Consider the following 56646-nt stretch of genomic DNA (forward strand, 5'->3'; position numbering starts at 1 on the left):
TGCCCTGCAGCTGGCGCACCAGCGCGGCCTGGGTGTCCACGTCCTGCCGGGCGATGGAGTCCTGCGCCAGCAGCGTGCGGTAGCGCTCCAGCACGATGCGGGCATTGTCCAGCTGGGCCTGGTCGCGCTGGCGCGTGCCCTCGGCCTGCATCAGCGCCTGCTCGAAGGGGCGCGGGTCGATGCGTGCCAGCAGCTGCCCCTTCCGGACCGTCTGCCCTTCGGTGAAGAGCACCTCGGTCAGCACGCCCGACACCTGCGGCCGCAGCGCCACCGTGACGGTGGGGGTGACGGTGCCCAGCGCCTCGATGGCCACGGGCAACTGCGCCTGGCGGGCGGTCGCCTCGCCCACGGTGACCATCGCCCGCCCGCCGCCGGGAAAGCCGCCGCCCTCGGCCGGCGCCTGCGAGCGCTTGACCAGTACCCAAGCAGCCCCGCCCAGCACGGCGACGGTGGCTATCGCCACGACCGCGCCCAGCCAGCGGCCGCGGCGACGGCGCGGCGGCGGCGGCGCGGATGCATCGGCGGCGGGCGCGGGTGCTGGTTCGGGCGTGGCGGAGTCTCTCGGGCGCATGGCGGTCCTGTTGTTCTGGTCGGGGCGCCGCCCGGGCCGCCTGGGGCAGCAGGGCGCAAGTGCTGATCGTAGGTGCAGCCGGTGGCGCTTTGCCGGCGCCCGTGCGAAGAAAAGTAAAGGAAACGGGCTTCACCGCCGCGCAGGCGGGCCCTGTGGGAGTGGGCGCGGGGCGTCAGAGCGCGGCGACCGCTTCCTTCAGCTCCTTGCGGCCCAGCACTTCACTGAACACCACCGGCGCCTTGCCCGGCGCCATCAGCACGTAGACCGGCACGCCGCTGCGCCCCAGCTGCGCCAGGGCGGCGGTGATCTGGGCGTCGCGCCGCGTCCAGTCGGCGCGCAGCAGCGCCACGTTGCGGCCGGCCAGGGCGGCCAGCACCTCGGGGTCGGAGAGGGTGGTCTGCTTGTTGTACTGGCAGGTCACGCACCAGGCGGCGGTGAAGTCCACGAACACCGGCCGGCCTTCGGCCAGCAGCCGGGCGGGCAGGTCGGCCTGCCAGGGTTGCCAGCCGGCGGGCGAGGGGGCCGCCGCTGCGGTGGAAGTGGGTGTGGTTTCGATGACTTTCGGGCCGATGGCCCAGGCGAGATAAGCGCAGGCAGCTATCGAAAGAGGAGCGAGCAGCGCCCGCCCGCGCCCCGCCAGCGTGAGCGACCACACCGCCATGGCCAGCGCCACCAGCAGCGCCAGCAGGGCCGCCGCGCCGTCGATGCCGCTTTGCTGGCCCAGCACCCAGACCAGCCAGACCACGGTGGCGAACAGCGGGAAGGCCAGGAAGCGGCGCAGCGTGTCCATCCAGGCGCCCGGCCGGGGCAGCAGGCGCGCGAAGCCGGGCAGCCAGCTGGCCAGCAGATAGGGGAGCGCCAGGCCCAGCCCCAGCGCGGCGAAGATCGCCAGCGCCTGCGCGCCGGGCAGCGTGGCCGTCAGCCCCAGCGACGCGCCCATGAAGGGCGCCGTGCAGGGCGAGGCCACGGCCACGGCCAGCACGCCGGTGAGGAACGCATCCACCACCGGGTGGCGGGCCTGCAGACCGGCGACCGCGCCGGGCACCATGCGGCCGAATTCGAACACGCCCGCCAGGTTCAGCCCCAGCAGCGTGAAGAGCGCCGCCAGCGCCGCCACCACGGCGGGCGACTGCAGCTGAAAGCCCCAGCCCACCGCCTCGCCCGCCGCCCGCAGCGCCAGCATGGCCGCGCCCAGCAGCACGAACGACAGCACCACGCCCGCCGTGTACGCCAGCCCCGCCACCCGGTGGGCATGTCGGCCGTGCGCGGGGCGGGCGAAGCCCACCACCTTGATCGCGAGCACCGGGAAGACGCAGGGCATCAGGTTCAGGATCAGCCCGCCCAGCAGCGCGCCGGCCAGCGCGGCCAGGAAGGTGCCGAGCGGTGCGGGCGCCACGGGCGGCGCAGCGCCGCCCGCCTGGGCGCGGGCCTGGGCATTGGCCTGGAGGGCGGCCTCCAGCGCGGGCGACACGCCGGCGGCGTCGGGCAGCGGCGGCCAGCCGGTCAGCACGGGTATTTCCACCCGCCGGCCCTGGCCGCCGAGGGCCAGCACCAGCGGAAGCGGCTCGGGGCTGGCGCTGCGGTGCGGCGACAGCGGCAGCCGGGCGGTCCATACGTCGCCCAGCCAGTTCTGCGGCACGGCGGCGGCGGTCTCGGCCACGCCCGGGGTCTCTGCGAACACGTCCAGCGTCTGGCCGCGCCAGGCGGCGGGCAGGCCCGCCACGGTCAGCGCCACGTCGGTGCCTTCCACGTGGGCCTGGGTGCGCTCTTCCACCGCCAGCGGCTGCGGGTGGGCGCGCTCGGCGGCTTCGAAGGCGGCGGCGTTCAGCGCGGTCGTGCCGTTGATAGGCACCTGCAGCGTGAACGTGCCTTCCTCGGGAATGCATTCCTTGCGGCACACCAGCCACGACGCCCGCAGCGTGAAGGTGGCCTCGCGCGCCAGCGGCCCGGGCTGGAAGGCGGGCGAGACATGCAGGGGCACCGGCAGCAGCACCGTGCCTTCGTAGCCGTGGTTGGCCAGGTGGCCGATGGCGATCTTGCGCGGCACCGGCCAGGCGATCTCGCCCGCGTCGATGCCCGGGGGCAGCTGCCATTCCAGCTGCGTCGGCAGGCCGGAATCGCCCGGGTTCTTCCAGTAGGTGTGCCAGTCGGGCTGGTGGGTGATCGACAGGCCCAGCCACAGCGGCTTGCCCGGGCCGATGCCGTCCGGCGCCTGGGCGACCAGCTCCGCCTGCACGTGCGGCGTGGAGACCGTGCTGCCGCCCGGGGCGGAAGATTTAGGGCCAAATTGGGCGCTGGCGCCCATGGATAGGGCGCCAGTAGCTATGAAAAAGATAGTAAGCAGCCAGCGCTGCAGCGTGCGGTGGGACATGGCGCAAGGTGGGAGCGGCGGCGGGGCCTTTGGTTCCGGCGGCGGGCGGTGCGGGTTGCGGCGGGAGCGGGCAGGGCGACCCGCCCCGTCGGCCACCCGGCGTCAGGCCGCGAAGCCCAGCACCACCCGGCGCGCCATGGCGCCCTTCTTCTCGATCCTGGTGACCACCACCGCGCCGATCTCCGACGTGCGCGCCACATGCGTGCCGCCGCAGGGCTGCAGGTCGATCTGCGCGGCGGCGCCGTCGCCCGACCCGCCGACCCGCACGGTGCGCACCGTGCCGGTGCCGCGCGGCGGTTGCACGCTCATGCTCTTGATCAGCGCGGGGTTGGCGTCCAGCTCGGCGTTGTCGATGGCGCCCAGGGTGACCGGGTGGTCCTCGGCCACCAGCCGGGCGATGGCGGCGGTGAGTTCGTCCTTGTCCAGCGCGCCGTCCATGTGGAAGTCCAGCCGCGCATAGTCGGGCGTGATCGAGCAGCCGTTGACCGGCTGCGCCACCACGTGGCAGAGCAGGTGCGTGGTGGTGTGAAAGCGCATCAGCCGGTGGCGGCGCTCCCAGTCGATGCGGGCGGTTACCGCCTCGCCCACCGCGGGGCGCGGAGCGGCGGGGTCGGCCGGCAGGTGCACGATGTCGGCCGTGGGCCGGCCTTCCCCGTCCTTGCCCTTGCGCGTGTCGGCCACCGCCCAGCGGCTGCCGTCCGCCCCGATCAGCTCGCCGCTGTCGCCCGCCTGGCCGCCGCCCAGCGGGTAGAACACGGTGCGGTCCAGCACCACGCCGCCCTCGGGCGTGTGGGCCGTGACGGTGGCGCTGCATTCGCGCAGGTGGCTGTCTTGGCGGAAGAGGTCTTGGGTCATCCTGCGATGGTAGTCAATCCCGCGCCGGGGCTCGTGGGCCGAAGCGGGGGCCGGCGCGGCCTGGGGAACCTCTGCACGAATCACCGCGCCGTGTGCCTCCCGATCCGCAGCGCCCACTTTCCGCTCGATTCGTGCAGAGCTTCCCTAGAAGCGCGGCGTCTTGCCGGTGAACGACGGGTCGTAGCGGCGCATCTGCGCCAGGTCGTCGCGGTTGCGCACGCCGCATTCCAGGTACTGCGCATGCAGCGTGGCCAGCGCTTCGCGGTCCAGTTCCACCCCCAGGCCGGGCGTGGCGGGCACGGCGACCGAGCCGTTCTCGAAGCGGATGCGCCCGCCTTGGACGACCTCTTCCTCCTGCCACGGGTAGTGGGTGTCGCAGGCGTAGGTCAGGTTGGGCACGCTGGCCGCCACGTGGGTCATGGCCATCAGGCTGATGCCCAGGTGCGAGTTGGAATGCATCGACATGCCCAGGCCCCAGAGCCGGCACATGCGCGCCAGGGTCTGCGTGGCGCGCAGGCCGCCCCAGTAGTGGTGGTCGGACAGCAGCACCTGCACCGCGCCCATCTCGCAACCCCGGCGGAAGTCGTCCATGGTGGTGATGACCATGTTGGTCGCCAGCGGCAGACGGGTGTGCTTGGCCAGTTCGGCCATGCCCTGCAGGCCGGGCGTGGGGTCCTCGTAGTACTCCAGGATCTCGTCCAGCGCCGGGGCGGCGGCGATGCTGGCGGCCAGCGACCAGTTGGCATTCGGGTCCAGCCGCAGCGGCACACCCGGAAAGGCCTGGGCCAGCGCCTGCATGCAGGCGACTTCGTGCGCGGGCTCGAACACGCCGCCCTTGAGCTTGATGCTCTGAAAACCATAGAGGTCGATCATGCGGCGCGCCTGCGCCACGATCTGCGCGGGGCTGATGCCCTCGCCCCAGGCGTCGGGAGCGTAGGGCCGGCCGACGTGCTCGGCATACTTGAAGAACAGGTAGGCGCTGTAGGGCACGGCATCGCGCACCTTGCCGCCCAGCAGGTCGACGACGGGCGCGCCGACAATCTGGCCCTGCAGGTCGAGCATGCCGACCTCGAAGGTGCTGATGACCTTGGGCGCATTCTTGGCGGCGTGCGAGCCCGGCGCCAGCTCGAACTCCACCGCGCCGGGCACGGCCGTGACGGTGGCGCGCACGCGCTCCTCCATCGTGTTGAGCGCGAAGGGCGACAGCCCGATCAGCAGCGGCCGGGCCTGCTCCAGCACCCGCAGCATGGGCTCGTCGCCATAGGTCTCGGAAATGCCGACCCGCCCGTCGCTGGTCTCGATCTCGACGATGGCCCGCAGCGCCCACGGCTCGTGGATGCCGGCGGCATTGAGCAGCGGGCCGTCGCGAAAGGCGATGGGCGTGATGCGGACGTGGGTGATGGTGATGTCGCGTGGCATGGTGGTGAATGGAGAGAACAGACAGGGTCAGAAGTGGGCTGTGGTTGCAAGCCTGGGTAAGGTGGCGCAATCACTCGCGGCGTTTAACGTCAGAAGGCCGCGGAGCAGGCCATACCAGCAGACGGCGTGGAACGGGCTTCGCCCGGCCACTGCCGTCGTCCCCCTGCCCGCCGTGCGCAGCACGGCGAGAGCGGGGGGAAGCGGCGCAGCCGCTCAGGGGGGTGCCGCCTATTCAGCGCTGGCCCCCGTCTTGCGCACCAGCGCGCCCAGGCGGGCGATGTCGGCGGCGGTGATGGCGGCCAGCTCGGCCGGGGTGCTGCCCACCACGTCCATGCCGAACTGCGTCTCCAGCTTGTTCTTCAGCTCGGGCGTCTTCAGCGCCTTGACCATCTCGGCGTTCAGGCGGTTCACCACGTCCTTGGGCGTGCCCTTGGGGGCATACACCGCCTGCCACGAGACCAGGTCCAGGCCGGGAAAGCCGGCCTCGGCCGTGGTGGGCACGTCGGGCGCCAGCGGCGAGCGCGTCCTGGTCGTCACCGCCAGGAACTTGAGCTTGCCGGCCTTGACCAGCGGCAGGCCGGCCGTGAGCTGGTCGAACAGAAAGGGCACGTTGCCCGCCGCCACGTCCTGCAGCGCCTGTGGACTGCCCTTGTAGGCGATGTGCTGCATCGGTACCTTGATGAGCTCGGACATCTGCGCGCCGGTGAGGTGGGTGGAGGTACCCGCGCCCGACGAGGCGTACGACGCCTTCTCCGGGTTCTTGCGGATCCACTCGACCAATTCCTGCACCGTGTTCACCCCCAGGGCGCTGTTGACCATCAGCACGTTGGGCACGTAGGCGATCAGCGTCACCGGCTCGAAGTCCTTGACCGGGTCGTAGGGCAGCTTCTTGTAGAGGCCGGTATTGATGGCGTGCGTGCTGATGGTGCCGCCGATCAGCGTGTAGCCGTCCGCCGGTGCGCGCGCCACGGCCTGCACGCCGATGGTGCCGCCGGCGCCCGGGCGGTTGTCCACCACCACGGCCTGCTTGATCGCCATCGACAGCTCCTGCCCCAAGGCGCGCGCGACCACGTCGGTGGAGCCGCCGGCCGCGAAGGGCACGACCCAGGTGATGGGCTTGGCGGTGGGCCAGTCGCTGGCCTGGGCGCCCGTGGCAAAGAGGCACAGGGCGGAACAGGCGGCAGCAAGGGCGAGGCGGCGTTGCATGGGTTTGTCTCCAATGGGTTGTGATTTATTGGAATGAATTGAAGCACTAATGTATTAGTGTGTCAATGCGATCGGGGTGCCGCCTAGAATCGCTGCCTACCCATGCCCAGCCCGATGAAACCCCCCCACAAGCTCGATCGCACGCGGCAGGCCGCGCCCCAGGTATTCGAGTGGCTGCGCGCAGCGATCCTGTCGCTGGAGCTGGCGCCGGGCACGCCGCTGGCGCGGGCCGAGCTGGCCGAGCGCTTCGACCTCAGCCAGACGCCGGTGCGGGACGCGCTCATCCGGCTGAGCGAAGAGGGGCTGGTGGACATCTTTCCCCAGCATGCGACGCTGGTGAGCCGCATCGACCTGCATTCCGCCGAGCAGGCGCAGTTCCTGCGCTGCTCCATCGAGCTGGAAGTGGTGCGCACGCTGGCCCTGGCGGGCGACGCGGCGCTGGCCGGCCGCCTGGCGGCGCTGGTCGAGATGCAGGCCGCGCTGGCCGCCCAGGGTGGCGAGGACTTCATCGCCGCGGACCAGGCCTTCCACCGCACGATGTACGAGGTCGCGGGCGTGCCCGACCTGTACGAACTGGTGCGCCGCCGCAGCGGCCACCTGGACCGGCTGCGCCGTCTGGACCTGCCCTCGCCCGGCAATTCCGACCGCGTGGTGCGCGACCACCGCCGCATCGTCGATGCGCTGGCGGCCCGCGACCCGGACGCCGCGCAGGCCGCGTTGCGCGCGCACTTGTCGGGCACCCTGGGGCGGGTGGCGGACATTCGGGCGCGGTACCCGGAATACGTCGCCTAGCCAGGCGCCATTGGGGCTGCGGCAGACGTCGCCCTGCCTGGGATGGGCCGCGCCCTCAGCGCCCTCAGCCCCCTCAGCGCCCCCAGCGCAGCACCAGCGGATCGAGCCGCCGGGCGATGGCCAGCAGGCCGGAGCGTACCTCCGGGTGCAGCCCGGGGCAGGGGTGGCGCGGCGCCTCGCAGGCGATCACCCCGCCTGCCTTCATCAGCGCCTTGGCGGCGAGAAAGCCGGCCTGGCGGTTCTCGTGGTTGATGAGCGGCAGCCAGCGCTGGTACAGCGCGAAGGCCGTGTCCGCGTCGCCCTGGCGATGCGCCTCGATGATCGGCCGGATGCCGTCCGCGAAGGCGCCGCCCGTCATGGCGCCGGTGGCACCGGCATCCAGGTCGGCCAGCAGGGTGATGGCTTCCTCGCCGTCCCAGGGGCCTTCCACCGCCTCGCCGCCCAGCGCGATCAATTCGCGCAGCTTGCTCGCTGCACCGGCGGTCTCGATCTTGAAGTACGACACCTGTTCGATCTCCTGGGCCATGCGGGCGAGGAAGGCGGCAGGCAGCGCCGTCCCCGCGGCGGGGGCGTCCTGCACCATGATCGGTATGGAGACTGCATCGGACAGGCGCGCATAGAAGTCGTAAATCTGCCGCTCAGGGAAGCGGAAGGTCGCGCCGTGATAGGGCGGCATCACCATCAGCATGGCCGCGCCCATGGCCTGGGCGCGCCGGCTGCGCTCCACGCACACCGCCGTGCTGGTGTGCGTGGTGGCCACGATCACCGGCACGCGGCCGGCGATGTGCTCGAGCGCGGTACGCGTGAGCACCTCGCGTTCGTCGTCCGAGAGCAGGAACTGCTCGGAAAAATTGGCCAGGATGCAGATGCCGTCCACGCCCGAATCGATCATGAAGTCCAGGCAGCGCCGCTGGCTGGGCAGGTCGAGCGTGCCGTCTTGGGCGAAGGTGGTGGGCGCCACCGGAAAGATGCCGCGATAGCGGGGCGTGCGAGGGGTCGAGGTCATGGGCGGGTGCGGTGGGTGGCTGGGCGGGCGCGGACGAACGGGCATGGGGGAAGGTGGACAAACAGGCAGGCAGGCAGGCAGTCGTGCGGACGGCGCTGCCGCCGGTTCATCCGGGAGGCCCCGGCCTCTCAACCTGCCCGGATGTTGTTCTTCTTCGCGATTTCGCCCCAGATCTTGTAGTTGTCGCGGGTCAGGCTGGCCAGCCGCTCGGGCGTGCCGCCGCCCACCAGGTCGCCGTTCTTGGTGATGGCGCTGCTCACGCCGGGGGCCGCCATCGCCGCGTTCAACGCGGCATTGGCGGTGCGCACGATCTCCGGGGCGAGCCGGGGCTTGCCCCACAAGCCGACGAAGACGGTGACGTCGAAGTCCTTCAGGCCGAGCTCGGTGCCGGTGGGCACGTCCGGCAACGCCGGCAGCCGGCTGCGGCCCGTGACCAGGATGGGGCGCAGCTTGCCCGAGGTGATGAACGGGATCAGCAGCGACGCGGCGTCCACCAGGCAGGGCACCTGGCCGCCGACCAGGTCCTGGATGGCGGGCGCGCTGCCCTTGTAGGGGACCTGGTTCATGACGGGCAGGCCGGCGCGCTCGCGCAGCAGCTCCATGGCCAGGTGGGTGTTGCCGCCGCTGCCGGCCGAGGCGTAGTTGAAGCCGCCGGCCTGGCTCTCCTTTTCGACCCAGGCGCGGAACTCGGCGAAGTTGCGCGCCGGCGCGGCGGGGTTGACGCACAGCACCAGCTGCGACTCCAGGATCATGCCGATCGGGGTGAACTCCAGCGGATTGGGCGAGGGCGTGGCGAAGGTGTGCGGGTTGATCGTCAGGCTGGTGTTGGCCACCAGCAGCTTGTGGTCGTCGGCCAGCCGCAGCACTTCGGCGGAGGCCAGGTTGCCCGAGGCGCCGGGCTTGTTCTCCACCACCACCGGCTGGTTCAGGGCGGCGGCCATGCCGTTGGTGATGAACCGCGCACCGGCATCTGTCAGGCCGCCCGGCGGGTAGCCGACCAGCAGCGACACGGGCTTGGTGGGCCAGGCGGGCTGCGCCTGGGCCGCGAAGGGGGCGAGCCAGGGCGTGGCGGCGCTGGCGGCGGCCGCAGCCAGGGCGCTGCGTCGGCTGATCGATGTCATGGTGGTCTCCTTGTGCTCGTTGTGTGGTGTTGTGGTGGGGAACCGGGGCGGGACGAAACCCGTGTCAGTGCGAGTGGCGCGGCACGGCGTTGCCGCGCGAACCCACGAGGAAGTCCAGGTCGCAGCCTTCGTCGGCCTGCAGCACGTGGTCGACATAGAGCTTGCGGTAGCCGCCGTCCGCCGGGGCGGCCAGCGGCCGGACCTCGGCCATCCGCTGCGCCAGCTCCGCGTCGGGGATGTCCAGCCGCAGCAGGCCGGCGTCGCAGTCGAGCTCGATCCAGTCGCCGTCGCGCACGGCGGCCAGCGGGCCGCCCGCCGCCGCTTCCGGGGCGACGTGCAGCACCACCGTGCCGTAGGCGGTGCCGCTCATGCGGGCGTCGGAGATGCGCACCATGTCCTTGATGCCGGCGCGCAGCAGCTTGGGCGGCAGGCCCATGTTGCCGACCTCGGCCATGCCGGGGTAGCCGCGCGGGCCGCAGTTCTTCAGCACCAGCACGGAGCTGGCGTCCACCTCCAGCGACTCGTCGACGATGCGGGCCTTGTAATGCTCCAGGTTCTCGAACACGACGGCGCGGCCGCGGTGGCGCAGCAATTCGGGCGTGGCCGCCGAGGGCTTGAGCACCGCGCCGCGCGGCGCCAGGTTGCCGCGCAGGATGCGGATGCCGCCGTCGGCCATGAGCGGGTTGTCCAGCGTGCGCACCACCTCGTCGTCGTGGATCGGCGCGGCCTTCACGTTGTCCCACAGCGTCTGCCCGTTGACCGTGAGCGCGCCGGGGTGTGGCAGCAGGCCGGCCTCGCCCAGGCGGCGCAGCACCGCCGGCAGGCCGCCGGCGTAGTAGAACTCCTCCATCAGGAAGCGGCCTGAGGGCATCAGGTCCACGATGGTGGGCGTGCCCTGGCCGACGCGGGTCCAGTCCTCCAGCTCCAGCGGCACGCCCATGCGGCCGGCGATGGCCTTCAGGTGGATCACCGCGTTGGTGGAGCCGCCGATGGCCGCGTTGGTGCGGATGGCGTTTTCGAACGCCTCCCGCGTGAGGATCCTGGACAGCGTCAGGCCCTGCAGCGCCATCTCCACGATGCGCTGGCCGGACAGGTGGGCCAGCACGTAGCGGCGCGCATCGACCGCGGGAATGGCCGCGTTGTGCGGCAGCGTGGTGCCCAGCGCCTCGGCCATGCAGGCCATGGTGGAGGCCGTGCCCATGGTGTTGCAGGTGCCGGCCGACCGGGACATGCCGCCTTCCGCCGAGAGGAACTGGTGCAGGTCGATCTCGCCGGCCTTCAGCGCTTCGTGCAGCTGCCACACGGCGGTGCCCGAGCCGATGCTCTTGCCGTTGAGCTTGCCGTTGAGCATGGGCCCGCCCGAGACGACGATGGCCGGCACGTCGCAGCTGGCGGCGCCCATCAGCAGCGCCGGCGTGGTCTTGTCGCAGCCCGCCAGCAGCACCACCGCGTCGATGGGGTTGCCGCGGATGGCTTCCTCCACGTCCATGGCCGCCAGGTTGCGCGTCAGCATGGCCGTGGGGCGCAGGTTCGACTCGCCGCTGGAGAACACCGGGAATTCCACCGGAAAGCCGCCGGCTTCGTACACGCCGCGCTTGACGTGTTCCGCGATCTTGCGGAATTGGGCGTTGCAGGGAGTCAGCTCCGACCAGGTGTTGCAGATGCCGATGACCGGGCGGCCGTCGAACGCGTGGTCCGGAATGCCCTGGTTCTTCATCCAGCTCCGGTACATGAACCCGTTCTTGTCGGCGGTGCCGAACCATTCGGCGGAGCGCAGGCGGGGCTTTGAGGGGGGTGTAGTCATCGACGGGGCCACGGGGTTGGTCAAATCAGGCGGCCGAGTTTAGATATCGTTTCGTTATCCTTCCAATGAAGAATTGGCAAGTTTCTATATAGTTATCGGCATGCTCGATCGACCTCTGGACAAATCCGCGTCACCGGATTACCTGCGCACGCGCCTGAAGACGCGCCACCTGCTGCTGATGGTGGCACTGGCCGAGGCAGGCAGCATCCACCGCGCCGCGGAGCGCCTGGCCATGACCCAGCCGGCGGCCTCGAAGATGCTGCGCGAACTGGAGGAGCTGGTCGAAGCCCCGCTGTTCGAGCGCCTGCCGCGCGGCGTGCGGCCGACGCCCTATGGGCTGGCGCTCATACGGCATGCGGCTTCGGTGGCGCGCAGCCTGGACCAGGCGCGCGACGAGCTGCAGGCACTCAAGGGCGGAACCCACGGGCAGGTGGCCCTGGGCGCGATCACCGCACCCGCCGTGGGCCTGATGCCGCAGGCGCTGGCGGCCGTGAAACAGCGGTACGGCGGCATGCGCCTGTCGCTGGAGATCGACACCAGCAACGTGCTGCTGGAGCGCCTGGCGCAGGACCGGCTCGACCTGGTGGTGGGCCGGCTGGCCGCCGGCCACGACCAGCTGGAGCTGCGCTACGAGCCGCTGGGGCTCGAGCCGGTCTGCGCCGTGGTGCGGCCGGGCCATCCGCTGCTGTCGGAGCCGGGCCTCGACCTGCCCGCGCTCGCCGCCTGCGGCTGGATCGTGCCACCGGCGGGCAGCGTGCTGCGCCACCGCTTCGACCTGATGTTCCAGCGCGCCAGCCTGCCGCTGCCCGGCAACACGATCGAGACGGCGGCGCTGCTGTTCACCACGCGCCTGCTGGAGCACAGCGACATGGTGGCGGTGCTGGCGGAAGAAGTGGCGCGCTACTACGCCGCGCACCGCATGCTGGAGATCTTGCCGGTCAGCCTGCCCTGCCACATGGACGACTTCGGCATCATCACCCGCGTGGACCTGCCCCTGTCGCCCGCGGCCACCCTGGTGGCCGACATCCTGCGCAACACGGCGGCGTCGCTCTACGGCACCGGGCGGCCCAGCGGCCAGGGCGCACCGCCGGCCTTTCCGCGCTGAAGCGGCGTCAGGCCGGGCGGCGCGCCGCTGCCGGCGGCCAGGCGTCCGCGACCGGCCCCGGCTCTGCCGCAGCCGCCTGCGCGCACACGGGCGAGGGCGGCAGGCCGCCCACTTCCGCCGGGGTCGCCACCACCGGCTCGGCCGGGGCCAGCATGCGCGCCTTGCGCCAGCCGCCCCAGCGGTAGTAGGCCATCGACATCAGCATGGCGCACAGCGCGCTCGCCGGGAAGCTCCACCAGATCGCGTCGGCGCCCAGCCAGGGCTGCAGGCCATAGGCGATCGGCAGCCGGATGCCCCAGAGCGCCAGGCCCAGGATGATGAGCGGCGGCACCACCGCGCCGGTGGAACGCACCACGCCCGAGAGCACGAAGGTCACGCCGAAGAAGAGGAACGAGCCCACGGCGATGTGGTTGAGATGGCGGGCTGCTTCCAGCGACGCGCTGCCCGCGGGCAAAAAGAGCGCGAGCGCCGTGCGGTCCAGCAGCACCAGCGGCACGATGAGGGCGCCGGTCAGCACGAAGTTGAAGAGCGTGCCGCTGCGGGCCACGCCGTCCACCCGTTCCCAGCGGCCCGCGCCCACGTTCTGCGCCGCCATGGACGAGCAGGCCGCGCCGATGGCCATGGCCGGCATCTGCACGTAGGTCCAGAGCTGCAGCGCCGCGCCGTAGGCCGACGCGGTGACCACGCCCTGCGCGTTGACCAGGCCCATCAGCATCAGCATGGCGGTGGAGATCATCACCATCTGCGCGCCCATCGGCAGGCCCTTGACGATGAGCGCCCGCAGGATGGCCCCGTCAGGCACGAAGAGCCGCCAGTCGGCCCGGCCGATCCAGAGCAGGTGCCGGCGCCAGCGCAGCCAGGCCAGCAGCGCGGCGAAGCTGATCGCGTTGGCCACCAGCGTGGCCATGGCCGAGCCGGCGATGCCCATGCGCGGCACGGGCCCCCAGCCGAAGATGAGCAGCGGGTTCAGCGCCGTGTCCAGCACCACCACCAGCAGCAGGAAGAGGAACGGGGTGCGCGTGTCGCCCGCGCCGCGCAGCACGGCCGAGATGAAGGCGAACAGGTAGAGCAGCGGCACCGCCAGGAACAGCGTGCGCAGGTAGGCCTCGGCCAGGGGCAGGGCGGCGGCGGGCGTGCCCATCCAGCCCAGGATCTCGCGCGACAGCGGCGGGCCGGCCGCGGCGATCAGCACCGCCGTGCCGCCGAAGAAGGTGGCGCTGGTGCCGATCACCCGGCGCGCCTGCTGCGGATTGCGCGCCCCCATGGCCTGCGCCACCAGGATGGTGGCCGCCATGCCCACGCCGAACACCGCGCCGATCAGCAGGAACAGGATGTTGTTGGCGTTCGCCGTGGCGGTGAGCGCCGCCTCGCCCAGAAAACGGCCCACCCATACCGCGTTGACCGAGCCGTTGAGCGACTGCAGCACGTTGCCCGCCAGGATGGGCAGCGCGAAGACCAGCAGCGTGCGGCCGATGGGGCCTTGCGTCAGGTCCCGGGTGGGAGCGCGGGGCGGCCGGTGGGGTGGCGAGGTACCGGCGGAGGCGGTGGAGGGCGAGGCTGAGGCGGGCATGCGGCATGTTGGCCGCACCGCTCCCGCTCTGCTGTCGGCCGATGCCGGCAACTGGGCGGCGCACGATCACCGCATGCTTCAGAACCCCGCCAGCACCACCTTGCCGATGGCCGTGCCGCTTTCCAGCAGCGCGTGGGCGCGGCGCAGGTGCGCGGCGTCGATGGTGCCCATTTCGGTGCCGAGCGTGGTGCGCAGGCGGCCCGCGTCGACCAGCCGGGCGACCTCGGCCAGCAGGGCGCCCTGGCGGGCCATGTCGGGGGTGCCGAACAGCGATCGGGTGAACATCATCTCCCAATGCAGCGACAGGCTCTTGCGCTTGAGCGGCACCACGTCGAGCGCGGGCATGTCGTCGATCACGGCGATCTGGCCCTGCGGGCGCAGCAGCTCCACGTACTGCGGCAGGTGCGCCGCCGTGTGGGTGAGGCTGGCCACGTGGTCCACCTGGTCGATGCCCATCGCGGCCAGCTGCGGCGCCATCGGCTGGCGGTGGTCGATGACGCCGTGCGCGCCCATGTCCAGGCACCACTGCCGGGTGGCGGGCCGCGACGCGGTCGCCACCACCCGCAGGCCGGTGAGCTGGCGGGCCAGCTGGATCAGCACCGAGCCCACGCCGCCGGCGCCGCCTGCGACCAGCAGCACCGGGGCATCGGCCGCCGGGGCGTTGCCGGCGGGTGCGCCATCCGGCGTGCGGGCGATGCGCAGCCGGTCGAACAGCAGCTCCCAGGCCGTGATGGCGGTCAGGGGCAGGGCGACGGCCTGGGCGTCGGTCAGCGTGGCGGGGGCATGCGCGGCGATCCGAAAGTCCACCGCATGCCGTTCGGCATTGGTGCCGGGGCGGTCGATGGCGCCCGCGTAGTACACCCGGTCGCCGACGGCGAAGCCCTGCACGGCGGCGCCGATGGCCTCCACGGTGCCCACGGCGTCCCAGCCCAGCACCTTGGCCGTGCCGGGCTCGGGCGCGCTGCCGGCGCGCACCTTCGTGTCCACCGGGTTCACCGACACGGCGTGCACCCGCACCAGCAGGTCGTGCGGCCGCGGCGTGGGCTCGGGCAGCTCGATGTCGAGCAGCGCTTCGGGGTGGTCGATGGGATGGGGCGCGTGGTAGCCGATGGCTTTCATGGGAACTCCAGGTAGGGGAAAGGCGAGGGGATGGAACGGCGAAGGGGCCGGGCCTGCGGGGCGCCAGGCTGCCCTTCACCGCATGCCCTGCACTGTAGGCCGTCAAAATGGCGGCGGTAATACCTTCCGGATTGGTGCTGTATCAAATGAGATTTGAAAATATCGCGGACCTGCGGGTGCTGGTGGAAACGGCCCGGGGCGGCAGCCTGACCGCCGCCGCCAAGGCACTGGACCTCACCCCGGCTGCGGCCAGCGCCATGCTCAAGCGGCTAGAGGCCGAAGTGGGCGCGCGGCTCTTCGAGCGGTCCACCCGCGCGATGCGGCTGACCGAGCAGGGCCAGACGCTGCTGGACTACGCCTCCCGGGCGCTCGACCTGTTGCAGGAAGGGGCCAGCCAGGCGGCGTCCCAGACCGGCGTGCTGCGCGGCACGGTGCGCGTGGCCGCCCCGTCGGACCTGTCGCGCAGCCTGCTGCTGGGCTGCTTCGACGAGTTTCTGGCGCGGCACCCGGGCGTGCAGATCGCCCTGTCGGTCAGCGACCGCCTGCAGGACGTGCGCCGGGACGCGGTGGACCTGGCGGTGCGCTACGGCGCGCTCGCCGATTCGCAACTGGTGGCGCGGCGGCTGTGCGTGACCCGGCGCGTGGCCTGCGCCGCCCCGGCCTACGTCGCCCGGCGCGGCGCGCCGATGCATCCGGCGGAGCTGGCGGGGCACGATTGCCTGACGCTGCACATCGGTGGGCGCCGCGAGCTGCGCTGGCAGTTCGAGCCGGCAGGCGGTGGCGAGGCCCTGTCGGTGGCGGTGCCCGGTGCGCGCAGCGTGGACGACGGCGCCGTCGCGCATGCCTGGGCGCTGGCAGGCCAGTGCGTGGTCTACAAATCGGCGCTGGACGTGCGGGCGCACCTGCAGTCGGGCGCGCTGGTGGCCCTGTTGCCGGGCTGGCTCGGCCAGCGCTACGAAGTCAACGCCGTGCTGCCCAGCAACCGCTTCGTGCCTGCCCGGGTGCGCGCGCTCGTCGAACACCTGGCCCAGCGTTTCGACGCGCTGGCTGCGCCGGAGGACATGCGGCGCTGAGACGCGCCATACCGACCGGATGGAGCCGTCCGTGGCATAAACGGGGCCGCGATCTCCCTCTCAGGACCGAACCGATGCTGATCCTCCACAACCCCCTGCAGTCGCGCCATGCCGGCCGCCAGGAAATGTTCCGCGGCCGCCTGGTGGACTGCCATGAGCACCCCGGCCGCTTCGACCATGTGATGGATGCGCTGGCGCAACGCCCGCAAGGGCCGCTCGCCACGCCCTGCGCGGCCGACATGGCGCTGGTGCGCCGCGTACATGCGTCCGAGTACCTGGACTTCCTGCAGAACGCCTGGGCGCAATGGCTGGCGCTGGATGCCGCCAACGCGGCGCTGGACATCCTGCCTTCCGTCTGGCCCGGCCACGGCCTGCGGCGCGATGTGCATCCGGCCAACTTCTCGGCGCAGGTCGGGCGCTTCGCTTTCGATAGCGGCTCGCCCATCACCGCCGGTACCTGGGAGGCCGCTGAGGCCGGCGCCGCCTGCGCCATCGACGCGGCCCGCGCCGTCGCCACGGCCGGCGGCCCGCGCGCCGCCTTCGCTTTGACGCGCCCGCCGGGCCACCATGCCGGCACCGATTTCTACGGCGGCTACTGCTTTCTCAACAACTCCGCGCTGGCGGCCCAGGCGCTGCGCGAAGCCGGCATGGAGCGCGTGGCGGTGCTGGACGTGGACTATCACCACGGCAACGGTACCCAGCAGATCTTCTATGGCCGCGGCGACGTGCTCACCGTGTCGCTGCACGGCGATCCGCTGACCGAGTATCCGTTCTACCTCGGCTATGCCGACGAGACGGGCGAGGGCGAGGGGGCGGGCTGGAACCTCAACCTGCCGCTCGCCGCCGGCACCGGCGTGGACGCCTGGTTCGACGCGCTGCAGCGCGGTCTGGCGCGGGTGGCGCAGTCGGACGCCGGGGCGCTGGTGGTGGCGCTGGGCGTGGACACCTTCGCGGGCGACCCGATCTCGCAGTTCCGGCTGCAGAGCCCCGACTACCTGCGCATCGGCCGGCAGATCGCCACGGCCGGCCTGCCCACCGTGTTCGTGCTGGAAGGCGGTTACGCGGTAGCGGAAATCGGCGTGAATGTGGTGAACGTGCTGGAAGGTTTCGCCAGCGCGGCCGGATAATCCACGCCGATGACCACCCGCCCGCGCACCCACCCGCTTCCGGCGATGACCCGCTGGGTGCTCGGGTGGTTCCTGCTGGCGCTGGGCGTGGCCACGGCCGCGCCGCTGGTCCACCCCCAGCCCTGGGTGCTGGTGTGCAGCACGAGCGGCGTGGTGGCGCTGGTGGCCGTGCAGGCCGAAGAAGGCGCCGGGAGCGACGGCACCGCCGCCAGCGGCGCGCACCACACGCTGGACTGCGCGCTCTGCCTGCCGGGCGGCGCGCCGCCGCCCGCGATGAACGAGGGCTGGGCGGCCGCCGCACCGCTGCCGCACGTGCTGCTGCCTGCCGAGGCGGCACGCATCGCCGCCCTGGTGGGCGCGCCCCTGCCCGCGCGCGGGCCGCCGGCCGCGATGGCGTGAGCCTTGCCGGGGCCGCAATGAACCGGGGCACGGCACGCCGTGCCCGCCGGGTCGAGCGGCAGGCTCTCCTGGTTCGGACCGAAGCGTGGTGCCCGGTCGTGCGGGTCGTGCGGGTCGTGCGCGGCAGCCTGCCTTGAAGCCGGGCCCCTCGCGCGGCGCGGGGCGGTAGGCGCGCTGGCGCCCGCTGCCGCTGGTCCATCCACCGTCCATTCATTCACTCCATCGTTCATCGACCCGCGGCGCTGCCGTGCGTGTCCGGCGGTTCTCGGCCGGTCCCCTGGCGGGACGGCCGCGCCGCCGGGTGCGTGCGGTGGGCGGCGGGCCTCCATCCGTCATGCACCCACCTTCTTCACTGTCGATCTTCAGGGCCGGCCGGCACGCGCTGGCCTGCGCCCTGGCGGGCCCGCTCATGGGCCTGCCGGCTGCCGCCGAGCAGCATCCCTCACCCCACGACGCCCCCGCGGACGCCGCGCTGAGCCTGGGCACCGTACAGGTGCAGGCCGCCTCCACCGGCCCGCTGCCCGTGCGCGGCGTGTTCAGCTCGGTGGACGTCCTGGGAGCGCCCATCGTGCAGGACCAGCATGTGGACCACAGCTGGGAGCTCTTCTCGCGCGCGCCGGGGGTGCAGGTCACGCCCTTCCGCCAGGGCACGGACGCGGGGCGCTTTTCCATGCGCGGCTTCAACGGCGAGGGCCGCGTCAACGCCGTGAAGCTGCTGATCGACGGCATTCCGTCCAACGACAACGCGGGCGGCATGCCGTACCTGGACGCGGTGTTCCCCATCGACATCGAGGCCATCGAGATCGTGCGCGGCACCAACGACCCGCGCTACGGGCTGCACAACATCGCAGGCAACGCCAATGTGGTGACACGCACCGGTGGCAACGAAGGCCGCGCCACCGCCACCCTGGGCAGCTTCGGCACGCGCGAGGTGCAAATCGCCAAGGGCATCGAGAGCGGCAACTGGAGCCAGAACTACTCGCTGGCCTGGCGTGACGGCGACGGCTGGCGCGATCATGCCGACGCCACCCAGCACGCGCTGTCGGGCAAGTGGTTCTACACGGCGGACGACGGCCGCTGGCGCGCGGGCCTCTCGGCGCGGGCCTACCGCAACCGGGCGCTGGAGTCGGGCTACCTCACTTGGGAAGCGGCCCAGGCCGCACCGCGCAGCTCGCCGTCCTGGTCCGCTTCCGACCGCAGCGAGCGCGACACCACGCAGCTGGCCCTGTACCTGGACGGCGAGCTGGCCGAGCGGCTCTCGTGGTCCACGCGCCTCTACCGCAACCAGTACGAAAACCAGCGCTGGGTGCGCTTCTCGCAGGCCGGCGTGCAGCAGGAGCGGGGCAACGACGAGACCCACCGGGGCGCCAGCACCACGCTGACCTGGCGGCCACGCGTGGCCTGGGCGCACGAATTCACGCTGGAAGGCGGGCTGGACGCGCAGTGGCAGGACAACGCCGCCCAGCGCTGGCGCACCGCCGAGCGCGTGCGCACATCGCAGATCCGCGACTGGAACTTCGACCTGGACACGCGCGGCGCCTACCTGCAGGCCGTCATCCGGCCCGTCGCCGCCTTGCGGATCGTGCCGGCCCTGCGCGTGGACCGGATCAGCGGCTCGTTCGACAACCTGCAGGCCGGCACCACGGCGCCCGTGCACGACTACGGCACCATCCGCCAGCCCAAGATCAGCGTGGCCTACGCCGTCCGCGACGACCTGAGCGTCTACGGCAACTGGGGCCGCACCTTCCAGATCGGCGCGGGCATCGACGCCTACCGCACCCAGGCGCGCAACCTCTCGCCCTCCATCAACGATGGCTGGGAGGCGGGCGTGAAGTTCCGGCCCCTGCCGTGGCTGGACGCCCGCGTGGCCTATTGGGAGCAGCGCGCCTCGGGCGAGGTGGCGCGTGTGTTGGGCGTCGACGGCCTGCCCGACCCGGGCGGCCTGGGCAACGTCGGACGCACGCGGCGCCGGGGCCACGACCTGCAGCTCAATGCCCATATGGCCCCCCAGCTGACCGGCTGGCTGGCCTGGTCGCGGCAGCGGGCCGGCATCGTCACACCGGACCCCGGCGCACCGCAGACGGCCGGCAAGGAGGTCGAGAACGTGCCGCGCCACCTGCTGACGGCCGGCGCGCTGTACCGCGCCACCGACCGGCTTCGGCTGTCGGTCTCGGCCAACGCCCAGGGCGACTACTGGCTGGACCGCGCCAACACCCTGCCGCGCACGGGCGGCTTCGCGCTGCTCAACCTGGGCGCGCAATGGCAGCTGACCCCGGCGGTGGACGTGGGCCTGCAGGTGAACAATGCGACCGACCGCCGCTATGTCTATGCCTGGTACGACAGCGGCTCGTCGGGCTATTCGCCGGGCGACGGGCGCAGCTTGGCACTGACCGTGGGCTGGAAATTCTGAGGCACCCCATGTCCACCACGACGAAAACGACCCACACGACGCACACCCCGCCGCCGCTGTCCCCCAGCCTCTACCGCGCCGTCTGGCGCTGGCATTTCTATGCCGGCCTGCTGGTGCTGCCTTTTCTGATCTGGCTGGCCGTGACGGGCGCCGCATTTCTGTTCCAGAAGGAGATCGACGGCTGGTACCACCGCGACCTGCTGAGCGTGCCCGCCGCCTCGGCCGAGCAGCCTGCGCTGCCGCACGGGCGCATCGTCGATGCGGCGCTCGCGGCGCACCCGGGCGCGCAGTGGTTCCGCTACACGCCCGCGCTGGACGGAGCACATTCCGCCAGCGTGGGCATCGCGCTGCCCCGGGGCGAGCGCCTGGCGGTGTACCTGGACCCGGCCACCGCCCGCGTGCTGGGCACGCTGCCCGAGCGCGGCACGTTGATGTGGACGGTGCGCCAGCTGCACAGCCTGAAGTACTTCGGCCCCGTGGCGCGCGGCTTCATCGAGATGGCCGCCGGCTGGGCGCTGGTGCTGGTCGCCACGGGCCTCTACCTGTGGTGGCCGCGCGGCGGCAAGGGGCAGGGCGGGGTGGTCACGGTGCGCGGGCGGCCGGGCCAGCGCGTTTTCTGGCGCGATGTGCACGCCATCACCGGCGTGTCGGTGGGCCTGGTACTGGCCTTCCTGGCCATCAGCGGCATGCCCTGGTCGGTGCTGTGGGGCAGCCAGGTCAACGCCTGGGCCAACGGGCAGGCCTTCGGCTACCCGGCCGGCGTGCGCGTTCAGCTCCCCATGTCGGGCGAGCGGCTGGCGGATGCCGCGCACCTGCCCTGGACGCTGCAGCAGGCCCGCGTGCCGGGCGACCCGCATGAAGGCCATGACGGTCATGACGGCCCCGGCAGCGCCGCGCCCGCCGTGCCGGAGCCGCTGCTGGGCACGCCGCTGCCCCTGGATGCGGCGATGGCCGTGGTCGGCCGCCTGGGCCTCGCGCCCGGCTACACCGTGACGCCGCCGCGTGGCGCCCGCGGCGTGTTCTCGGCCTCGGCCTACCCCGACGACCTGGCACGCCAGCGGGTGGTGCACATCGACCAGTACAGCGGCGCCGTGCTGCTGGACCAGGGCTACGCCGACTACGGCCCCGCCGGCCAGGCGCTGGAATGGGGCATCAACGTGCACCTGGGGCAGCAGTACGGCGCCATAAACCAGTGGGGGCTGCTGGTGGCCTGCGCGGCCGTCGTGCTGCTGTGCGCGACGGGCGCCGTCGCCTGGTGGAAGCGCCGGCCCCGCGGCGGCGGCCTGGCCGTGCCGCCGCTGCCGGCCCGGCCCGAGGTGCTGGCCGGGCTCACGGCGCTGCTGGCCCTGGGCGGCGTGGTGTTCCCGCTGGTGGGGCTGTCGCTGCTGCTGGTGCTGGCGGCGGACCTGTGGTGGCAGCGGCGGCTGGGGGCCGTGGGCCGTTTGAATCGCTAACATCGCCGCATGCAGCACCACCCTTCACGCTTCTGGGCCGACCTCTCCACGCGCGACTTCACGCAGGCCCAGGCCTCGGGCCTGGCTGCGCAGACGGTGGCCGTGCTGCCGGTGGCGGCCGTCGAGCAGCATGGCCCGCACCTGCCGCTGCAGGTCGATGCCACGCTGCTGCAGGGGGTGATCGACGCCGCGCTGCCCCGGCTGCCCGCCGACCTGCCGGCGCTCTTCCTGCCGCCGCAGAACGTGGGTTTGTCCACCGAGCACACGGCGTTCGCGGGCACGCTCACGCTGTCGCCCGCCACCGTCATCGCGCTCTGGACCGAGCTGGGCGCCTGCGTGGCGCGCGCGGGCGTGAAGAAGCTGCTGCTGCTCAACGGCCATGGCGGCCAGGTCAGCGTGATGGACATCGTGGCGCGCGAGCTGCGCCAGCAGCACGGCCTGCTGGTCTACGGCGCCAGCTGGTTCAGCCTGCCGCTGCCCGATGCCGTGCAGGGCCTGTTCACGGCGGAAGAGCACCGCTTCGGCATCCATGCCGGCGAGATCGAGACGTCGATGATGCTGCACCTGGCGCCGCCCACCGTGCGCATGGAGCACGCCGAACGCTGGCGCTCCACCTCGCAGGACCGGGCCGAACGCTTCGCCATCCTGGGCAACGGCCGCAGCGCCAAGATGGGCTGGGCCATGCAGGACTACCACCCCAGCGGCGCCGTAGGCAATGCGGCGGGCGCCACCGCAGACAAGGGCCGGGCGGTGGTCGAAGCGGCGGGCGCCGCGCTGGTGCGGCTGCTCCAGGAGATCCACACGCTGACTTGGGCACCGGCGACTGCCGCCGGCAATGCCCCCTGAACCGACGGCCCCGCCCGGGGCTGTGCGGCTCACAGACGCTTGTAGAAGAACGTGGTGCCGCAAGGGGCGCCGTCGGGCATGAGCGCATAGTCGGGCACGACACCCACGCGGCTCCACCCGGCAGTTTCATAGAGGCGCTCCGCATCGCCGCCGGTCGCGGTGTCGAGCACCAGCACGGACTTGCCCGCTGCACGGGCCGCGTCATCGATCGCCTGCATCAACTGCCGTGCCAGGCCTTGTCTGCGCGCCTTGCGATGAACCAGCAGCTTGGCCACCTCGGCGCGATGGGGCTGGTTGTCGGGCATGGCGGTGATGAGCTGGACGGTGCCCAGAATGTCTCCGCGCGGGCTTTCGGCGACCAGCAGGATGCGGTCGTCCCGCGCAACGCTCTCGGCAACGCCCTGCCAGAACTGCAGTGCCTTGTCCCGCGGCAGCGGTGCCATGAAGCTCACCGACGCGCCCCCGTCCACGCAATCGACCAGCACATCGGCCAGCGCCTCGCGGCTGCGGGCCACCTCCTGGCCGTTCAGGCGGCGGAGGGTGATTGCAAAGGCGGTGGCGCTGGCGGTCATGAAGGGTTCCTCGATGGCGGGGTGATGGAGGGGAAACGGCCGGCGCGGCTGTCCAGGTTGGTCAGTGCCACGACATAGCGCGCCGGCTTCCTGCCGGGGTTGTGAAAAACGATGGGCTGGTTGAGCCGCATGGCGAGGCAGTCCCCTTGCGTCAACCGCCACGGTGTCTCTCCGATCGTCAGTTCCATCTCGCCTTGCAGCAGCCACACCTGTTGGTGGATGTCGGCGTCGTGTACGGCCGAATCCAGGGCCACCCGGCCACCTGCAGGAAACACCACTTCGACCAGCTGCAGTGCGGAGGGCATCGACGGTGACAGCCTGCGGCGCACGTAGCCCGAAGCCGGGTCTTTCCATGTGGGCTGGTCGGCGTGGCGGCAAAGGGGAGAAGGCGCTGCGCCGTCCGGGCTGCGCTCCGACTCATCGAAGAAGGAGGCCAGCGCCACGCTCAGCCCGATCGCCAGCTTGTCGAGCACGGCTGCCGTAGGGCTGCTCTGGCCGCGTTCTATGAGCGAAATGTTGGAGCGGCTGACACCGCTGCGTTCGGCCAGCGCCTCCAGCGAGTAGCCGCGGGCGCTGCGCAGTTCGCGCAGGCGCTGGGCGATGCGTAGGTTGATGTCCATGAATCCAGTTTAATGGAAAGAAAATCCATTAATGTGGAATATGGTCGATTGCAGCGCCTGCGGCTGCGCACCCTTTTCCAACCGGGCGTGTATGCCGGTGCTCCTCCGTTCCAGAGGGCTGTCTGCGTTAGCATTGACGTTGACGTCAACGTAATCCAGCGCCGCGCCCCCCCCTCATGTCCACCACCTACACCATCAGCGACCTCGCCAAGGAATTCGACCTGACCACCCGGGCCATGCGCTTCTATGAAGACATGGGCCTGCTGCAGCCCGAACGCACCGGCCCGGGCGGGCGCAACCGCGTGTACAGCCCGCGCGACCGCACCCGCCTGCGGCTCACGCTGCGCGCCAAGCGCCTGGGCCTGTCGCTGACCGAGGCCAAGGAGATCATCGACCTCTACGACAGCCCGCGCGACACGGGCGTGCAGCTGCGCCGATTCCTGGACGTGCTGGGCCAGCACCGCAAGCAGCTCGAAGAGCAGATGGCCGACCTGCAGGCCAACCTGGACGAGGTGCGCGAGCACGAGAAGGAAGCGCGCGCGCTGCTGCAGAAGACCGCCAGGCCGGCCGCGGCCAAGAAGCCGAAATTGGCAGATAATTGAGGTTTACGTTTACGTCAACGTAAACTCTGGACCGATCCAGATCGACCGACCGACCCACGCTCGCGCCGACGAGCCCACCAGGAGACAACCCATGAGCGCCCATCCCATGCCCGGCCTGAACTTCCAGCTCGGCGAAGACATCGACGCCCTGCGCGACGCGGTGCACGATTTCGCCCAGGCCGAGATCGCGCCGCGCGCCGGCGAGATCGACCGCAGCGACCAGTTCCCCATGGACCTGTGGCGCAAGATGGGCGATCTGGGGGTGCTCGGCATCACCGTGCCCGAAGCCTACGGCGGCGCCGCCATGGGCTACCTGGCGCACATGGTGGCGATGGAGGAGATCTCCCGCGCCAGCGCCTCGGTGGGCCTGTCGTACGGCGCGCACAGCAACCTGTGCGTGAACCAGATCAACCGCAACGGCACCGAAGCGCAGAAGCAGAAGTACCTGCCGCGCCTCATCAGCGGCGAACACGTGGGCGCGCTGGCGATGAGCGAGCCCGGCGCCGGCTCCGACGTCATCAGCATGAAGCTCAAAGCCGAGGACAAGGGCGGCTACTACCTGCTCAACGGCAGCAAGATGTGGATCACCAACGGCCCCGATGCCGACACGCTGGTGGTCTATGCCAAGACCGAGCCCGAGCTGGGCGCGCGCGGCGTCACCGCCTTCCTGATCGAGAAGGGCACGAAGGGCTTTTCCGTTGCGCAGAAGCTCGACAAGCTGGGCATGCGCGGCAGCCACACGGGCGAGTTGGTGTTCAACGATGTGGAGGTGCCGGCCGAGAACGTGCTGGGCCAGGTGAACGGCGGCGCCAAGGTGCTGATGAGCGGCCTGGACTACGAGCGCGCCGTGCTCACCGGCGGGCCGCTGGGCATCATGCAGGCGGTGATGGACAACGTGGTGCCCTACATCCACGACCGCAAGCAGTTCGGCCAGAGCATCGGCGAATTCCAGCTCATCCAGGGCAAGGTGGCCGACATGTACACCGTGCTGCAGGCCGGCCGCTCGTTCGCCTACACCGTGGCCAAAAACCTCGACCTGCTGGGTGAAGGCCACGTGCGCCAGGTGCGCAAGGACTGCGCCTCGGTCATTCTCTGGTGCGCCGAAAAGGCCACCTGGATGGCGGGCGAGGGCGTGCAGATCCATGGCGGCAACGGCTATATCAACGAATTCCCGCTCGGCCGCCTCTGGCGGGATGCGAAACTCTACGAGATCGGCGCCGGCACCAGCGAGATCCGCCGCATGCTGATCGGCCGCGAGCTGTTCGCCGAGACCTGCTGACCCCCATCGACCCTGACACTCCCTTAGGAAAGTGACCCGCGCATGCCCGCCTCCATCGACGACCTCTTTGTCCACAACCGTGCGTGGGCGGCCCAGATGGAACGCGACCGCCCGGGCTTCTTCACCAGCCTGCTGGCCCAGCAGAAGCCCAAGTACATGTGGATCGGCTGCTCGGACAGCCGGGTGCCGGCCAACCAGATCACCGGGCTGGAGCCGGGCGAGGTGTTCGTGCACCGCAACGTCGCCAACGTGGTGGTGCCCACCGACTTGAACTGCCTCTCGACCATCCAGTACGCGGTGGACCAGCTGCACGTCGAGCACCTGATGGTCGTGGGCCACTACGGCTGCGGCGGCGTGCTGGCGGGCCTGACCGGCATGCGGGTGGGGCTGGCCGACAACTGGATCCGCCACGTCTCCGACGTGCGCGACCGGCACCGCAAGCTCATCGACGGCGTCGACCCGGCGTTCCAGCACGACGTGCTGTGCGAGCTGAACGTGATCGAGCAGGTCATCAACGTGGCGCAGACCACGGTGATGGCGGACGCCTGGGAGCGCGGCGACCAGGTGACGCTGCACGGCTGGTGCTATGGCTTGAAGGACGGCCTCATCAACGACATGCACATGACCGTCAGCGGCCGCGATCAGCTCGAAGAGCGGTACGCCGCCGCCGTCGACGGCGTGGCGAAGGCCGCGCGCGGGCGGTAAGCCCGCCGCCATCCCAGGGCGCCCGCCGGTCGTTCGCCACGCCATGTTCCCCCAGCGCCTCGATTCGCCGCAAGCCTGGGGCATCGCCCAGGCGATGATGGACGGCTTCGACCGCCATTACCGGCTGTTCCGCGCCGCATCGGCCGGAGCGCAGGCGCGCTTCGAGGCGCAGGACTGGCACGGCCAGCAGCGCGCCCAGCGCGAGCGCATCGAGTTCTACGAGCAGCGCGTGAAGGAATGCGTGCGCCGCCTCGACGACGAGTTCGACGCCGGCCGCCAGCCGATGGAGGTCTGGCAGCAGGCCAAGCTGCACTACATCGGGCTGCTGGTGGGCCACTTCCAGCCCGAACTGGCCGAAACCTTCTTCAATTCGGTCACCACCAAGATCCTGCACCGCACGCACTTCCAGAACGACTTCATCTTCGTGCGGCCCGCGGCCAGCACGGAATACATCGACAACGACGACCCCGGCGCGCTGCCCACCTACCGCGCCTACTACCCGGCGGGCGAGGGCCTGCCGGCTACGCTGCGGCGCATCGTGGAGGACTTCGGCCTGCAATGCGGCTTCGAAGACCTGCCGCGCGACGTGGCCCGCGTGGTGGCCGCGATGCAGCCGCACATCGCGCCGATGAAGCTGCGCGCCAACTTCCAGATCCAGGTGCTGTCCAGCCTGTTCTACCGCAACAAGGGCGCCTACCTGGTCGGCAAGCTGATTAACGGCTTCACCGAGATTCCGCTGGCGCTGCCGCTGCTGCATGCGCCGGGTGGCCGCGGGCTGGTGATCGACGCCGCGCTGTTCGGCGAGGACGACCTGCTGGCGCTCTTCAGCTTCGCGCGGGCCTATTTCCTGGTGGACATGGAGATCCCCAGCGCCTATGTGCGCTTCCTGCGCGGGCTGATGCCGAGAAAGCCCCGTGCCGAGCTGTACAACGCGCTGGGCCTGGCCAAGCAGGGCAAGACGCTGTTCTACCGCGACTTCCTGCACCACCTGAAGTATTCCAGCGACGCTTTTCGCATCGCGCCCGGCATCAAGGGCATGGTGATGCTGGTGTTCGACCTGCCGAGCTTCCCGTACGTCTTCAAGCTCATCAAGGACTTCTACCCGGCGCCGAAGGACACCACGCGCGAGCAGGTCAAGGGCAAGTACCTGCTGGTCAAGCAGCACGACCGCGTGGGCCGCATGGCCGACACGCTGGAATACAGCGAGGTCGCCTTTCCACGCGAGCGCTTCAGCGACGCGCTCATCGCCGAGATCGAGCAGTTCGCCCCTAGCCAGCTGGAGATCAGCGACCGCGACGGCGACGGCCGCACCGAGGTCATCATCAAGCACCTCTACATCGAGCGGCGCATGATCCCGCTCAACATCTACCTGCAGGAAGCGTTCGACGCCGGCCCGCACGACGCTCGGGCCGCCCGGCAGATCGAGCACTGCGTCACCGAATACGGCAACGCCATCAAGGACCTGGTGGCCGCCAACATCTTCCCGGGCGACATGCTCTGGAAGAACTTCGGCATCACCCGCCATGGCAAGGTCGTGTTCTACGACTACGACGAGATCGAATACCTCACCGACTGCCAGTTCCGCCGCGTGCCAGCGCCGCGCAACGAAGAAGACGAGATGAGCGGCGAGGTCTGGTGGCCGGTGGGCCCACGCGACGTCTTCCCCGAAACCTTCGGCCCCTTCCTGCTGGGCAACGGCGCGGTGCGAGAGGCCTTCATGCGCCACCACGCCGACCTGCTCGACCCCGCCTTCTGGCAGGCGCACCAGCAACGCATCCGCGCCGGACACGTGTTCGACGTTTTCCCCTACGACGCCGAGCGCCGCTTCCAGAGCGGCGCCGGCGCCGTTCCATCCACCCCGATTGCAGGAGACACCGCATGACCTCGACCGCGAACACCACCGCTGCCACTACCACTGCCTCTTCGACCGCGAGCGACGACCCCATCGTCATCGTCGGCGCCGCGCGCACGCCCATGGGCGCCTTCCAGGGCGACTTCGCCAGCCTGGCCGCGCACGACCTGGGCGGCGCGGCCATCCGCGCGGCGGTGGAGCGCGCCGGCGTCGCGCCCGAGGCCGTGGGCGAAGTGCTGTTCGGCAACTGCCTGCTGGCTGGCCAGGGCCAGGCGCCCGCGCGGCAGGCCGGCTTCAAGGGCGGGCTGCCGCAGAGCGCCGGCGCCGTCACGCTCAGCAAGATGTGCGGATCGGGCATGAAGGCCGCCATGCTGGCGCACGACCTGCTGCGGGCCGGCACGCACGACGTGATCGTGGCCGGCGGCATGGAAAGCATGACCAACGCCCCCTACCTGCTGCAAAAGGGCCGCGGCGGCTACCGCATGGGCCACGACCGCATCTTCGACCACATGATGCTGGACGGCCTGGAAGACGCCTACGAGCCCGGCCGCAGCATGGGCACCTTCGGCGAGGACTGCGCGGCCAAGTACCAGTTCACCCGCGAGGCGCAGGACGCCTTCGCCGTCGCCAGTGTGCAGCGCGCCCAGGCCGCCACGGCCTCCGGTGCCTTCACGGCGGAGATCACGCCGGTCACCGTCAAGACCCGCGCTGGCGAAACGGTGGTGTCGGCCGACGAAGGTCCGGCCAAGGCCCGGCTGGACAAGATCTCGCAGCTCAAGCCCGCGTTCAAGAAGGACGGCACCATCACCGCCGCCTCCAGCTCCAGCATCAACGACGGCGCCGCCGCGCTGGTGATGATGCGCGCCTCCACCGCCGCCCGGCTGGGCTGCCAGCCGCTGGCGCGCGTGGTGTCGCACGCCACCCATGCGCAGGCGCCCGAGTGGTTCTCCACCGCGCCCGTCGGCGCCACGCAGAAGGCATTGGACAAGGCCGGCTGGAGCGTGGCCGACGTGCAGCTCTGGGAGATCAACGAAGCCTTCGCCGTGGTGCCCATGGCGCTGATGAAGGAGCTGAACATCCCGCACGACATCGTCAACGTGAACGGCGGCGCCTGCGCGCTGGGCCACCCCATCGGCGCGAGCGGCGCGCGCATCCTGGTCACGCTGATCCATGCTCTCAAGGCGCGCGGCCTGCAGCGGGGCCTGGCCACGCTGTGCATCGGCGGCGGCGAAGGCACGGCCATGGCCATCGAGCTGGTCTGACGGCCCTCCCCACGGCAGGCCCGCCATGATCACCACCGAAGCCGAACTGCGCACCCTCTACGCCGCCCCGGGCGAGCGCGCCGTGCGCAAGCAACTCAGCCAGCTCGACGCGCACTGCCGACGCTTCGTGGCGCTCTCACCGCTGTGCGTGGTCGCCACCGGCGGCACGGCCGGCAGCCTGCTCGACGCCTCGCCGCGCGGCGGCCCGCCCGGCTTCGTCCAGGTGAGCGAGGCGGGTGACCTGCTGCTGCCCGACGCGGGCGGCAACAATCGGCTCGACACGCTGACCAACCTGCTGCACGACCCGCGCATTGGCATCCTGTTCCTGATTCCGGGCGTCGACGAAACCCTGCGCGTGAACGGCACGGCCCGGCTGCGCGACGAGCCCGGGTTCACCAGCCTCTTCGCGGCGGAGCGCCAGGCGCCCAGGCTGGTCGTGCAGGTGCAGGTGCGCGAGGCCTACCTGCACTGCGCCAAGGCGCTGATGCGCTCGCGCCTGTGGCAGCCCGCGGCGCAGATCGACCGCGGCGCGCTGCCCACGCTCAACCAGATGATCCACGACCAGACCGGCAACCCGGCGGCGCCGGAGTCGCAGGCCGAGATGGTCGGTCGCTACGCGCAGCAGATCGAGGCGGAGCAGCGCCGGTCGTGATTTGCTACTATTTTGGTAGCTATGGGCGCTTGATCCACCGGGGCGGGAGGCCGAAAAGGCTTGGAAACGTCGAGCCCACACCATGAAAAGGCTGACATGTCCCTCATCCTCGTGATCGGCGGCTCGCGCGGCATTGGCCTGGAACTGGTGTGCCAGTACCGCGACGCCGGCCACCGCGTGGTGGCCACCGTGCGCGACGCCGACGGCCGCGCGCGCGTGCAGGCCCTGGGCGCGCAGGCGCTCACCGTCGACGTCGGCGACCCGGCCAGCGTCAGCGGCCTTGCGTGGCAGCTCGATGGCGAGAAGATCGACGTCGCGCTCTACGTGGCCGGCCTGTGGGACGGCCACGGCGCGGCCACGCCGCCCACGCGCGAGGCCTTCGACCGCGTCATGCACACCAACGTGCTGGGCGCCATGCAGGCGCTGCCGCAGGTGGCGCCGCTGGTCGAAGAGGCGGGCGGCGTGTTCGGCTTTCTCTCCAGCGAGATGTCGCTCATCCACCAGGCGGCCGGCGATGCCTGGCTCTACCGCGTCAGCAAGGCCGCGCTCAACATGGCGGTGGCGGCCGCCCAGCCCGCCTGGCCTCGCGCCACGCTGGTCACGCTCGACCCCGGCTGGACCCAGACGGACATGGGCGGCGCGCAAGCCCCGCTGACGGTGCAGCAAAGCGTGGCCGGCCTGATCGCCACCATCGCCGGCGCCACCCCGGCGGACCGGGGGCGGCTGCTGCACCACGATGGCCGGCGGGCGGCGCAGTGGTGAGCATGGAAGTCTCGCAGGCCCCCGCCCTTGACCGGCCGGCTCACGCGCCGACGGCGCATGGCGACAACCATTTCAATGTGCTGCGCCTGGCGGCGGCCGTGGCGGTGCTCCTGTCGCATGGCGAATTCTTGTACCGGCTCACGATGAAGGTGCAACTGCCAGGTCACACGCTGGGATCGCTGGCTGTGTACTGCTTTTTCTTCATCAGCGGCTACCTTGTATGCCAGAGCTGGCACCGCGAGCCACGGTGGGGCGCGTTCTGGGTCAAGCGGATCATGCGGATCTTCCCTGGCCTCATCGTCGCTACGATTTTCTCGGTGGCGGTGATCGGCTGGGCCATGACCACGCTGGGGACGGCCGCGTACTGGTCTCACCGCGACACCTGGCTCAACCTGGCCAACAACATGGCGGGCATTGCGACGGTGCAGACGCTGCCGGGGGTGTTTGAATCGAACCCGTTCGCCCGTGCGGTCAACGGGTCGCTATGGACGATTCGCTATGAGTTGTTGATGTACCTGCTGCTGTCGACGGCCGGCGTGGCGGGATGGACCCGTCACCGCTGGGTCTATCCTTTGGGCGCTGGCGCGATGGCTGCGATGTGGTTGTGGGCGCATCAGACAGGCCATGCAGCCACGCCATGGCTTTTCAGCATGTTCACGATCGCCGACATGACGGGATTTGGGGTCGTTTTCCTGCTCGGCAGCACCTTTGCCGCCTACCAGGCGCGGCGAAGCGGGTGGTGGGCCGCCCTTGCGCTGGGCGGCGCCATCCTGGCGTGGTGCTGTCCGACGATCCGGGGCGTGCAAGTCGGGGTGTGGATCTGTATTGCCGCAGGCGTTTTCTGGGCCGCGCATGCGGGAGTGCGCCGCTGGGGTGGCGCGTGGCCCCGTGAAGACCTTTCGTACGGTGTCTACATCTATGCCTTTCCGATCCAGCAGGCCATGACCGAGATCGCCCTGCGCCGGGGGTGGAGCCTGCTCACCTGTCTGGCGCTTTCGCTGGCAGTCACGCTGGGCGCAGCCGCCGTTTCCTGGTTCTTCGTTGAAAAGCCGTTCATCAGCCACGGTCAACGGCTGCTGCAGCACTTGCGCGCCAGGCGTCCGGGGACCTCGGTACGGCCGGCCGCTTGACGCCGTGGCCCCTCATTTTTTCGCTTCCTTGCATCGACAACCATCACCGAGACAAACACCATGCTGCTGACCCAAGACCAGGAAATGATCCGCGACGCCGTGCGCGCCTTCGCGCAGGAAGAGCTCTGGCCCCATGCCGCGCGCTGGGACCGGGAGCACCATTTCCCGAAAGACGCGCACCGGGGCCTGGCCGCGCTGGGCGCCTACGGCATCTGCGTGCCCGAGGAATTCGGCGGCGCCGCGCTCGACTACGTGACGCTGGCGCTGGTGCTCGAGGAGATTGCGGCGGGCGATGGCGGCACCAGCACCGCCATCAGCGTGACCAACTGCCCCGTCAACGCCATCCTCATGCGCTACGGCAATGCGCAGCAAAAGCGCGACTGGCTCACGCCGCTGGCGCGCGGCGAGATGCTGGGCGCCTTCTGCCTCACCGAGCCGCACGTGGGCTCGGACGCGTCCGCGCTGCGGACCACGGCGGTGAAGCAGGGTGACGAATACGTCATCAACGGCGTCAAGCAGTTCATCACCAGCGGCAAGAATGGACAGGTGGCCATCGTCATCGCGGTGACCGACAAGGGCGCCGGAAAGAAGGGCATGAGCGCCCTCCTCGTGCCCACCAGCAACCCCGGCTACGTTGTGGCGCGGTTGGAAGACAAGCTCGGGCAGCACAGCAGCGACACGGCGCAGATCCAGTTCGACGACTGCCGCATCCCGGCCGACCACCTGATCGGCGCCGAGGGCGAGGGCTACAAGATCGCCCTGGGCGCGCTGGAGGGCGGGCGCATCGGCATCGCCGCGCAGAGCGTGGGCATGGCGCGCAGCGCGTTCGAGGCGGCGCTGGCCTATTCGAAGGAGCGCGAGAGCTTCGGCACGCCCATCTTCCACCACCAGGCGGTGGGCTTCCGGCTGGCCGACTGCGCCACGCAGATCGAGGCGGCGCGCCAGCTCATCTGGCATGCCGCCGCGCTGCGCGATGCCGGCCGGCCCTGCCTGAAGGAGGCTGCCATGGCCAAGCTCTTCGCCAGCGAGATGGCCGAGCGCGTGTGCAGCGCCGCCATCCAGACGCTGGGCGGCTACGGCGTGGTGAACGACTTTCCGGTGGAGCGCATCTACCGCGACGTGCGCGTCTGCCAGATCTACGAGGGCACGAGCGACGTGCAGAAGATCCTCATCCAGCGGGCGCTGGCCTGATCTGTTTTGCTATAAAAGGTATAGCTGAACGCGCTTGTGGATAAAGCGCTGGAGGCCGATTCGGCTCTGGCAACGCCGATCCATCGGCACTATTCGGAATCCCGCTTGCGCAGCACCACGGTGATCTGGCCGTTGACCTCCAGCGTGGCGCTCTCCACTTCGTGCAGGTGGCGGCAGCCGCCCGCGCGCAGGGCGGCGGCCAGGTCGTCGGCCGACAGCAGCTGCTGGCGCATCAGCGCCTCGTTCACGCGGCCCTGCCAGACCAGCTCCTTGGGCTGGCCGTCCACCAGCAGCGCGAGCTTCGGGAAGCGGTAGGTGACGTGCGCCAGCAGCACGTGGCACATCAGCAGCGTGGCGGCCGAGATCAGCCCGCCGACGAGCGAGTTGTCGCCGGCGTTCATCGAGTTCTGCACCGCGTTGGACAGCACCAGCAGCAGCACCAGGTCGAAGGGCGCGAACTGCCCCGTTTGCCGCCGCCCGGTCAGGCGCAGGAAGACCAGCAGGAAGGCATAGACCACGATGCCCCGCACAATGAATTCCCACCACGGCACGCTCATCTCCAGCATCGCGACTCTCTCCAGGCGGGGTAGGGCACGACCCCGGGACATGGCCCGGCAGGGCGCTGCGGCCGGGCAGCGACATGATGGCAGCAACCCCCGGGGAGCGTCTGTCAGCCGATGGCGTCTGGCCTGCCGTGGCGGGCGGCGGCCGCCCCGATGGTCGCGGCCGGAGTGTCTGCAAGAATGCCGGGTGGACGGTGGCGCCGCCGTCGCCCGCCTCACCTGCCCACCGCCATGCCTTTAGCCCCCCTCGCCCCCTGTCCCTGCGGCCGCCTCGCGTCCGCCGTCGCCGGTGCCCCTGCCGGCCGGGGGCGTGTGCGCGCCGGCGCGCCGCTGGCGTTCGCCGACTGCTGCGGCCGGTATCTGGACCCCCTGCGCGGCGGCCCGGCACCCGACGCGGAAAGCCTGATGCGGTCGCGCTACACCGCCTTCGTGCTGGAAGACGGCCCCTACCTGCTGGCCACCTGGGCGCCGGCGCAGCGGCCGGCGTCGATCGATTTCGACCCCGGCACGCGCTGGCTGGGGCTGGAGGTGCGCGCCCACCGCAGCACGGGGGCAGGCCGCGCCGAAGTCGAGTTCGTCGCCCGCCAGCGCGACGCCGGGGGCCGGGCGCATCGCCTGCACGAGACCAGCCGCTTCGTGCACGCGGAAGGGCGCTGGTTCTACGTGGACGGCGATCTGCGCTGACGGCCGGCCGTTCCGTGCGACAGCGCCTGCGCCACCGGCCGAGCCGGGAAGACGACGACACCCGCCCCTCCGAATGGTCGGCCTCGATGTGGGGCGAGCAGGCGGCATCGGACGCCACTGCCGGCTCCCCTTCCGGCCACGGGGCCGGCGGCGCCCCGGCGGGGGCGGGCGGCGACCGGCTTGATCTGGCCATGCAGCGCCGCCTGCTGCTGTCGCTGTCCGAGCGCGGCTCGACCGAGATCGCCGTGCTGGTCATCCCCGGCGTGTTGTGCTGGATGTATGGAAAGGGGCCGGGTTACGCCTGGCTCTGGGCCTGGTGGGCCGGCTTCGTCGCGCTGACGCTCGGAGTGGCCGGGCTGCGGCGGCGCCTGCGGCTGCGCCGGCCCCTGGTCGATGCCTCGGCCGTGGGGCACTGGCAGCGCCTCTACCGCCGCGCCGCGCTGGTCGCGGGGCTGTGCTGGTCAGCGCCGCTGGTGGTCGCGCTGCAGGGCGGCAGCACGGAGTTCAAGCTCTTTCTCTACATGGTGCTGTGTGCGGTGCTGGCCTCCAGCGCCACCTTCCTGGCGCCGCTGCCCGCCATCTTCTGGCGCTTCTTCGGCGGCATCTACCTGCCCATGGTGGTGGCGGTGTACTGGGCGTTCCCGCTGCGCTGGATGTATCTGCTGCCGCTCACGCTGCTCTATGGCGCCGTCATCGTGCGCCACGCCTGGGGCGGAAGGCGGCTGGTGGAGCAGCAGATCGACCAGGAGCGCCAGCGCCTGCGCCTGGCCGAGCGCTATCGCCTGGCCAAGGAACAGGCCGAGCGCGCGCTGGCCGAGCGCAACCGCTTCATCTCCACCACCAGCCACGACCTGCGCCAGCCGCTGCACGCGATGGGCCTGCTGGTGCAGACGGCGCTGCAGCGCAACGCCGATGCGCAACTGGCGCCGGTGCTGCACGACGTGCGCGACTGCGTGCGCTCGCTCAACTTCATGTTCAACGCGCTGCTGGACCTGTCGCGGCTGGAGTCGGGCGAATTCGCCGCGCGCCAGGGCGACGTGCCGCTCGCGGCCGTGTTCGAGGACGTGGCCACCGTGTTCCGGCCCGAGGCCACGCAACGCGGCCTCAGGCTGGCGATCTTCCTGCCGCGCCGCAACCCTGCCTGGGTGCGGGCGGACCCGGCGCTGCTGCGGCAGATGGTGTTCAACCTGGCGCAGAACGCGCTGCGCTACACCCGCTCGGGCGGGCTGCTGCTGGGCGCGCGGCGGCGCGGCGGCCAGTGGCGCGTGGAGGTGTGGGACACCGGCAGCGGCGTCAGCCCGCAGGACCGCGACCACATCTATGCGCCCTATGCGCGGGGCGAGGCCGGTGTGCGGCACGGCGTGCAGACGGCGGACCGGCCATCGACGGGGTTGCCCGGCGCCGGGCTGGAGGGGCATGGCCTGGGTCTGGCGGTGGTGGCGCGTTGCGCCCGCCTGACAGGTGCCGAATACGGCTTCGAATCCACGCCGGGCCGGGGTTCCTGCTTCTGGCTGCAGCTTCCCGCCGCCGTGCCGGCCGCACCGCGGACTGGTCACGAGGAAGCCCCGGGCGCCGCGCCGGCTGCGGGGCGGGCGACTCTGCTGTCCGGCACCTGCCTGCTGGTGGACGACGACCCGCAGGTGCAGTCGTCCCTGCGCCAGCTGCTGCAGTCGTGGGGCGTTCAGGTGCAGGTCGCGGCGAGCGGCGCGCAGGCGCTGTCGCTGGTGGGCAGCGGCTTCGTGCCCGATGCCATCCTGTGCGACCAGCGGCTGGGCGCGGGGCAGAGCGGCCTGGCGGTGCTGCAGGCGCTGCAGGCCCGCTGTGGCCACACCCGCGGCGCCATGCTCACGGGCGAGCATGCCTCACCCGAGCTGCTGCAGGCCGAGGACGATGGCTACCTGGTGCTGCACAAGCCGCTGGAGCCGGACGTGCTGCAGGCCCTGCTGGCGCGCTGGCTGCCCGCGGCCGGCGAGGCCGCCCGGGAGGGCTGATCGCGCCGGGGCCGTCGGAGGGCGGATCCGGTCCGGTCCGGCCGCCCACCCGCACGGTCAGCGCAACCGCGCCTCGTCGCCCGGCTCCAGCTGCACGCCCCGCAGCCGGGCGATCGCCTCCACCCGGTTGCGCACGCCCAGCTTGCCCAGGATGGCCGTGACGTGTTCCTTCACCGTGTGCTCCGACAGGTTCAGGTTGCCCGCGATGTGCTTGTTGGGCTGGCCTTGCAGCACCAGCGCCAGGATCTGCCCCTGCCGGGGTGTCAGGCCCAGCTCGGCGGGGGTGAGCGGCACCGCCCGCGCGGGCTGGGCGCTGGAATCGCCCGCGGGAGCGGCCGCCGCATCGAACCAGGTGCCGCCACGCAGCAGCGCGGTGGCCGCGGCCGCGAACACCTCGGGTTCCTGCTGCTTGTGCACGAAGCCATGCGCGCCGCTGCCCTGCGCCTTGGCCCGCAGGGCAGGGTGGCTGTCGCCGCTCACCATCAGCACCCGGGTCTGCGGCGCCAGCGCCAGCAGGTCGCGGATGAAATGCGTGGTCACGCCGTCGGCCAGCCAGAAGTCCACCAGCGCCAGCGCCGGCGCGCCCCGGGCCGCCACCGTGCGCAGGGCCTCTTGCGTGGTGCTGACGCACACCGCGTCGGCCAGGCCGGGGTGCAGCCGGAGGAATTCGCTCATGCCGCGCGCGACCAGCGGGTGGTCGTCAACCACCAGGGCATAGCGCTCGGGGGACGGCGCGGAAACGTTGTCGGAAGGGGTCAATTCGGGCCAGTCGTGGAAGGGGGACACCCAGCGCGCCGCCCGTCGGGAGCGCGCCGCGCCCCGGCCCGGTCTTGCGCAGCGCGTAACAAATACCCGAAGGCGGGGGGGTGAGGCGAAAGCGTGGACTGTACTGAAATTCGGGCTCGCCAATCGATTGCGGCGCGACGGGGCTGCACGCCCCTCGAGCCCGGCCTGCCACTGCAGCTCGCCAGGGCCGCATCGCTCTCGATCATTCCGCTTCTTCGTTCGATGGATCCCTGCCTATGACTCCCCTTGATTTCACCCGCCGCACCGCCACCCTTGCTCTGCTGGCTTCGCTGGCTGCCTGCGGCGGCGGTGGTGGAGGCGGCGACTCCTCCGCCCCTGCGCCGGCACCGACCCCTGCGCCCGCGCCTGCGCCCACGCCCGCCCCCGCACCGACCCCTGCGCCCGCGCCCACGCCCGCTGCCGTCACCGGCCAATACATCAGCCAGGCGCCCGCCGCAACAGGGGCGGCCTCCCTCGCCGCACTGAATGCGCAAGGCGCGCGCGGCTTCGCCTTCCTGGGCACCTTGGCCACCAACACCGGCGCCACCAGCACCGAGCAGGGCGATTTCTACGTGAGCGACACCGCCCACGGCGGGTCGCGCCTGGAATACGAAACCCTGGCACAGCCGGGCTCCGGCGACGCGCTGGTGGCTCAGCTGAACGCGCAGGGCGCGCGCGGCTTCGCGTACAAGGCGCCCGTGCTGACGGGCGGCGGCTCCAGCCCGTCCGCGCTCACCGTGCGCGACGCATCGCGCAGCACCACGTTCTCGTACGAGAAGCAGCCCATCTCGGGCGGCTTGAGCCGCGATGCCTTCCAGAGCCAGCTGAACGCGCAGGGCGCCCGCGGCTACCGCCTGGTCGGCCCCCTGATGGCCGGGGCAGACAGCTTCAACCTGTACGTGAAGGATTCGTCCGCCACCACCTACAGCTACACGGTGATCGACGGCAACGGCCCCTCGGGCGTGGGCACCAGCGACGTGCTGCGCCAGCGCCTGAACACGCAGGGCGCGCAGGGGCAGCTCTTCCTGGGCGCCTTCGTCATCCAGGGGAATGCATCGGCGCAGGTGTTCGAGCGCAGTTCCGCGCAGAACGGCCCCGTGGAATACGACGTGCGCGCCGCCACGCCGCAGGCTTCCATCGCGCAGCTGACGGCCGCCATGAACGATCGGGCCGCCCAGGGCTACTTCTTCTTCAGCGATCTGGTCGGAGCCAACGGCGAGCAGGTCACGCTGTCGGTGCGCAACGCGGCCAACCTGCGCAATCCGCTGGCGGGCATCACCTTCCCGTGACCGAAGGGCGAGGCATACTCCTTCCTGTGCAAGAAAAGGCGCCCCCGGGCGCCTTTTTCCATGGCGATGACGCCTTGGGGCGTCCTGCGCCCTGGCCTGCCGCCTTCCTTCCTTCATCCCTCCCCTCCTTCAGAAAGAGTTGTGTTCATGCTGGCCTTCGATGCGGTGCTGTTCGATTGTGATGGTGTGCTGGTGGACAGCGAGCCCATCACCCACCGCGTGCTGCGCGACCAGCTGGCGGAGTCGGGCTGGGTGATGACGCTGCAGGAGTGCATGCACATCTTCCTGGGCAGGGCGGTGCGTTCGGAGGCCGCGCGCATCGAGGCGCAGACTGGTCAGCCGCTGACGGACGCGTGGATGGAGCGTTTCTACACCCGCCGCAACGAGGCGCTGCAGGCCGAACTGCAGGCCATTGCCCATGCCGAGCAGGCCGTGGCGGCCGTGCATGGACTGCTGCAGGGCCGCATCGCCTGCGCGTCGGGCGCCGACCGGGCCAAGGTGGAATTGCAGCTGGCCAAGACCGGCTTGGCACGGTTCTTCGAAGGCCGGGTATTCAGCGGCCACGAGATGCCGCGCACCAAGCCCGCGCCCGACGTGTACCTGGCAGCCGCCGCCGCCCTGGGCGTGGCGCCGGGCCGCTGCCTGGTGGTGGAGGACTCGGCCACCGGCGTCACGGCCGGTGTGGCGGCGGGCGCCACGGTGGTCGGCTACAGCCCGTCGGCTCATGGCCACGATTCCGGCGCCGCCCTGCGCGCGGCCGGCGCCCGGCATGTGATGGGCGACATGGCGCAGCTGCCTGGGCTGCTGGCGGCTGGTTTGTAGCTCAAGCAAAGCGGTCGAGCCAGGCACTACGCAATCAGCTGCGCATAGTAGGCATCTCGGGAGGCCAACCTGTGCAGGTTGGCTGTTTCAGCGCAGGCCGCAAGCGCAGCCGCCACCATCCCCAATTAGCCGTTCAGCGCCCGCCGCGGCCCGCCTGGCGCCGGTTCTGCGCCCAGGCCATCGCGCCCAGCAGCAACGAAAGTGTCAACAGCGCCCATTGCGACATGGTCGGCACGCTTTTGGGCGTGGGCGCGTCGCCCAGGCAATTCAGCGTGGCTGTGGCTGGCGTGTTGACCTGGCCCTGGCGGGTGGTGAAGTCGGTGCCGGGGGTGATGGTGTTGGTCACTGTGGTGCCCGGCGCCTGGCACAGTGCGGCCTGGGCCACCGGCCACTGCACCGGCACGGTGATGGTGCAGCCGGTAGCTGGCAGCGTGGCGTTGGTAAGCGACACGCGGCTGCTGCCAGGGGCTGCGGCCAGCGTGCCGCCGGTGCAGGTGGTGCTGGCCGAGCCAGCCACGGTCAGTGGAGCAGGCAGGTTGTCCGTCACGTTCAGATCGCTCACGGGCGCGTTGGAGCTGTTGGCGACGGTGATGGTCAGCGTCGCATTGCCTCCAGGTGCCAGAGTGGTGGGAGCAAACGCCTTGGCGATGGACGCCGGCACACCGCAAGCGCCGCCGGCTCTGACTGCATTCAAAAATGCGGGAGCGATCTTGCCGGCGTTCTGAGGATACTGGTTGCCTGCAGCCGCCGGCGAGAACGGGGTCATGTCGATGGTGGCGAAAAGGCAGGCGCCATCCCCGTTGTAGGACTGCTGGGAGGGAACCAGCAACCCGTACACATTGTTGGCCGTGGACCCGGCAGCAGGGTTCGAGGCTCCCGTCTGCAGGTACAGCGCATTGGACGCCGGCACGTTGTTGAAGTACTGGATGTACCCGCCGTAGAGTGGATTCAGGCCGGTGAAGCTCGTGCTGTAGGGCGATGCGGTGTTCAAGGGGAAGGTGCCCAAGCTTCCGGTCGTGGTCCCCAGGGTCGGGGAAAAAGCGCCGGAAGCGGTGAACGCGGCGCCCACCGCAGCGTTGTTCGCAGGTATGCAGCAGCTGTCGACGAACATTACAAAGGCGTTGGCGCTGCGTGCTGCGATGGCGTTGTTGATGGCCGTCCAGTTGGAGCTGTCGACCGCGTTGTACACGCTTGCCACCACCACCATGTCGTAGCGGCCGCCGCCAGGCAGCACGAACGTGGCCGGGGTGACTGCATTGGCCCCGTCCAGAATGGCCTGCTGCGTCACCGATGCGCCTGTCGCAGTGAACTCCTGCACAAGATTGGCGAAGTGCGCATTGCCGTTGTTGCCGGGGCCGAACTGATCGTTGGGCTCGCTAGTGGTCAGTACCAGAACGTTCTGTGCCAGAGCCTGCCCATGCACCAGTACGACAAAGAGCCCAACAAGCACGGCCGCTCCGCGCAGTGCGCGCATCAAACGATCAATCATTTCCAGCCCTTCCAGGATCCGAGTAGCCCAAAAGGGCAAACCTTAGTAACAGGTAGAAATTGATTGTAAATTCCTATAGAAAGTTAGGAATGTGAAATTTTGTCAATTTTATGTGGCGTAGGTTCATTTACCTTGCCTGAACGCCCCAGGTGTGGTTCCCGTCCATTCACGAAAGGCGCGGGTGAAGCTCTTTTCGTTGCGAAAGCCGACGGCCAGCGCCACCTGCTTGATGGGGCGCTGGCTGCGGCGCAATTCGTCCATGGCCTGGGCCTGCCGCACTTCGTCCTTCAACGCCTGCAGGCTCAGGCCTTCCTCGTGCAGCTGGCGATGGAGCGTTCGGCTCGACAGGTGCAGCAACGCAGCCAGTGCCTCGGCGGTGTGCGCACTGCCGAGGTGGGCGTGCAGCAGTTCACGCACGCGCTGACCCAGGAGCCGGTCGCGGCGGTACTGCCGGACGGTCAGGGGCAAGGCGCGCTGCAGCATGCCGCGCAACGCGCGCTCGTCCCTCTGCAAAGGCAGGCCCAGGTACTGCTCGTCGAAGGTATAGCGCGCCGCCCGCGCACCGAACTGCAGTGCCCCGGTGAACATCAAGGGGTAGGCACTGGCGTGTGGCGGCGGGGCGAAGGGAAACTGCGCGCCCTGCAGCGGAATGCGCGAGTCGATGGCCCAGCAGGCATAGCCGTGCAGAAAGCGCAGGCACGAGACCAGGCCGAACTCCCGAAACTCTCCCAGGTCGCGGTGCTCGGTGATGGTGACGCTGGCCTGGCCGCCCTCCACGCACAGCGCCAGGCCGATGTCCTCCGTCAGCAGGCGGTGGTGGCGGCACCAGCGCTTGATGGCCACGCCCAGGTTCGGCGCGGTGATGGAGGCGCGGCAAAGCATGCCGTGGCTGCCCCAGGGCAGGCGGCGGGTGAACCAGCCCAGGGCCTCGTCGTCCAGCTCCTGCATGGCGTGAGCGTTCAGCGCTTCGAACTGCGCTGCCGTCACGCGCGCCTGCGGGTCGGTCACGTCCTGCGGCGCGATCCGTGCCGTCTGCAGGGCGCTGGCCGGATTCATGCCGCGTAATTCATACGCCCGTGTGATCGAGTGCACGAATGCCATGGGCGTGGCCGCGCGGCCGCGTGGAGCGGAGGGCAGGGCAGGGGTCGAGGGAGTCATTCGGATTGGCACGATTTGCAACCATTGTGGCTCCAAATGCGTCTTCCGAGCGCGTAAGCTGGCAGCCAGCAAAAGGTGCCACGCCGTTCCCTGGGCGTACGGCCCGTCCAGACAGGAGACAAACACGACATGCAAGCCTCCCTCGCCCCCGCAGCGGCAGATGGTCTGTCCTACGACCGCGGCGCCACCTGCACGCCGCTGATCGAGCAGACCCTGGGTGCCTTCTTCGACGACATGGTGCGCCAGGGCCCGGACCGGCTGGCGCTGGTAAGCGTGCACCAGAACCTGCGCTACACCTATGGCCAGCTGCACACCGAAGTGCGCCGGCTGGCCAGCGCGCTGCTGGGCCTGGGGCTGGCGCCGGGCGACCGCATCGGCATCTGGTCGCACAACAACGCCGAATGGCTGCTGATGCAGCTGGCCACGGCGCAGGTCGGGCTGGTGCTGGTCAACATCAACCCGGCCTACCGCACGGCGGAGGTCGAGTACGCACTCAACAAGGTGGGATGCAAGGCTCTGGTGACCATGGCCCGCTTCAAGACCAGCGACTACCTGGGCATGCTGCGCGAACTGGCGCCCGAGCTGGCCTGCGCCGCCCCGGGCCGCCTGCAGTCCGCGCGCCTGCCGCAGCTGCAGACGGTGGTGTGGATCGACGAGGCCGGGCAGGGCGCCGACGAGCCGGGCCTGCTGCGCTTTTCGCACCTCATGGCCCAGGGCGACGCGCAGGACGCGCGCATCGACGCCGTGGCGGCCGGCCTGAAGAATACCGACCCGATCAACATCCAGTTCACCAGCGGCACCACCGGATTCCCGAAGGGCGCCACGCTCACGCACCGCAACATCTTGAACAACGGCCTCTTCATCGGCGAGTGCATGCGGCTCGGTCCGCAAGACCGGCTGTGCATCCCCGTGCCGCTGTATCACTGCTTCGGCATGGTGCTGGGCAATCTGGCCTGCCTTACGCACGGCGCGGCCATCGTGTACCCCAGCGACGGGTTCGACCCGCTCAAGGTGCTGCAAGCGGTGCAGGCCGAGCGCTGCACCGGCCTGCACGGCGTGCCCACGATGTTCATCGCCGAGCTGGACCATCCGCGCTTCGCCGAGTTCGATCTTTCGACGCTGCGCACCGGCATCATGGCCGGCTCGCCCTGCCCCATCGAGGTGATGAAGCGGGTGGTGCGCGATATGCACCTGGAGCAGATCACCATCGCCTACGGCATGACCGAAACCAGCCCGGTCAGTTGCCAGAGCAGTACCGAGACGCCGCTGGAAAAGCGCGTCTCCACCGTGGGTACGGTGCAGCCGCACCTGGAAGTGAAGATCATCCATCCCGACAGCGGCGACATCGTGCCGCGCGGGCAGTCCGGCGAGCTCTGCACGCGCGGCTACTCGGTCATGCACGGCTACTGGGGCGACGAGGCGAAGACGCGCGAATCCATCGACGCCGAGGGCTGGATGCACACCGGCGATCTGGCCACCATGGACGCCGAGGGCTACGTCAACATCGTCGGCCGCATCAAGGACATGGTGATCCGTGGCGGCGAGAACGTGTACCCCCGCGAGATCGAGGAATTCCTCTACCGCCATCCGCAGGTGCAGGACGTGCAGGTGGTGGGCGTGCCCGACGCGAAGTACGGCGAGGAGCTGTGCGCCTGGGTCATCGCCAAGCCCGGCACGCGGCCCACCGAGGACGACATCCGCGCCTTCTGCAAGGGGCAGATCGCGCACTACAAGGTGCCGCGCTACATCCGCTTCGTCACCTCGTTCCCGATGACGGTGACCGGCAAGATCCAGAAATTCAAGATCCGCGACGCCATGAAGGGCGAACTCGGCCTGCAGGAAAGCACCACAGCATGATTCTCGAATCCCGACTCAATCCGCGTTCGGCGGACTTCCAGGCCAACGCCGCCGCCATGCGCGGCGTGGTCGATGACCTGCGGGCCCAGGTGGCCCGCGTGGCCCAGGGCGGTGGCGAGGCGGCCCGCGCCAAGCACACCGGCCGCGGCAAGCTGCTGCCGCGCGAGCGGGTCGACCGCCTGCTCGACCCCGGCACGCCGTTCCTGGAACTCGCCCCGCTGGCCGCGCTGAACATGTACGGCAACGACGCGCCGGGCGCGGGCCTCATCGCCGGCATCGGCCGCGTGGCCGGCGTCGACTGCATGATCGTCTGCAACGACGCCACGGTGAAGGGCGGCACCTACTACCCGCTCACCGTCAAGAAGCACCTGCGGGCGCAGGAGATCGCCGAGCAGAACCACCTGCCCTGCATCTACCTGGTCGATTCGGGCGGCGCCAACCTGCCCAACCAGGACGAGGTCTTCCCCGACCGCGACCACTTCGGCCGCATCTTCTACAACCAGGCCAACATGAGCGCGCAGGGCATCGGCCAGATCGCCGTGGTGATGGGCTCCTGCACGGCCGGCGGCGCCTACGTGCCCGCCATGAGCGACGAGACCATCATCGTCAAGAACCAGGGCACCATCTTCCTGGGCGGCCCGCCGCTGGTGAAGGCCGCCACTGGTGAGGTGGTGACGGCGGAGGATTTGGGCGGTGGCGACGTGCACACGCGCCTCTCGGGCGTGGCCGACCACCTGGCGCACAACGACCTGCATGCACTGGCCCTGGCGCGCCAGGCGGTCAAGAATTTGAATGCAAAACAGCCTCCAGCGCTTGATGTACAAGCGCCGGTTGCTCCTAAATTTGCAGCAGAAGAGCTGTACGGCGTGATCCCGACCGACACGCGCAAGCCCTTCGACGTGCGCGAGATCATCGCCCGCATCGTCGATGGCAGCGAGTTCGACGAATTCAAGGCGCGCTTCGGCACCACGCTGGTCACCGGCTTCGCCCGCATCGAGGGCATGCCGGTGGGCATCATCGCCAACAACGGCATCCTGTTTTCCGAGTCGGCCTTGAAGGGCGCGCACTTCATCGAGCTGTGCTGCCAGCGCAAGATCCCGCTGGTCTTTTTGCAGAACATCACCGGCTTCATGGTGGGCCGCAAGTACGAGAACGAAGGCATCGCCCGCAACGGCGCCAAGATGGTCACGGCCGTGGCCACGGCGGCGGTGCCGAAGTTCACCATCATCATCGGCGGCAGCTTCGGCGCGGGCAACTACGGCATGTGCGGCCGGGCCTACTCGCCACGCTTCCTCTGGATGTGGCCCAACGCCCGCATCAGCGTGATGGGCGGCGAGCAGGCCGCCAGCGTGCTGGCCACCGTGCGCCGCGACGGCATCGAGGCCAAGGGCGGCCAGTGGAGCGCCGAGGACGAGGAGAGCTTCAAGGCGCCGATCCGCCAGCAGTACGAAGAGCAGGGCCACCCCTACTACGCCACGGCGCGCTTGTGGGACGACGGCATCATCGACCCGGCCGACACGCGGCGGGTGCTGGCGCTGGGGCTGGCGGCCTCGCGCAATGCGCCCATCGGCGAGACGAAGTTCGGCCTGTTCCGGATGTAAGGCAGGGCCGGCGGATGTTCAGGGCGCGCATGCGAGCAGCAGCCTGCACGGCGGGTGGCGGGGCAGCAGTCCGTACCGCCCCCGCTGCCGTGCCTGGATGGGCCCGGCGGTGGACTGCGGCGCTGCTGTGCGCTGCGCTCGCCGCCTGCCAGGCGCCGGTCCGGCCCCCGGCGTTGGCCGATGCGCTCTCGCCCGGCTCCGCCACAGCGGCGTGGCAGCAGGCGAGCATCGCGCTGCCCTCAGGCGAATCCCTGCGCGCCCACTGGTGGCCGGCGCAGGGCGAGCAGGCCGAGCCGCGCCCGGCCGTGATCGCGCTGCACGGCTGCGGCGGCCTGTATGCCCAGGGCGAACGCCTGTCGCAGCGCTACCGCGAAACCGCTGCGCGCCTGCATGCGGCGGGGTACTCCGTGCTGCTGCCCGACAGCTTCGGTTCACGCGGCCTGCGCTCCATCTGCAGCACCCGCTACGGGTCGCGCGACGTCACCGTGGCCGTGCGGGCGCAGGATGCACGCGCCGCCATCGCCTGGCTGGCGGCGCAGCCCGGCGTGGATGCGAAGCGCGTCGGCGTGCTGGGCTGGTCCAACGGCGCCACCACGGCGCTGAACCTGCTGGAGCAACGCCGGGCGCACCCGCAACCGGCCGACCTGCCCCTGGCCGGCGTCGCCCTGTTCTACCCCGGCTGCGGCCCGCTGCTGCGGCGCCAGGCCGTGCTGGAGCCCGCGCCCTTGCTGATGCAGCTGGGTGCGCTCGACGACTGGACGCCCGCGCAGCCCTGCGCGGATCTCGCCGCGCTGCTGCGGCAGCGCCCCGGCGGCGACGTCACGCTGAAGGTGTATGCGGACAGCTACCACGGCTTCGACGGCACGGACCCGGTGCGGCTGCGCGCGGACGTGCCCAACGGCACCTCGGCGCAGGGCGTCCACCAGGGCGGCAACCCCGCGGCCCGGGTGGAGTCGCTCGCGGCGCTCGACGCTTTCTGGGCCCGCACGCTCGGCGCCCGCACCCAGCCATGAACCACCACCCATTCCTCGCGCATTTCACCCAGCTGGCCCGCTACAACGCCTGGGCCACCGGTCGCCTGCTGGGCGCCGTGGCCCAGTTGCCCGAGGCCGAGTACCGTCGCGACGCAGGGCTTTTCTTTCGCAGCATCCATGGCACGCTGAACCACCTGCTGGTGGGAGAGCATCACCTGTGGTTCGCCCGGTTCGCGGAAGGCAGCTCGCCCCGTGTCGCGCTGGACGCGGAGCTGGAACCCGACCGGGCGCGGCTCGCCGAGCGCCTGCGTGCCGGGGCCGCGCGGTGGGAACCGCTGATCGCAGCCCTGCCCGACGACCGCTGGGCGGGCACGCTGGACTACACCACGATGCGCGGCACCACGGCCTGCCTGCCTTTTGCCGCCACGCTGGCGCACGTGTTCAACCATGCCACGCACCACCGGGGGCAGATCACCGCCGCGTTGACAGCCGTGGGCAGCACGTTTCCCGAGCTCGACTTCGTCTACTACCTGCAGAACCCCTCGCAACCATGAGCCAGAACCTCTCCATCGCCCAGTCGGGCGCCGTGGCCCGCATCACCCTCACGCAGCCCGAGATCCGCAATGCCTTCAGCGACGAGGTGATCGCCGAGATCACCGCCGCCTTCCGGGACGTGGGTGCGCGCCAGGACGTGCGCGCCGTGGTGCTGGCGGCCGAAGGCCCGGCCTTCTGCGCCGGCGCCAACCTGAACTGGATGCGCCGCATGGCCGACTACACCCGCGCCGAGAACCTGGCCGACGCCGCCCTGCTGGCCGAGATGCTGCGTGTGATCTACGAATGTCCGCACCCCACCATCGCCCGCGTGCAGGGCGACGTGTATGCCGGCGGCATGGGCCTGGTGGCGGCCTGCGACATGGCGGTGGCGGTGGACACGGCGGGCTTTTGCCTGTCCGAAGTCAAGCTCGGCCTCATCCCGGCGACCATCAGCCCGTACGTGGCCCGCGCCATGGGCGCGCGGGCGGCGCACCGCTACTTCCTCACCGCCGAGCGCTTCGACGCCGCCGAGGCGCTGCGCATCGGCTTCGTGCACGAGGTGGTGCCGGCCGACCAGCTCGACGCCCGGGTCGATGCCTTGCTGAAGGCGCTGACCCAGGCCAGCCCGCACGCGGTGCGCGCCTGCAAGCGGCTGGTGCTCGACGTCGCCGAGCGCGAGATCGACGATGCGCTCATCGGCCGTACCGTGGAGGGCATCGCCGACATCCGCGCCAGCGAGCAGGGCCGCGAAGGCGTGCAGGCCTTTTTGAACAAGCGCAAGCCTTCCTGGCTGCTGGCGGACTGAACGCGGGCGCATCGGTCATGGACGCGCTCTGGCTCTCCTTCGTGCAGTGGCTGCACACGCTCGGCCTGCATGTCGATGCCGGCACGGCCCAGGCCGTGGCCGAGGGCGCGCGCCATGCCACGGGCGCGCTCGACCTGCCGGGTCTGATGGCGCTGGCCGCCGCGCTGGGCTGGGCCAGCGGCTTCCGGCTGTACGCCGTGGTGTTCCTGGTCGGCATGATGGGCTGGCTGGGCGCGCTGGCGCTGCCGCCGGGCCTGGCGTTGCTGCAGCACCCGGTGGTGCTGTTCGCCAGCGGCTTCATGCTGTTCGTCGAATTCTTCGCCGACAAGGTGCCCTGGCTCGACAGCGCCTGGGACGCGGTACACGCCTTCATCCGCGTGCCGGCCGGCGCGCTGCTGGCCGCCGGCGTGTTCGGCGCGGACAACGGCGCCATGGCGGTGGCGGCGGGGCTGGTGGGCGGTTCGCTGTCGGCCACCGCGCTGGCCACCAAGATGACCACGCGGGCGGCGGCCAACACCTCGCCGGAGCCGTTCTCCAACTGGCTGCTGTCGCTGTTCGAGGATGGCTTGGTCGTGGCGGTGGTCTGGATGGCCACGCAACACCCCGTGCTGTTCGGCGTGGCGCTGGCGGTCATGGTGGTGCTCTCGGCGGTGCTGCTGGTGGTGCTCTTCCGTTTTCTGCGCGCCGTGCTGCGGCGCGTGGCTTCTCTCTTTTCCAGTCCTGCGAAGGTAGCGTGACATGTTCAAGAAAATTCTGATCGCCAATCGCGGCGAAAGCAGCCGCACAGCCGCTGCTTCTGCAAATAGCCTGGCATGCGCAGCGTGCGCAGGCGATCTCGCCGCGGGAGGGCGCCATGTTTAAGAAGATCCTGATCGCCAACCGCGGCGAGATCGCCTGCCGGGTGGCGGCCACCGCACGCCGCCTCGGCGTCAAGACCGTCGCCGTCTATTCCGACGCCGATGCCGACGCCAAGCACGTCGCCGCCTGCGACGAGGCCGTGCACATCGGCGGCAGTGCGCCCAAGGAAAGTTATCTGCGCTGGGAGCGCATCCTCGAGGCCGCCCGCGCCTCCAGAGCCGAGGCCATCCACCCGGGCTACGGCTTTCTGTCGGAAAACGAAGACTTCGCCCGCGCCTGCGCCGAGGCCGGCCTGGTCTTCATCGGCCCGCCGCCCTCGGCCATCAAGGACATGGGGCTCAAGGCCGAGTCCAAGCAGCTGATGGAAAAGGCCGGCGTGCCGCTGGTGCCCGGCTACCACGGCGCCGACCAGGACCCGGCCCTGCTGCATCGCGAGGCCGACCGCATCGGCTACCCGGTGCTCATCAAGGCCAGTGCCGGCGGCGGCGGCAAGGGCATGCGGGCGGTGGAGAAGGCGGAAGACTTCGCCGCCGCGCTCGAGTCGTGCAAGCGCGAGGCCATCAACAGCTTCGGCGACGACGCCGTGCTGGTCGAGAAGTACGTGCAGCGGCCGCGCCACATCGAGATCCAGGTGTTCGGCGACACGCACGGCCAGATCGTCTACCTGTTCGAGCGCGATTGTTCGGTGCAGCGGCGGCACCAGAAGGTGCTGGAGGAAGCCCCGGCGCCCGGCATGACGCCGGAGCTGCGCGCGCGCATGGGCGCCGCCGCCGTGGCCGCCGCGCGGGCCGTGAACTACGTGGGCGCGGGCACTGTGGAATTCATCGTCGAGCAGCCGGGCGGCTACGAGCGGCCCGAGGACATGAAGTTCTATTTCATGGAGATGAACACCCGCCTGCAGGTGGAGCACCCGGTGACCGAGGCCATCACCGGCCAGGACCTGGTGGAGTGGCAACTGCGCGTGGCCAGCGGCGAGCCGCTGCCCTGCACGCAGGACCAGTTGCGCATCACCGGCCACGCCATCGAGGCGCGCATCTGCGCCGAGAACCCCGACAACCAGTTCCTGCCCGCCACCGGCACGCTGCACATCTACCGCAAGCCGCAGGCAGCGAGCTTCGAGCGCGCGCCCGTGCGCATCGACGACGGCGTGCGCGAGGGCGACGCCATCAGCCCGTTCTACGACTCGATGATCGCCAAGCTCATCGTGCACGGCGACAGCCGGGCGCAGGCGCTGGCCCGTCTGGACGACGCGCTGGCGCAGACGCGCATCGTCGGCCTGGCCACCAACGTGCAGTTCCTGCGGCGCGTGGCGTCCAGCGATGCCTTCGTGCAGGCGAAGCTGGACACGGCGCTGATCCAGCGCGAGGCGGCCGTGCTGTTCCAGCAGGAGCCGGTCGGCCTGCCCACGGCCGCCGCCGCCGCGGTGGCGGCCACGCTGCTGCGCGAAGGGCAGGCCGCCATCGAGGCAGGGGGCCCGTTCGGCCGGCGCGACGGCTGGCGCTCTCTCAGCGCCTATCGCCGGCCGTTCGACTTCGAGTTCGGCGGCGAGGCGGCCCGCGCCTGGCTGACCTATGCCCCGGGCGGCATGCCCACGCTGGAAGTGGGCGACGCGAGCGGGCCGCTGGTCTTCGCGGCGGCCGGTGACGACGGTATCGACCTGAACTACGGCGGCCGCCGCACCCGCGCCGACGTGCACGCGCTGGGGGACGCCCTCCACGTCTTCACGCCCCACGGCGCCACGCGCATCGACGGCATCGACCCGCTGGCCCATGCCGGCGACACGCAGGCCGAAGGCGGCCGGCTGACGGCCCCCATGCCGGGCAAGGTGGTGTCCTTCGCGGTGCAGGCGGGCGACACCGTCTCGCGCGGCCAGCCGCTGGCGGTGATGGAGGCGATGAAGATGGAGCACACCATCGCCGCGCCGGCCGACGGCGTGGTGGAGGAATTGCTCTACGCCCCGGGCGACCAGGTCACGGAAGGGTCCGAGCTGCTCCGGCTTTCCGCCGCGTGAAACACGTGGGGCGCGGCGCACGGTAGGCTCGCAGGCATGAACATCACTCTCTGCTGTACCGACACCAAGACCGAACCCTGGGTAGCCGGCCTGCGCGCGGCCTTGCCCGGCGCCCAGGTCAGCGTCTGGCAACCCGGCGCCCCGCAGGCCGACGTGGCCGTGGTGTGGGCGCCGCCCCAGCAATTCCTCGACGAGCAGCCGGGCCTGCAGGCGCTCTTCAACATCGGCGCGGGCGTCGACGCCCTGCTGCGCCTGCGGCTGCCGCCCGGCGTGCGCGTGGTGCGGCTGGACGACGCGGGCATGTCGGTGCAGATGGCCGAGTACGTGAGCCATGCCGTCATCCGCCACTACCGCGAACTCGATGCCTACGAGGCCGACATGCGGGGCGGCCGCTGGGGCTACCGCCGGCCGCGCGCGCGGTCGGAGTTCACGGTGGGCGTGATGGGCCTGGGCGTACTGGGTGAGCGCGTGGCCCGCGCCCTGGCGCATTTCGAATTTCCGGTGCTGGGCTGGAGCCGCTCGCCCAAGGAGGTGCCCGGCGTGCGCGCGTTCCACGGCGCGGGCCAGTTCGATGCATTCCTGGCGGCCAGCCGGGTGCTGGTCAACCTGTTGCCGCTCACGCCCGACACCGAGAACATCATGAACCGCCAGACGCTGTCGCGCCTGCCCGCTGGCGGCTACGTCATCAACGTGGCGCGCGGCGCGCATCTGGTCGAGGAAGACCTGCTCGCGCTCATCGATGCCGGCCATCTGGCGGGCGCGACGCTCGACGTCTTCCGCACCGAGCCGCTGCCCGCCGGCCACCCGTTCTGGAACCACCCGCGCATCGTGGCGACGCCGCACACCTCGGCCCGCACGCTGCGCGAAGAAAGCATCGCGCAGATCGCCGGCAAGATCGCCGCACTGCAGCGCGGCGAGCCGCTCGCCGGGACCGTCGATCCAGCGCGTGGCTATTGAACCCTTCCCCACTCTATTCCCAGCCCCAGGAACCGCCATGTCCCGTTATCCCGCCCAAGTCCGGCTCATCGACGTCGGCCCCCGTGACGGCCTGCAGAACGAGAAATCGCCCGTGCCTGCCGAAGTCAAGATCGGCCTGGTGCACCGGCTGCAGCAGGCCGGCCTGAAAGAGATCGAGGTCACCAGCCACGTCAGCCCCAAGTGGGTGCCGCAGATGGCGGACAACCACGAGGTCATGTCCGGCATCGAGCGCCAGCCCGGCGTGCGCTATTCGGTGCTCACGCCCAACCTGAAGGGCTACGAGGCCTCGCTGGCCGACCGGCCCGACGAGGTGGTGGTGTTCGGGTCGGCCAGCGAGGCCTTCAGCCAGAAGAACATCAACTGCAGCATCGCCGAGAGCATCGAGCGCTTCGCGCCGGTGGTGGAGGCGGCGCGGGCGCGGGGCATCGCCGTGCGCGGCGCGATGAGCTGCACGGTGGGCTGTCCCTACGAAGGCGAGGTGGCGCCCGAGCGGGTGGCCTACCTGGCCGGGCTGCTCAAGGGCATCGGCGTGCAGCGCGTGGACGTGGCCGACACCATCGGCGTGGGCACGCCGCTGAAGGTGCAGCGCGCCGTGGAGGCCACGCTGCAGCACTTCGCGCTCGACGACGTCTCGGGCCATTTCCACGACACCTACGGCCAGGCGCTGTCGAACACGCTGGCGGCGCTGCAGATGGGCGTGTGGAACTTCCAATCGTCCGTCGCCGGCCTGGGCGGCTGCCCCTACGCCAAGGGCGCCACGGGCAACGTGGCGACGGAAGACGTGGTCTACCTGCTGCACGGCCTGGGCATCGACACCGGCATCGACCTGGACCGGCTGATCGACGCGGGCGCCTACGTCAGCAACTTCCTGGGCCGCAAGCCCAACTCGCGGGTCGCGACGGCGGTGCTGAACAAGCGGGCGGGCTGATCGACCGGACGGGGCAGCGCTTCGTCAGCGGAGCCCCGCCCCGCCCAACCCCTGGCGCAGGTGCTCCAAGAACGCCTGCGCCGCCTTGGGCTGCGTGCGGCCGACGAGCGTCTGCACCTCGATGTTGCGCAGATCCAGCCCCTTGTCGCGCAGCCGCACGAAGGCCAGCTCGCCCCGGTCCACCTGGTTGCGCACGGAGATCTCCCCGCAGATGGTGACGCCGTCCTCGCGGTGGCGCAGAAAGCCGAAGAGCGCGCTGATGTAGTTGCTGGTCAGCACCGGCTCCGCCGCCAGACGCTGCCGGCTGCAGGCGATGTCGAACAGCTGGCGCACGGTGGTGTCGTCCTCGGGCAGGGCAATGGGGTAGGCCAGCAATTGCGACAGGCTGATCTGCCGGAAGCGCGAGAGCGGATGGCCCTGCCGCATCGCGGCCCCCACCGGCGCGGGCTGCAGGTGCTCGACCTTGACGTCTTTTTCGGTGTGGCGGCTCATCACGATGCCGATGTCCGCGTCGCTGAGCAGCACGCGCCGCGTGCATTCGCCTGGCGCGTGCACGCTCAGGTGGAACTGCACGCCCGGGTTGTGCCGGTGGAAGTCGCTGATGAGCCGCGGCAGGAATTCCATGGCGAAGCCCTCGGCCGAGGCGATGCGCACCCGCCCGCGCCGCATGCCCTGCAGCGACTGGATCTCCTGCACCACGCGCTCGGCATCGTGCGCGGACTTGAGGGCGTGCGTGGCCAGCAGCTCGCCGGCCGCGCTGGGCACCATGCCGCGTGCATGGCGGTCGAACAACGTCGCGCCCAGCAATTCCTCCAGATGGGCGATCTGGCGGCTGATGGCCGAGCCCGCCACGGACAGCCGCGCCGAGGCCTCGCTGATGGAGCCGCAGCGCACGACCTCCAGGAAGTAGCGCAGCGCCGTGTCCTGCAACTGGCGGGCGATGAGCGGGGTGCGGTTCATGGCACGGCGTGGTTGCACGCACCGTGCCAGCATGCCGGCCGGCCCTTGCCGCCAACAGCGCACATTGGAGCCGTCCGTTGCCGGCACGGCATCGCACGGCTGCGAAAACGGTAATAGTGCGAACGGCCTTTGTGTCCCATTCTTGCGTCTCGACACACGTTCCGTGGCTTGTCCGACGAAGGAGTTTTCGAAATGGGTCATCTTTCCACCACGCTGGTGCGCCGCAGCTGCGCAGCGGTTCTCGCGGCCTTGTCCATCGCCACCGGCGCCCATGCGGGCAAGGCGAACGACACGCTGGTCTACGCCTCGGACAACGAGGTCGAGAACGTGAGCCCCTACCACAACAACATGCGCGAGGGCGTCATCCTGGCCAGCATGGCCTGGGACACGCTGATCTACCGCGACCCCAAGACCGGCGAGCTCAAGCCCCAGCTCGCCACGGCGTGGAAGTGGGAATCGCCCACGGCGCTGCTGGTCACGCTGCGCCCGGGCGTGAAGTTCCACAACGGCGATCCGCTGGCCGCGGAGGACGTGGCCTTCACCTTCAACGTGGTCAACGGCCCGGACGCCAAGATCGCCACGCGCCAGAACACCGACTGGATCAGGAATGTCGAGGTCGTGGGCCCGCTGCAGGTGCGCATCCAGCTCAAGACGCCGTTCCCCGCCGCGCTCGAATACCTGGCCGGCCCCACGCCCATCTATCCGGCGGCCTATTTCAAGAAGGTCGGCCTGGAAGGCTTCAGCAAGGCGCCCGTCGGCACCGGCCCCTACAAGATCGCGGCGGTGGTGCCGGGGCAGGGCGTGACCATGGTCAAGAACCCGGACTACTTCAAGGACAGCCCCGTGGGCCAGCCGCAGATCGGCACGGTGAAGTTCGTCGTGGTGCGCGACCCGGAGGCCCGCGCCGCACAGCTCATGACCGGCGCCATCGACTGGATCTGGCGCGTGCCGGCCGATCAGGCCGAGTCCATGAAGGCATCCATGCCGCAGATCACGGTGCTGAGCGGCGAGACCATGCGCGTGGGCTTCGTCACCATCAACAACGTGGGCACCACGCCCGAATCCGCGCCCTTCAAGGACGTGCGCGTGCGCCAGGCCGTGAACCACGCCATCAACCGCAAGGGCTTCGCCGACAGCCTGGTGCGCGGCGGCAGCCAGCCCGTGCATGCGCCGTGCTTCCGCATGCAGGTGGGCTGCGTGACCAGCGGGGTGGCGCGCTACGACTACAACCCGGCCAAGGCCAAGGAGCTGCTGGCCCAGGCCGGCTACCCGAACGGCTTCGATACCGACCTGTGGGCCTACCGCGAGCGCGAGTATGCCGAGGCGCTGATCGGCGACCTGCGCAAGGTGGGCATCCGCGCCCGGCTGCATTTCGTGCAGTACCCGGCGTTGCGCACCGAGGTCCGCTCCGGCCGCGCGCCGCTCACCTTCCAGGCCTGGGGCTCGTACTCCATCAGCGACGCCTCCGCCTTCGTGGGCAACTTCTTCAAGGGCGGGCCGGACGACACGGCCAAGGACGCGCGGACGATCGCGCTGCTGCAGACCGCCGACAGCAGCACGGACAAGACCGACCGCCTCGCCAAGTACGGGCAGGCGCTGGAGCGCATCAGCAAGGAGGCGATGTGGGCGCCGATCTTCACGTATTCGACCAACTACGCCTTCACCAAGGACCTGGCCTTCGACGCCTGGCCCGACGAGCTGCCCCGCTTCGCGCAGGCCCGCTGGAAGTGAGCGGCCGCCGCCCGTGCGTGAACGCCGTGCAAACCCCATGCTGACAAGACCATGCTGACCTACATCCTGCGCAGGCTGGCGGTGGCGCTGGCCGTGATGCTCACAGTCGCGGTGGTGAGCTTCCTGCTGCTGCACCTCTCGGGCGACCTGGCCACGGCCATCGCCGGACCCGAATCGACCGCTGCCGACGTGGAGAAGATCCGCGTGCAGTACGGGCTGGACCGGCCCATGGCCACCCAGTTCCTCGACTGGCTGGGGGCGGCCCTGCAGCTGGACTTCGGCCGCTCGTTCTACTTCCAGAACACCGTGATGGAGCTGGTGGGCGAGCGCCTGCCGATCACGCTCAAGCTCGGCGCCGTCTCGCTGCTGCTTGCCGTGGCCGTGGCCATTCCGCTGGGCGTGGCCGCGGCGCTCTACCGCGACACCTGGGTGGACCGGCTGGCGCTGCTGGTGGCGACCATCGGCCAGGCCATGCCCAACTTCTGGTTCGCGCTGGCGCTGATCGTGGTGTTCTCGGTGGGGCTGAAATGGCTGCCCGTGGCCGGCAACACCAGCTGGCTGCACTTCGTGCTGCCGGCCGTGGCGCTGGGCTACTACGCCATGCCCTCGCTCATGCGCCTGACCCGCGCCGGCATGCTGGACGTGATGGGCTCGGACTACATCCGCACGGCGCGCGCCAAGGGCCTGTCGCCGGCGCGCGTGGTCTTCAAGCATGCGCTGCGCAACGCCATCATTCCCGTGGTGGCGCTGGCGGCGGTGGAGCTGGGCTTCATGCTGGGCGGCTCGGTGGTCATCGAGTCGGTCTATTCGATGCAGGGCCTGGGGCAACTGGCATGGGATTCCATCGCCCGCAACGACTACCCGGTGGTGCAGGCCGTGGTGCTCATCATCGCCACGTTCTACATCGCGCTCACCTTCGTGGCCGACGTGCTCAACGCCGCGCTCGACCCGCGCATGCGCACCCGCTGAGGAAAGGGCTCTCCATGACGACGACCTCCTTGCCCATCGCCGGCACCGCCGCCCTGGCTGCATTGCCCCTCCCGGCCTGGCGCCGCACGCTGCGCCGTGTGGTGGGCCACCGTGGGCTGCTGATCGGCGGCATCGTGCTCGGCCTGGCCGTGCTGGCCGCCGTGTTCGCGCCCTGGCTGGCGCCGCACGACCCCTTCGCGCAGGACGTGACGCAGCGCCTCATCCCGCCCGTGTGGCACGAGCGCGGCACCTGGGAGCACGTGCTGGGCACCGACAAGCTGGGGCGCGACTACCTGAGCCGCCTGCTCTACGGCGCCCGCGTGTCGCTGGTGATCGGCTTCGTCACCGCGCTCGTCTCCGGGCTGATCGGCACCACCCTGGGCGTGCTGGCCGGCTACTTCGGCGGCCGCGTGGACGCGGTGGTGAGCTACGTCATCACCTGCCGCCTGGCCATGCCGGTGGTGCTGGTGGCCCTGGCCATGGCCTCGCTGGTGGGCGGCTCGCTCAAGGTGGTGATCGTGCTGCTGAGCCTGCTGCTGTGGGACCGCTTCGCCATCGTCACGCGCTCGGCCACGCAGCAGCTGCGCGACGCGGAGTTCATCGCCGCGGCCAAGAGCCTGGGCGCGTCCACGCCCTACATCCTGGTGCGCGAGCTGCTGCCCAACCTGATGGGCGCGCTCACCGTGGTGGCCACGCTGGAAATGGCCCACGCCATCCTGCTCGAATCCACGCTGTCCTTCCTGGGCCTGGGCGTGCAGCCGCCGACGCCTTCATGGGGCCTGA

Annotated in this window: 50 protein-coding genes (2 of these 50 running past the window's edge); 33 read left to right on the forward strand and 17 right to left on the reverse strand. The window is 70.6% G+C overall.

Features of this window, described 5'->3' with window-relative positions; all coding sequences use genetic code 11:
* The 5 genes from ABWV53_RS15395 to ABWV53_RS15415 all read right to left on the reverse strand — a co-directional run.
* Positions 1–571: the start of an efflux RND transporter periplasmic adaptor subunit gene (locus ABWV53_RS15395; protein WP_353367025.1), read on the reverse strand. Its footprint begins 875 nt before the window's first position; only the first 571 of its 1446 coding nucleotides appear in the window; the start codon lies at positions 569–571; the stop codon falls past the left edge of the window.
* Between the two features lie 172 nt (positions 572–743).
* The gene (locus ABWV53_RS15400) at positions 744–2942 is read right to left on the reverse strand and encodes a protein-disulfide reductase DsbD family protein (RefSeq protein WP_353367026.1); all 2199 of its coding nucleotides are present in this window, start codon (positions 2940–2942) and stop codon (positions 744–746) included.
* 102 nt (positions 2943–3044) lie between these two features.
* Positions 3045–3797 carry an alanyl-tRNA editing protein gene (locus tag ABWV53_RS15405; protein WP_353367027.1) on the reverse strand — a complete coding sequence of 251 codons (753 nt, stop codon included), beginning with the start codon at positions 3795–3797 and terminating at the stop codon, positions 3045–3047.
* A 144-nt stretch (positions 3798–3941) separates the two neighbouring features.
* Positions 3942–5216: a glucarate dehydratase family protein gene (locus ABWV53_RS15410; RefSeq protein ID WP_353367028.1), complete on the reverse strand. Its 1275-nt coding sequence runs from the start codon at positions 5214–5216 to the stop codon at positions 3942–3944.
* Positions 5217–5444: 228 nt separating this feature from the next.
* Entirely contained in the window at positions 5445–6422 is a 978-nt protein-coding gene (locus ABWV53_RS15415) for a Bug family tripartite tricarboxylate transporter substrate binding protein (protein WP_353367029.1), read from the reverse strand.
* Positions 6423–6536: 114 nt separating this feature from the next.
* On the opposite strand from ABWV53_RS15415, the gene ABWV53_RS15420 reads away from it, so the two are divergent.
* Entirely contained in the window at positions 6537–7214 is a 678-nt protein-coding gene (locus ABWV53_RS15420; RefSeq protein ID WP_353367030.1) for a GntR family transcriptional regulator, read from the forward strand.
* Between the two features lie 73 nt (positions 7215–7287).
* Here ABWV53_RS15420 and ABWV53_RS15425 read toward each other — a convergent pair whose 3' ends face one another.
* The 3 genes from ABWV53_RS15425 to ABWV53_RS15435 form a co-directional block, all read right to left on the reverse strand.
* Positions 7288–8220, reverse strand: a complete 933-nt coding sequence (locus ABWV53_RS15425; protein WP_353367031.1) for a dihydrodipicolinate synthase family protein — start codon at positions 8218–8220, stop codon at positions 7288–7290.
* A gap of 128 nt (positions 8221–8348) precedes the next feature.
* A complete protein-coding gene (locus ABWV53_RS15430; protein WP_353367032.1) occupies positions 8349–9341 on the reverse strand; it encodes a Bug family tripartite tricarboxylate transporter substrate binding protein in 993 nt (330 codons plus the stop codon).
* A gap of 64 nt (positions 9342–9405) precedes the next feature.
* Positions 9406–11145: an IlvD/Edd family dehydratase gene (locus ABWV53_RS15435; RefSeq protein ID WP_353367033.1), complete on the reverse strand. Its 1740-nt coding sequence runs from the start codon at positions 11143–11145 to the stop codon at positions 9406–9408.
* Between the two features lie 100 nt (positions 11146–11245).
* On the opposite strand from ABWV53_RS15435, the gene ABWV53_RS15440 reads away from it, so the two are divergent.
* Positions 11246–12250, forward strand: coding sequence for a LysR substrate-binding domain-containing protein (locus tag ABWV53_RS15440; protein WP_353367034.1), 1005 nt, complete (start codon positions 11246–11248; stop codon positions 12248–12250).
* A 7-nt stretch (positions 12251–12257) separates the two neighbouring features.
* On the opposite strand, the gene ABWV53_RS15445 is transcribed toward ABWV53_RS15440, so the two are convergent.
* Positions 12258–13820: an MATE family efflux transporter gene (locus tag ABWV53_RS15445; RefSeq protein WP_353367035.1), complete on the reverse strand. Its 1563-nt coding sequence runs from the start codon at positions 13818–13820 to the stop codon at positions 12258–12260.
* A 78-nt stretch (positions 13821–13898) separates the two neighbouring features.
* Positions 13899–14939: a zinc-binding alcohol dehydrogenase family protein gene (locus tag ABWV53_RS15450; RefSeq protein ID WP_353367036.1), complete on the reverse strand. Its 1041-nt coding sequence runs from the start codon at positions 14937–14939 to the stop codon at positions 13899–13901.
* Positions 14940–15085: 146 nt separating this feature from the next.
* Here ABWV53_RS15450 and ABWV53_RS15455 point away from each other — a divergent pair, with 146 nt between their 5' ends.
* From ABWV53_RS15455 to ABWV53_RS15480, 6 genes are all read left to right on the forward strand, one after another.
* On the forward strand, positions 15086–16012 hold the full coding sequence (locus ABWV53_RS15455; RefSeq protein ID WP_353367037.1) for a LysR family transcriptional regulator: 927 nt from the start codon (positions 15086–15088) through the stop codon (positions 16010–16012).
* A 74-nt stretch (positions 16013–16086) separates the two neighbouring features.
* Positions 16087–17139 carry a histone deacetylase family protein gene (locus ABWV53_RS15460; RefSeq protein WP_353367038.1) on the forward strand — a complete coding sequence of 351 codons (1053 nt, stop codon included), beginning with the start codon at positions 16087–16089 and terminating at the stop codon, positions 17137–17139.
* A 9-nt stretch (positions 17140–17148) separates the two neighbouring features.
* Complete coding sequence (locus tag ABWV53_RS15465; protein ID WP_353367039.1) at positions 17149–17538, forward strand: DUF2946 family protein; 390 nt, start codon at positions 17149–17151, stop codon at positions 17536–17538.
* 334 nt (positions 17539–17872) lie between these two features.
* Positions 17873–19948 (forward strand): TonB-dependent receptor, encoded by a 2076-nt coding sequence (locus tag ABWV53_RS15470; RefSeq protein ID WP_502903916.1) that lies wholly within the window; start codon positions 17873–17875, stop codon positions 19946–19948.
* 8 nt (positions 19949–19956) lie between these two features.
* Positions 19957–21402 carry a PepSY-associated TM helix domain-containing protein gene (locus tag ABWV53_RS15475; RefSeq protein WP_353367040.1) on the forward strand — a complete coding sequence of 482 codons (1446 nt, stop codon included), beginning with the start codon at positions 19957–19959 and terminating at the stop codon, positions 21400–21402.
* Positions 21403–21411: 9 nt separating this feature from the next.
* Positions 21412–22248, forward strand: a complete 837-nt coding sequence (locus tag ABWV53_RS15480) for a creatininase family protein (protein WP_353367041.1) — start codon at positions 21412–21414, stop codon at positions 22246–22248.
* Between the two features lie 29 nt (positions 22249–22277).
* Here the strand turns inward: ABWV53_RS15480 and ABWV53_RS15485 are convergent, their stop codons facing one another.
* Positions 22278–22820, reverse strand: coding sequence for a GNAT family N-acetyltransferase (locus tag ABWV53_RS15485; protein ID WP_353367042.1), 543 nt, complete (start codon positions 22818–22820; stop codon positions 22278–22280).
* Entirely contained in the window at positions 22817–23440 is a 624-nt protein-coding gene (locus ABWV53_RS15490) for a helix-turn-helix domain-containing protein (RefSeq protein ID WP_353367043.1), read from the reverse strand. Before ABWV53_RS15490 ends, ABWV53_RS15485 begins: the two co-directional genes overlap by 4 nt.
* 176 nt (positions 23441–23616) lie before the next feature.
* Between ABWV53_RS15490 and ABWV53_RS15495 the strand changes: the two genes are divergently transcribed.
* The 9 genes from ABWV53_RS15495 (at position 23617) to ABWV53_RS15535 (ending at position 32875) form a co-directional block, all read left to right on the forward strand.
* Positions 23617–24042, forward strand: coding sequence for a MerR family transcriptional regulator (locus ABWV53_RS15495; protein ID WP_353367044.1), 426 nt, complete (start codon positions 23617–23619; stop codon positions 24040–24042).
* Positions 24043–24133: 91 nt separating this feature from the next.
* Positions 24134–25321, forward strand: a complete 1188-nt coding sequence (locus ABWV53_RS15500; protein WP_353367045.1) for an isovaleryl-CoA dehydrogenase — start codon at positions 24134–24136, stop codon at positions 25319–25321.
* Between the two features lie 42 nt (positions 25322–25363).
* Positions 25364–26026: a carbonate dehydratase gene (gene can / locus ABWV53_RS15505; protein ID WP_353367046.1), complete on the forward strand. Its 663-nt coding sequence runs from the start codon at positions 25364–25366 to the stop codon at positions 26024–26026.
* Positions 26027–26069: 43 nt separating this feature from the next.
* A complete protein-coding gene (aceK, locus tag ABWV53_RS15510) occupies positions 26070–27908 on the forward strand; it encodes a bifunctional isocitrate dehydrogenase kinase/phosphatase (RefSeq protein WP_353367047.1) in 1839 nt (612 codons plus the stop codon).
* On the forward strand, positions 27905–29140 hold the full coding sequence (locus ABWV53_RS15515) for an acetyl-CoA C-acyltransferase (protein WP_353367048.1): 1236 nt from the start codon (positions 27905–27907) through the stop codon (positions 29138–29140). Before aceK ends, ABWV53_RS15515 begins: the two co-directional genes overlap by 4 nt.
* Positions 29141–29165: 25 nt before the next feature.
* Complete coding sequence (locus ABWV53_RS15520) at positions 29166–29792, forward strand: MSMEG_1061 family FMN-dependent PPOX-type flavoprotein (protein ID WP_353367049.1); 627 nt, start codon at positions 29166–29168, stop codon at positions 29790–29792.
* A 96-nt stretch (positions 29793–29888) separates the two neighbouring features.
* Positions 29889–30554, forward strand: a complete 666-nt coding sequence (locus ABWV53_RS15525) for an SDR family oxidoreductase (protein ID WP_353367050.1) — start codon at positions 29889–29891, stop codon at positions 30552–30554.
* A gap of 2 nt (positions 30555–30556) precedes the next feature.
* Positions 30557–31684, forward strand: a complete 1128-nt coding sequence (locus ABWV53_RS15530; protein ID WP_353367051.1) for an acyltransferase family protein — start codon at positions 30557–30559, stop codon at positions 31682–31684.
* Positions 31685–31744: 60 nt separating this feature from the next.
* The gene (locus tag ABWV53_RS15535) at positions 31745–32875 is read left to right on the forward strand and encodes an acyl-CoA dehydrogenase family protein (RefSeq protein WP_353367052.1); all 1131 of its coding nucleotides are present in this window, start codon (positions 31745–31747) and stop codon (positions 32873–32875) included.
* An 89-nt stretch (positions 32876–32964) separates the two neighbouring features.
* Here ABWV53_RS15535 and ABWV53_RS15540 read toward each other — a convergent pair whose 3' ends face one another.
* Complete coding sequence (locus ABWV53_RS15540) at positions 32965–33441, reverse strand: DUF421 domain-containing protein (RefSeq protein WP_353367053.1); 477 nt, start codon at positions 33439–33441, stop codon at positions 32965–32967.
* A 228-nt stretch (positions 33442–33669) separates the two neighbouring features.
* On the opposite strand from ABWV53_RS15540, the gene ABWV53_RS15545 reads away from it, so the two are divergent.
* Together ABWV53_RS15545 and ABWV53_RS15550 are read left to right on the forward strand one after the other, a co-directional pair.
* Positions 33670–34122 carry a YchJ family protein gene (locus tag ABWV53_RS15545; protein WP_353367054.1) on the forward strand — a complete coding sequence of 151 codons (453 nt, stop codon included), beginning with the start codon at positions 33670–33672 and terminating at the stop codon, positions 34120–34122.
* Between the two features lie 14 nt (positions 34123–34136).
* Positions 34137–36113 carry an ATP-binding response regulator gene (locus tag ABWV53_RS15550; protein ID WP_353367055.1) on the forward strand — a complete coding sequence of 659 codons (1977 nt, stop codon included), beginning with the start codon at positions 34137–34139 and terminating at the stop codon, positions 36111–36113.
* Between the two features lie 57 nt (positions 36114–36170).
* On the opposite strand, the gene ABWV53_RS15555 is transcribed toward ABWV53_RS15550, so the two are convergent.
* On the reverse strand, positions 36171–36872 hold the full coding sequence (locus tag ABWV53_RS15555; RefSeq protein WP_353367056.1) for a LuxR C-terminal-related transcriptional regulator: 702 nt from the start codon (positions 36870–36872) through the stop codon (positions 36171–36173).
* Between the two features lie 263 nt (positions 36873–37135).
* Here ABWV53_RS15555 and ABWV53_RS15560 point away from each other — a divergent pair, with 263 nt between their 5' ends.
* Complete coding sequence (locus ABWV53_RS15560) at positions 37136–38188, forward strand: hypothetical protein (protein WP_353367057.1); 1053 nt, start codon at positions 37136–37138, stop codon at positions 38186–38188.
* 150 nt (positions 38189–38338) lie between these two features.
* Complete coding sequence (locus tag ABWV53_RS15565) at positions 38339–39010, forward strand: HAD family hydrolase (RefSeq protein WP_353367142.1); 672 nt, start codon at positions 38339–38341, stop codon at positions 39008–39010.
* A 133-nt stretch (positions 39011–39143) separates the two neighbouring features.
* On the opposite strand, the gene ABWV53_RS15570 is transcribed toward ABWV53_RS15565, so the two are convergent.
* Both ABWV53_RS15570 and ABWV53_RS15575 read right to left on the reverse strand, forming a co-directional pair.
* Positions 39144–40499, reverse strand: a complete 1356-nt coding sequence (locus ABWV53_RS15570; protein WP_353367058.1) for an IPTL-CTERM sorting domain-containing protein — start codon at positions 40497–40499, stop codon at positions 39144–39146.
* Positions 40500–40622: 123 nt separating this feature from the next.
* Complete coding sequence (locus ABWV53_RS15575; RefSeq protein WP_353367059.1) at positions 40623–41657, reverse strand: AraC family transcriptional regulator; 1035 nt, start codon at positions 41655–41657, stop codon at positions 40623–40625.
* 129 nt (positions 41658–41786) lie between these two features.
* On the opposite strand from ABWV53_RS15575, the gene ABWV53_RS15580 reads away from it, so the two are divergent.
* The 9 genes from ABWV53_RS15580 to ABWV53_RS15620 all read left to right on the forward strand — a co-directional run bounded on the left by ABWV53_RS15580 (position 41787) and on the right by ABWV53_RS15620 (position 52203).
* On the forward strand, positions 41787–43514 hold the full coding sequence (locus ABWV53_RS15580; RefSeq protein WP_353367060.1) for an AMP-binding protein: 1728 nt from the start codon (positions 41787–41789) through the stop codon (positions 43512–43514).
* Positions 43511–45115, forward strand: coding sequence for a carboxyl transferase domain-containing protein (locus tag ABWV53_RS15585; RefSeq protein WP_353367061.1), 1605 nt, complete (start codon positions 43511–43513; stop codon positions 45113–45115). Before ABWV53_RS15580 ends, ABWV53_RS15585 begins: the two co-directional genes overlap by 4 nt.
* An 89-nt stretch (positions 45116–45204) precedes the next feature.
* The gene (locus ABWV53_RS15590) at positions 45205–46128 is read left to right on the forward strand and encodes a dienelactone hydrolase family protein (RefSeq protein WP_353367062.1); all 924 of its coding nucleotides are present in this window, start codon (positions 45205–45207) and stop codon (positions 46126–46128) included.
* On the forward strand, positions 46125–46643 hold the full coding sequence (locus ABWV53_RS15595) for a DinB family protein (protein ID WP_353367063.1): 519 nt from the start codon (positions 46125–46127) through the stop codon (positions 46641–46643). Before ABWV53_RS15590 ends, ABWV53_RS15595 begins: the two co-directional genes overlap by 4 nt.
* Complete coding sequence (locus ABWV53_RS15600; RefSeq protein WP_353367064.1) at positions 46640–47428, forward strand: enoyl-CoA hydratase/isomerase family protein; 789 nt, start codon at positions 46640–46642, stop codon at positions 47426–47428. Before ABWV53_RS15595 ends, ABWV53_RS15600 begins: the two co-directional genes overlap by 4 nt.
* Before the next feature lie 17 nt (positions 47429–47445).
* Positions 47446–48165 (forward strand): DUF4126 domain-containing protein, encoded by a 720-nt coding sequence (locus tag ABWV53_RS15605; RefSeq protein ID WP_353367065.1) that lies wholly within the window; start codon positions 47446–47448, stop codon positions 48163–48165.
* Between the two features lie 116 nt (positions 48166–48281).
* Complete coding sequence (locus ABWV53_RS15610; protein ID WP_353367066.1) at positions 48282–50297, forward strand: acetyl/propionyl/methylcrotonyl-CoA carboxylase subunit alpha; 2016 nt, start codon at positions 48282–48284, stop codon at positions 50295–50297.
* 36 nt (positions 50298–50333) lie between these two features.
* Positions 50334–51254 carry a 2-hydroxyacid dehydrogenase gene (locus tag ABWV53_RS15615; RefSeq protein ID WP_353367067.1) on the forward strand — a complete coding sequence of 307 codons (921 nt, stop codon included), beginning with the start codon at positions 50334–50336 and terminating at the stop codon, positions 51252–51254.
* Positions 51255–51291: 37 nt separating this feature from the next.
* On the forward strand, positions 51292–52203 hold the full coding sequence (locus tag ABWV53_RS15620) for a hydroxymethylglutaryl-CoA lyase (protein ID WP_353367068.1): 912 nt from the start codon (positions 51292–51294) through the stop codon (positions 52201–52203).
* Between the two features lie 24 nt (positions 52204–52227).
* Here ABWV53_RS15620 and ABWV53_RS15625 read toward each other — a convergent pair whose 3' ends face one another.
* Positions 52228–53163: a LysR family transcriptional regulator gene (locus ABWV53_RS15625; RefSeq protein ID WP_353367069.1), complete on the reverse strand. Its 936-nt coding sequence runs from the start codon at positions 53161–53163 to the stop codon at positions 52228–52230.
* 192 nt (positions 53164–53355) lie between these two features.
* On the opposite strand from ABWV53_RS15625, the gene ABWV53_RS15630 reads away from it, so the two are divergent.
* The 3 genes in view from ABWV53_RS15630 to ABWV53_RS15640 are tightly spaced (at most 51 nt apart) and all read left to right on the forward strand, a layout consistent with a single transcriptional unit that may run on beyond the window.
* Positions 53356–54894 carry an ABC transporter substrate-binding protein gene (locus tag ABWV53_RS15630; RefSeq protein WP_353367070.1) on the forward strand — a complete coding sequence of 513 codons (1539 nt, stop codon included), beginning with the start codon at positions 53356–53358 and terminating at the stop codon, positions 54892–54894.
* A 51-nt stretch (positions 54895–54945) separates the two neighbouring features.
* Positions 54946–55863, forward strand: a complete 918-nt coding sequence (locus tag ABWV53_RS15635) for an ABC transporter permease (RefSeq protein ID WP_353367071.1) — start codon at positions 54946–54948, stop codon at positions 55861–55863.
* A gap of 14 nt (positions 55864–55877) precedes the next feature.
* Positions 55878–56646: the 5' portion of an ABC transporter permease gene (locus tag ABWV53_RS15640; RefSeq protein ID WP_353367072.1), read on the forward strand. 143 nt of this gene lie beyond the right edge of the window; only the first 769 of its 912 coding nucleotides appear in the window; it begins with the start codon at positions 55878–55880; its stop codon lies off the right edge, out of view.

Origin of the sequence: Acidovorax sp. FG27 (assembly GCF_040365715.1) — a bacterium.
Lineage (GTDB): Bacteria > Pseudomonadota > Gammaproteobacteria > Burkholderiales > Burkholderiaceae_C > Paracidovorax.

Excerpts from the sequence above, each read along its gene's own strand:
- ABWV53_RS15540 (WP_353367053.1), bottom strand. The coding sequence starts at position 33,441 with ATGCTGGAGATGAGCGTGCCGTGGTGGGAATTCATTGTGCGGGGCATC.
- ABWV53_RS15545 (WP_353367054.1), top strand. The coding sequence starts at position 33,670 with ATGCCTTTAGCCCCCCTCGCCCCCTGTCCCTGCGGCCGCCTCGCGTCC.
- ABWV53_RS15480 (WP_353367041.1), top strand. The coding sequence starts at position 21,412 with ATGCAGCACCACCCTTCACGCTTCTGGGCCGACCTCTCCACGCGCGAC.
- ABWV53_RS15405 (WP_353367027.1), bottom strand. The coding sequence starts at position 3,797 with ATGACCCAAGACCTCTTCCGCCAAGACAGCCACCTGCGCGAATGCAGC.
- ABWV53_RS15525 (WP_353367050.1), top strand. The coding sequence starts at position 29,889 with ATGTCCCTCATCCTCGTGATCGGCGGCTCGCGCGGCATTGGCCTGGAA.
- ABWV53_RS15465 (WP_353367039.1), top strand. The coding sequence starts at position 17,149 with ATGACCACCCGCCCGCGCACCCACCCGCTTCCGGCGATGACCCGCTGG.
- ABWV53_RS15415 (WP_353367029.1), bottom strand. The coding sequence starts at position 6,422 with ATGCAACGCCGCCTCGCCCTTGCTGCCGCCTGTTCCGCCCTGTGCCTC.
- ABWV53_RS15420 (WP_353367030.1), top strand. The coding sequence starts at position 6,537 with ATGAAACCCCCCCACAAGCTCGATCGCACGCGGCAGGCCGCGCCCCAG.
- ABWV53_RS15470 (WP_502903916.1), top strand. The coding sequence starts at position 17,873 with ATGCACCCACCTTCTTCACTGTCGATCTTCAGGGCCGGCCGGCACGCG.
- ABWV53_RS15455 (WP_353367037.1), top strand. The coding sequence starts at position 15,086 with ATGAGATTTGAAAATATCGCGGACCTGCGGGTGCTGGTGGAAACGGCC.
- aceK (WP_353367047.1), top strand. The coding sequence starts at position 26,070 with ATGTTCCCCCAGCGCCTCGATTCGCCGCAAGCCTGGGGCATCGCCCAG.
- ABWV53_RS15450 (WP_353367036.1), bottom strand. The coding sequence starts at position 14,939 with ATGAAAGCCATCGGCTACCACGCGCCCCATCCCATCGACCACCCCGAA.
- ABWV53_RS15475 (WP_353367040.1), top strand. The coding sequence starts at position 19,957 with ATGTCCACCACGACGAAAACGACCCACACGACGCACACCCCGCCGCCG.
- ABWV53_RS15485 (WP_353367042.1), bottom strand. The coding sequence starts at position 22,820 with ATGACCGCCAGCGCCACCGCCTTTGCAATCACCCTCCGCCGCCTGAAC.
- ABWV53_RS15595 (WP_353367063.1), top strand. The coding sequence starts at position 46,125 with ATGAACCACCACCCATTCCTCGCGCATTTCACCCAGCTGGCCCGCTAC.
- ABWV53_RS15570 (WP_353367058.1), bottom strand. The coding sequence starts at position 40,499 with ATGATTGATCGTTTGATGCGCGCACTGCGCGGAGCGGCCGTGCTTGTT.
- ABWV53_RS15585 (WP_353367061.1), top strand. The coding sequence starts at position 43,511 with ATGATTCTCGAATCCCGACTCAATCCGCGTTCGGCGGACTTCCAGGCC.
- ABWV53_RS15500 (WP_353367045.1), top strand. The coding sequence starts at position 24,134 with ATGAGCGCCCATCCCATGCCCGGCCTGAACTTCCAGCTCGGCGAAGAC.
- ABWV53_RS15630 (WP_353367070.1), top strand. The coding sequence starts at position 53,356 with ATGGGTCATCTTTCCACCACGCTGGTGCGCCGCAGCTGCGCAGCGGTT.
- can (WP_353367046.1), top strand. The coding sequence starts at position 25,364 with ATGCCCGCCTCCATCGACGACCTCTTTGTCCACAACCGTGCGTGGGCG.
- ABWV53_RS15580 (WP_353367060.1), top strand. The coding sequence starts at position 41,787 with ATGCAAGCCTCCCTCGCCCCCGCAGCGGCAGATGGTCTGTCCTACGAC.
- ABWV53_RS15425 (WP_353367031.1), bottom strand. The coding sequence starts at position 8,220 with ATGACCTCGACCCCTCGCACGCCCCGCTATCGCGGCATCTTTCCGGTG.
- ABWV53_RS15535 (WP_353367052.1), top strand. The coding sequence starts at position 31,745 with ATGCTGCTGACCCAAGACCAGGAAATGATCCGCGACGCCGTGCGCGCC.
- ABWV53_RS15625 (WP_353367069.1), bottom strand. The coding sequence starts at position 53,163 with ATGAACCGCACCCCGCTCATCGCCCGCCAGTTGCAGGACACGGCGCTG.
- ABWV53_RS15490 (WP_353367043.1), bottom strand. The coding sequence starts at position 23,440 with ATGGACATCAACCTACGCATCGCCCAGCGCCTGCGCGAACTGCGCAGC.
- ABWV53_RS15515 (WP_353367048.1), top strand. The coding sequence starts at position 27,905 with ATGACCTCGACCGCGAACACCACCGCTGCCACTACCACTGCCTCTTCG.
- ABWV53_RS15495 (WP_353367044.1), top strand. The coding sequence starts at position 23,617 with ATGTCCACCACCTACACCATCAGCGACCTCGCCAAGGAATTCGACCTG.
- ABWV53_RS15635 (WP_353367071.1), top strand. The coding sequence starts at position 54,946 with ATGCTGACCTACATCCTGCGCAGGCTGGCGGTGGCGCTGGCCGTGATG.
- ABWV53_RS15615 (WP_353367067.1), top strand. The coding sequence starts at position 50,334 with ATGAACATCACTCTCTGCTGTACCGACACCAAGACCGAACCCTGGGTA.
- ABWV53_RS15600 (WP_353367064.1), top strand. The coding sequence starts at position 46,640 with ATGAGCCAGAACCTCTCCATCGCCCAGTCGGGCGCCGTGGCCCGCATC.
- ABWV53_RS15575 (WP_353367059.1), bottom strand. The coding sequence starts at position 41,657 with ATGACTCCCTCGACCCCTGCCCTGCCCTCCGCTCCACGCGGCCGCGCG.
- ABWV53_RS15620 (WP_353367068.1), top strand. The coding sequence starts at position 51,292 with ATGTCCCGTTATCCCGCCCAAGTCCGGCTCATCGACGTCGGCCCCCGT.
- ABWV53_RS15520 (WP_353367049.1), top strand. The coding sequence starts at position 29,166 with ATGATCACCACCGAAGCCGAACTGCGCACCCTCTACGCCGCCCCGGGC.
- ABWV53_RS15560 (WP_353367057.1), top strand. The coding sequence starts at position 37,136 with ATGACTCCCCTTGATTTCACCCGCCGCACCGCCACCCTTGCTCTGCTG.
- ABWV53_RS15440 (WP_353367034.1), top strand. The coding sequence starts at position 11,246 with ATGCTCGATCGACCTCTGGACAAATCCGCGTCACCGGATTACCTGCGC.
- ABWV53_RS15430 (WP_353367032.1), bottom strand. The coding sequence starts at position 9,341 with ATGACATCGATCAGCCGACGCAGCGCCCTGGCTGCGGCCGCCGCCAGC.
- ABWV53_RS15435 (WP_353367033.1), bottom strand. The coding sequence starts at position 11,145 with ATGACTACACCCCCCTCAAAGCCCCGCCTGCGCTCCGCCGAATGGTTC.
- ABWV53_RS15410 (WP_353367028.1), bottom strand. The coding sequence starts at position 5,216 with ATGCCACGCGACATCACCATCACCCACGTCCGCATCACGCCCATCGCC.
- ABWV53_RS15460 (WP_353367038.1), top strand. The coding sequence starts at position 16,087 with ATGCTGATCCTCCACAACCCCCTGCAGTCGCGCCATGCCGGCCGCCAG.
- ABWV53_RS15530 (WP_353367051.1), top strand. The coding sequence starts at position 30,557 with ATGGAAGTCTCGCAGGCCCCCGCCCTTGACCGGCCGGCTCACGCGCCG.
- ABWV53_RS15400 (WP_353367026.1), bottom strand. The coding sequence starts at position 2,942 with ATGTCCCACCGCACGCTGCAGCGCTGGCTGCTTACTATCTTTTTCATA.
- ABWV53_RS15605 (WP_353367065.1), top strand. The coding sequence starts at position 47,446 with ATGGACGCGCTCTGGCTCTCCTTCGTGCAGTGGCTGCACACGCTCGGC.
- ABWV53_RS15610 (WP_353367066.1), top strand. The coding sequence starts at position 48,282 with ATGTTTAAGAAGATCCTGATCGCCAACCGCGGCGAGATCGCCTGCCGG.
- ABWV53_RS15445 (WP_353367035.1), bottom strand. The coding sequence starts at position 13,820 with ATGCCCGCCTCAGCCTCGCCCTCCACCGCCTCCGCCGGTACCTCGCCA.